Source organism: Hymenobacter citatus (genome assembly GCF_014333615.1).
In the GTDB taxonomy this organism is placed as follows: domain Bacteria; phylum Bacteroidota; class Bacteroidia; order Cytophagales; family Hymenobacteraceae; genus Hymenobacter; species Hymenobacter citatus.
The window spans coordinates 288,358-346,028 of the sequence record NZ_JACSCY010000003.1; the positions used below are offsets into that span (position 1 = coordinate 288,358).

Annotated in this window: 46 protein-coding genes and 1 riboswitch (2 of these 47 only partly in view); of the genes, 32 read left to right on the top strand and 14 right to left on the bottom strand. The window is 60.2% G+C overall.

Features of this window, described 5'->3' with window-relative positions:
• The 12 genes from fucP to H8B15_RS05570 all read left to right on the top strand — a co-directional run.
• Positions 1–201, top strand: partial view of an L-fucose:H+ symporter permease gene (gene fucP, locus H8B15_RS05515; protein WP_187318671.1) — the end only. The gene continues 1,068 nt to the left of window position 1, outside the view; only the last 201 of its 1,269 coding nucleotides appear in the window; its start codon lies beyond the left edge, outside the window; it ends in the stop codon at positions 199–201.
• A 292-nt stretch (positions 202–493) separates the two neighbouring features.
• Positions 494–1,831, top strand: a complete 1,338-nt coding sequence (locus H8B15_RS05520) for an AAA family ATPase (protein WP_187318672.1) — start codon at positions 494–496, stop codon at positions 1,829–1,831.
• Between the two features lie 227 nt (positions 1,832–2,058).
• A complete protein-coding gene (locus H8B15_RS05525) occupies positions 2,059–3,090 on the top strand; it encodes a 5-methylcytosine restriction system specificity protein McrC (protein ID WP_187318673.1) in 1,032 nt (343 codons plus the stop codon).
• 116 nt (positions 3,091–3,206) lie between these two features.
• Entirely contained in the window at positions 3,207–5,648 is a 2,442-nt protein-coding gene (locus tag H8B15_RS05530) for a TonB-dependent receptor (protein WP_246455324.1), read from the top strand.
• A 152-nt stretch (positions 5,649–5,800) separates the two neighbouring features.
• Positions 5,801–6,946, top strand: coding sequence for a PepSY-associated TM helix domain-containing protein (locus tag H8B15_RS05535; protein ID WP_187318675.1), 1,146 nt, complete (start codon positions 5,801–5,803; stop codon positions 6,944–6,946).
• A 320-nt stretch (positions 6,947–7,266) separates the two neighbouring features.
• Positions 7,267–8,916, top strand: coding sequence for a TldD/PmbA family protein (locus tag H8B15_RS05540; protein WP_187318676.1), 1,650 nt, complete (start codon positions 7,267–7,269; stop codon positions 8,914–8,916).
• Between the two features lie 79 nt (positions 8,917–8,995).
• Complete coding sequence (locus H8B15_RS05545) at positions 8,996–10,330, top strand: TldD/PmbA family protein (protein WP_187318677.1); 1,335 nt, start codon at positions 8,996–8,998, stop codon at positions 10,328–10,330.
• Between the two features lie 84 nt (positions 10,331–10,414).
• Positions 10,415–10,717, top strand: a complete 303-nt coding sequence (locus tag H8B15_RS05550; protein ID WP_187318678.1) for a GIY-YIG nuclease family protein — start codon at positions 10,415–10,417, stop codon at positions 10,715–10,717.
• Between the two features lie 97 nt (positions 10,718–10,814).
• On the top strand, positions 10,815–12,470 hold the full coding sequence (locus tag H8B15_RS05555; protein ID WP_187318679.1) for a TldD/PmbA family protein: 1,656 nt from the start codon (positions 10,815–10,817) through the stop codon (positions 12,468–12,470).
• A 226-nt stretch (positions 12,471–12,696) separates the two neighbouring features.
• On the top strand, positions 12,697–14,349 hold the full coding sequence (locus tag H8B15_RS05560; protein ID WP_187318680.1) for a TldD/PmbA family protein: 1,653 nt from the start codon (positions 12,697–12,699) through the stop codon (positions 14,347–14,349).
• Positions 14,350–14,468: 119 nt separating this feature from the next.
• Positions 14,469–15,794: a TldD/PmbA family protein gene (locus H8B15_RS05565; RefSeq protein ID WP_187318681.1), complete on the top strand. Its 1,326-nt coding sequence runs from the start codon at positions 14,469–14,471 to the stop codon at positions 15,792–15,794.
• A 123-nt stretch (positions 15,795–15,917) separates the two neighbouring features.
• Positions 15,918–16,547 carry a hypothetical protein gene (locus tag H8B15_RS05570; protein ID WP_187318682.1) on the top strand — a complete coding sequence of 210 codons (630 nt, stop codon included), beginning with the start codon at positions 15,918–15,920 and terminating at the stop codon, positions 16,545–16,547.
• Positions 16,548–16,630: 83 nt separating this feature from the next.
• Here the strand turns inward: H8B15_RS05570 and H8B15_RS05575 are convergent, their stop codons facing one another.
• Entirely contained in the window at positions 16,631–17,296 is a 666-nt protein-coding gene (locus tag H8B15_RS05575; RefSeq protein WP_187318683.1) for a porin family protein, read from the bottom strand.
• Positions 17,297–17,448: 152 nt separating this feature from the next.
• Positions 17,449–18,066, bottom strand: coding sequence for a porin family protein (locus tag H8B15_RS05580; protein ID WP_187318684.1), 618 nt, complete (start codon positions 18,064–18,066; stop codon positions 17,449–17,451).
• 264 nt (positions 18,067–18,330) lie between these two features.
• On the opposite strand from H8B15_RS05580, the gene H8B15_RS05585 reads away from it, so the two are divergent.
• The 6 genes from H8B15_RS05585 to H8B15_RS05610 all read left to right on the top strand — a co-directional run bounded on the left by H8B15_RS05585 (position 18,331) and on the right by H8B15_RS05610 (position 26,689).
• On the top strand, positions 18,331–18,954 hold the full coding sequence (locus H8B15_RS05585; protein ID WP_187318685.1) for a DUF4159 domain-containing protein: 624 nt from the start codon (positions 18,331–18,333) through the stop codon (positions 18,952–18,954).
• Between the two features lie 108 nt (positions 18,955–19,062).
• On the top strand, positions 19,063–20,040 hold the full coding sequence (locus H8B15_RS05590) for an AAA family ATPase (protein ID WP_187318686.1): 978 nt from the start codon (positions 19,063–19,065) through the stop codon (positions 20,038–20,040).
• Positions 20,041–20,142: 102 nt separating this feature from the next.
• Positions 20,143–21,006 (top strand): DUF58 domain-containing protein, encoded by an 864-nt coding sequence (locus tag H8B15_RS05595; protein WP_187318687.1) that lies wholly within the window; start codon positions 20,143–20,145, stop codon positions 21,004–21,006.
• Positions 21,007–21,043: 37 nt separating this feature from the next.
• Entirely contained in the window at positions 21,044–22,627 is a 1,584-nt protein-coding gene (locus H8B15_RS05600; protein WP_187318688.1) for a BatA domain-containing protein, read from the top strand.
• Complete coding sequence (locus tag H8B15_RS05605; protein ID WP_187318689.1) at positions 22,624–24,849, top strand: DUF4175 family protein; 2,226 nt, start codon at positions 22,624–22,626, stop codon at positions 24,847–24,849. Before H8B15_RS05600 ends, H8B15_RS05605 begins: the two co-directional genes overlap by 4 nt.
• Before the next feature lie 46 nt (positions 24,850–24,895).
• On the top strand, positions 24,896–26,689 hold the full coding sequence (locus tag H8B15_RS05610; protein WP_187318690.1) for a hypothetical protein: 1,794 nt from the start codon (positions 24,896–24,898) through the stop codon (positions 26,687–26,689).
• A gap of 157 nt (positions 26,690–26,846) precedes the next feature.
• Here H8B15_RS05610 and H8B15_RS05615 read toward each other — a convergent pair whose 3' ends face one another.
• Complete coding sequence (locus H8B15_RS05615) at positions 26,847–27,071, bottom strand: hypothetical protein (RefSeq protein WP_187318691.1); 225 nt, start codon at positions 27,069–27,071, stop codon at positions 26,847–26,849.
• Positions 27,072–27,207: 136 nt separating this feature from the next.
• Here H8B15_RS05615 and H8B15_RS05620 point away from each other — a divergent pair, with 136 nt between their 5' ends.
• From H8B15_RS05620 to H8B15_RS05630, 3 genes are all read left to right on the top strand, one after another.
• Positions 27,208–27,795 (top strand): RNA polymerase sigma factor, encoded by a 588-nt coding sequence (locus H8B15_RS05620; protein ID WP_187318692.1) that lies wholly within the window; start codon positions 27,208–27,210, stop codon positions 27,793–27,795.
• A 48-nt stretch (positions 27,796–27,843) separates the two neighbouring features.
• On the top strand, positions 27,844–28,995 hold the full coding sequence (locus tag H8B15_RS05625; RefSeq protein ID WP_187318693.1) for a S1 family peptidase: 1,152 nt from the start codon (positions 27,844–27,846) through the stop codon (positions 28,993–28,995).
• Between the two features lie 175 nt (positions 28,996–29,170).
• Entirely contained in the window at positions 29,171–29,407 is a 237-nt protein-coding gene (locus H8B15_RS05630) for a hypothetical protein (RefSeq protein WP_187318694.1), read from the top strand.
• A 387-nt stretch (positions 29,408–29,794) separates the two neighbouring features.
• Here the strand turns inward: H8B15_RS05630 and H8B15_RS05635 are convergent, their stop codons facing one another.
• From H8B15_RS05635 to metH, 9 genes are all read right to left on the bottom strand, one after another.
• Complete coding sequence (locus H8B15_RS05635) at positions 29,795–30,214, bottom strand: putative signal transducing protein (RefSeq protein WP_187318695.1); 420 nt, start codon at positions 30,212–30,214, stop codon at positions 29,795–29,797.
• Positions 30,215–30,349: 135 nt separating this feature from the next.
• Positions 30,350–30,490, bottom strand: coding sequence for an MFS transporter small subunit (locus H8B15_RS05640; protein WP_187318696.1), 141 nt, complete (start codon positions 30,488–30,490; stop codon positions 30,350–30,352).
• 35 nt (positions 30,491–30,525) lie between these two features.
• On the bottom strand, positions 30,526–31,929 hold the full coding sequence (locus tag H8B15_RS05645) for an L-lactate MFS transporter (protein ID WP_187318697.1): 1,404 nt from the start codon (positions 31,927–31,929) through the stop codon (positions 30,526–30,528).
• A gap of 172 nt (positions 31,930–32,101) precedes the next feature.
• On the bottom strand, positions 32,102–33,598 hold the full coding sequence (locus H8B15_RS05650) for an N-acetylmuramoyl-L-alanine amidase (RefSeq protein WP_187318698.1): 1,497 nt from the start codon (positions 33,596–33,598) through the stop codon (positions 32,102–32,104).
• Between the two features lie 77 nt (positions 33,599–33,675).
• The gene (locus tag H8B15_RS05655; RefSeq protein ID WP_187318699.1) at positions 33,676–34,221 is read right to left on the bottom strand and encodes a hypothetical protein; all 546 of its coding nucleotides are present in this window, start codon (positions 34,219–34,221) and stop codon (positions 33,676–33,678) included.
• 60 nt (positions 34,222–34,281) lie between these two features.
• Complete coding sequence (locus H8B15_RS05660) at positions 34,282–34,851, bottom strand: energy transducer TonB (protein ID WP_187318700.1); 570 nt, start codon at positions 34,849–34,851, stop codon at positions 34,282–34,284.
• 260 nt (positions 34,852–35,111) lie between these two features.
• Positions 35,112–35,582 carry a tetratricopeptide repeat protein gene (locus H8B15_RS05665; RefSeq protein ID WP_187318701.1) on the bottom strand — a complete coding sequence of 157 codons (471 nt, stop codon included), beginning with the start codon at positions 35,580–35,582 and terminating at the stop codon, positions 35,112–35,114.
• A 116-nt stretch (positions 35,583–35,698) separates the two neighbouring features.
• On the bottom strand, positions 35,699–36,655 hold the full coding sequence (metF, locus tag H8B15_RS05670; RefSeq protein ID WP_187318702.1) for a methylenetetrahydrofolate reductase [NAD(P)H]: 957 nt from the start codon (positions 36,653–36,655) through the stop codon (positions 35,699–35,701).
• 130 nt (positions 36,656–36,785) lie between these two features.
• Positions 36,786–40,496, bottom strand: coding sequence for a methionine synthase (metH, locus tag H8B15_RS05675; protein WP_187318703.1), 3,711 nt, complete (start codon positions 40,494–40,496; stop codon positions 36,786–36,788).
• A 72-nt stretch (positions 40,497–40,568) separates the two neighbouring features.
• Positions 40,569–40,680, bottom strand: a riboswitch (SAM riboswitch).
• A gap of 217 nt (positions 40,681–40,897) precedes the next feature.
• Between metH and H8B15_RS05680 the strand changes: the two genes are divergently transcribed.
• Positions 40,898–42,082 carry a PA14 domain-containing protein gene (locus H8B15_RS05680; RefSeq protein WP_187318704.1) on the top strand — a complete coding sequence of 395 codons (1,185 nt, stop codon included), beginning with the start codon at positions 40,898–40,900 and terminating at the stop codon, positions 42,080–42,082.
• A 133-nt stretch (positions 42,083–42,215) separates the two neighbouring features.
• On the opposite strand, the gene H8B15_RS05685 is transcribed toward H8B15_RS05680, so the two are convergent.
• Positions 42,216–45,881, bottom strand: a complete 3,666-nt coding sequence (locus tag H8B15_RS05685; RefSeq protein WP_187318705.1) for a M1 family aminopeptidase — start codon at positions 45,879–45,881, stop codon at positions 42,216–42,218.
• 158 nt (positions 45,882–46,039) lie between these two features.
• Positions 46,040–46,924, bottom strand: coding sequence for an ABC transporter ATP-binding protein (locus H8B15_RS05690; protein ID WP_187318706.1), 885 nt, complete (start codon positions 46,922–46,924; stop codon positions 46,040–46,042).
• Positions 46,925–47,525: 601 nt separating this feature from the next.
• On the opposite strand from H8B15_RS05690, the gene H8B15_RS05695 reads away from it, so the two are divergent.
• The 10 genes from H8B15_RS05695 to H8B15_RS05740 all read left to right on the top strand — a co-directional run.
• On the top strand, positions 47,526–48,650 hold the full coding sequence (locus H8B15_RS05695; RefSeq protein ID WP_187318707.1) for an alkene reductase: 1,125 nt from the start codon (positions 47,526–47,528) through the stop codon (positions 48,648–48,650).
• Positions 48,651–48,913: 263 nt separating this feature from the next.
• Positions 48,914–49,735, top strand: a complete 822-nt coding sequence (locus H8B15_RS05700; protein WP_246455325.1) for an SDR family oxidoreductase — start codon at positions 48,914–48,916, stop codon at positions 49,733–49,735.
• A gap of 136 nt (positions 49,736–49,871) precedes the next feature.
• Positions 49,872–50,744, top strand: coding sequence for an SDR family oxidoreductase (locus H8B15_RS05705; protein ID WP_187318709.1), 873 nt, complete (start codon positions 49,872–49,874; stop codon positions 50,742–50,744).
• A gap of 208 nt (positions 50,745–50,952) precedes the next feature.
• A complete protein-coding gene (locus tag H8B15_RS05710) occupies positions 50,953–51,558 on the top strand; it encodes a gluconate 2-dehydrogenase subunit 3 family protein (RefSeq protein WP_187318710.1) in 606 nt (201 codons plus the stop codon).
• 153 nt (positions 51,559–51,711) lie between these two features.
• The gene (locus H8B15_RS05715; RefSeq protein WP_187318711.1) at positions 51,712–53,403 is read left to right on the top strand and encodes a GMC family oxidoreductase; all 1,692 of its coding nucleotides are present in this window, start codon (positions 51,712–51,714) and stop codon (positions 53,401–53,403) included.
• 106 nt (positions 53,404–53,509) lie between these two features.
• Positions 53,510–54,847 (top strand): family 1 glycosylhydrolase, encoded by a 1,338-nt coding sequence (locus H8B15_RS05720; RefSeq protein WP_187318712.1) that lies wholly within the window; start codon positions 53,510–53,512, stop codon positions 54,845–54,847.
• 204 nt (positions 54,848–55,051) lie between these two features.
• On the top strand, positions 55,052–55,984 hold the full coding sequence (locus H8B15_RS05725; RefSeq protein ID WP_187318713.1) for a hydrogen peroxide-inducible genes activator: 933 nt from the start codon (positions 55,052–55,054) through the stop codon (positions 55,982–55,984).
• A gap of 25 nt (positions 55,985–56,009) precedes the next feature.
• Positions 56,010–56,618 carry a TlpA family protein disulfide reductase gene (locus tag H8B15_RS05730; RefSeq protein WP_187318714.1) on the top strand — a complete coding sequence of 203 codons (609 nt, stop codon included), beginning with the start codon at positions 56,010–56,012 and terminating at the stop codon, positions 56,616–56,618.
• An 83-nt stretch (positions 56,619–56,701) separates the two neighbouring features.
• A complete protein-coding gene (locus H8B15_RS05735) occupies positions 56,702–57,448 on the top strand; it encodes an alpha/beta fold hydrolase (protein WP_187318715.1) in 747 nt (248 codons plus the stop codon).
• 159 nt (positions 57,449–57,607) lie between these two features.
• On the top strand, positions 57,608–57,671 hold the start of the coding sequence (locus tag H8B15_RS05740; RefSeq protein ID WP_187318822.1) for an N-acetylornithine carbamoyltransferase. 881 nt of this gene lie beyond the right edge of the window; 64 of the gene's 945 nt are visible here — the first part of the coding sequence; it begins with the start codon at positions 57,608–57,610; its stop codon lies off the right edge, out of view.

The following is a 57,671-nucleotide window of genomic DNA, read 5'->3' on the forward strand; positions in this document are numbered from 1 at the left end:
TTCTCGCTGGGCCTCAAAGACCTGGGCGCCAAAACCCAGCAAGGCTCCTCCTTCCTGGTAATGACTGTGGCCGGCGGCGCCATCTTCCCCTACCTCATGGGCAAAGTTGCCAACGAAGACGTAGCCCACGCCTACTACCTACCCATCATTTGCTACTTCGTCATCTTCCTGTTTGGCGCTCGGTTGTATAAAGTGCGGTAAAAGGTGAAGTTGTGAAATTGTGAGCGGTGAATTATTGTCGACTTCCACGGTATGCCTCACCCCCCGGCCCCCTCTCCGAAAAGGGAGAAGGGGAGCCTTGTAGTAAGCTGTTAGCTTGTAGCTGCTAGCTATTGGCTCTGGTTTGAGAAAAGCTATCAGCTAACAGCTAGTGGCTAACCGCTAAATCATCTGGCTCCCCCTCTCCCCGAGGAGAGGGGGCCGGGGGGTGAGGTCCACCGCCAGAACGAACCGCAAGGCAGTCCGTAACGTTTTGCTCGTATCTTTTGCTTGCATGACGGCCGATTCTACCCTTTCTCCTTTCCTACCCGAGCACCTTACTCACGCGCACGTGCTAGACGCCCTGCGCCACATCGAGCAGAACGGCTTGCGCCTGGCGCCCGGCACCGTGTATGACTTGGTGTTTGAAAGCCGGCGCTACCCGCCGCGGGCCGTAGCGCAATTGGCCTACCGTTTGGCCAGCCAGCAGCCACAGGCCCGTTGGCCGCTGGCTAGCGGCACGCCCACCAACGCCCTGCTGGAGCGCCTCGATTTCACGATTGCCACCAAGCGCCCTACCCTGGCCAACTCCCCGCAGGATGGCAATGTGGCCGAGCAGGACCAGCTGCCTGCCAACCTCTACCCCGGCCGCCCCGCCGAAAAGCCCGCGCCTGGCAAGCCAATTGCCGCCGATGCTCCCGACACCCCTGCCATAGCGGCCGAGCCGATGGTTCCCTACCCGGCGGCGTCTGCCCCCCTACCCTACACCCATGCGCAGGCGTTGGCCGAGCTGTTTATCAGCGAAGAGCAGCTGGATGCAGCCTTGGCGGCCCTGCGGCGGCGCAAGAATCTGCTGCTGCAAGGTCCGCCCGGCACGGGCAAGACGTTTTTGGCTCAGCGCCTGGCGTGGTTGGAGCTGGGTGCCACCGACGAAAGCCGCATCGAGCGGGTGCAGTTTCACCCGAGCTACAGCTACGAGGACTTTGTGCAGGGCTTCCGGCCCGATGCATCGGGGACGTTTCGGTTGCAGGATGGGGTGTTAGTAGACGTATGCCGTCGCGCCGCCGCCGTGCCCGAACGGCCGTTTTTTCTGCTGATCGACGAGCTGAACCGCGGCCACGTGGCCCGTATTTTCGGGGAGTTGCTGCTGCTATTGGAAGCCGATAAGCGCGGCCCCGCCCACGCCGTGCGCCTACCCTACTCGCCGGCCGAAGCCCCGCGCTTTTTCGTGCCCGAGAACCTCTATGTGATTGGCACCCTGAATACAGCCGACCGCTCGCTCACGCCCCTCGACTACGCCTTGCGTCGCCGCTTTGCCTTTGTAGCGCTGGCCCCGGAGTTTGGACTGAAGCTGCAAGCTTCCCTACTCGAAAAGGGCTTGCCAGGCTCTTTGGCAGAGCGCCTAACTACTCGCCTCAACGCTCTTAATGAAACCATTGCCGATGACCCCGAACTGGGCCCGGAGTTTCGCATTGGGCATAGTTATTTCTGCCAGCCGCCCAATGGCACCGGGGCCGAGACGTGGTTTCAATTGATTGTGGAACAGGAAATCGGGCCGCTGCTGGAAGAATACTGGCAGGGAGACCCCACTAAAGCTGCCGCGGAGTTGAAGCGGCTTTTGGTGAAGTGGTGAGTGGTGAAATGGTGAGTAGTGAATAAAAGGCGTCTGTCATCTCCATCTGGCGTCTGCTTGCGAAGGGCCTTCTCACGGTAGAAAGATTGACGTAACAACGACTCGTTGAACTGGCATAAGGTCCTTCATCGTCGCTTGATGCGCAGAATGCTCAGGATGACAGGCGGTTTTTGTTCACCACATCACTACTCACAAACTCACCATCTCACCACTCACCATCTCACCGCATGATTCCCATCCACAACCTGTACTACCTACTCTGCTATGCCTGGCACCGGCTGCCAGACCCAGCCGAGGCGCAGGCGGTGGAGGCGCAGGAGTTTCATAGGCCGCTGGCGCTGCTCACGCACTTGCTGCTGGTGGCTACCCGGCGGCAGTTGCGGTGCGGCCTTGCGGTAGGCTATACCGAGCAAGAAGCTGAGCTGACGGAGCTGCGTGGCCGGGTGCAGCTGGCCCCTACCCTTGCCCGCGACCTGCTACGGCGGGGCCGCGCCGTGTGTACGTATGAGGAACTGAACGCCAATACGCCGCTCAACCAGCTGCTGGCGGGCACCCTCGCGCAGCTAAGCCGCACCCGCGCCCTACCCGCCGCCACGCGCCAGCAGGTGCGGCAGGTGCTGGGGCGCTTCCCAGCGGCGGTGCATCCTACCCCACCTACCGGTGAAGCCCTGCGTCTGCTCCGGCGGCAGCGGTGGCCGGGGCCACAGGCATTTTTGTTGCACCTCTGCGACCTACTCCACCACTGCGCCCTCCCCGTGCCCGACGAGACGGGCCGCCACCGCTTCCGCGACTTCCGCCGCGACGAGGTGCTGATGGCGCGGCTGTTTGAGCAGTTTGTGCGCAATTTCTACCGCCTGGAGCAGCGCCGCTACCGCGTGCGCTCCGAAACCATTGCCTGGCAGGCTGACGCTGCCGCTGCCGAGGACCTGGCCCTGCTCCCTACCATGGTAACGGACACCTCCCTGGAAGCCGCTGACCGCAAAATCATCCTCGATACCAAGTACTACGCCGCCGCCCTGCGCACCCGCCACAACCGCCAGCGCCTGATTGCGCCTCACCTCTACCAGCTCTACGCCTACCTCCAAAACCAATCGGCCACGCCGGGGCAACACCTGGAAGGCGTGTTGCTCTACCCCGCCGCCATGCAGGAGGTAGATGTGCGCTATACCCTGGGCGGCCACCCGGTGCGCATAGTCACGCTGGATCTGGCGCAACCTTGGCCAAGCATTGCCACGGCTCTGCTGACTCTTATAGCTTAACTGGGCATTACTAATAGTAATTAGTCTAAATAAAATTAGGAAAATGATTGTACCCCGCTGAACTTTGCAGCCTAGTCAGCACACAATCTATGACCTCTCCCTTACCCTCTTCTCGTTTGGCAACGCATACGGCGTTGTTTCTTTTTTTCTTGCTACTGGGCCACTTGGCGCAAGCTCAGACCTTACTTAGTGGTCGGGTAATGAATGCGGCGGGGGCCCCGCTGTCTGGCGCTTCCGTTGGCGTGCAGGGCACCAATTTGGGCACCGATACCGATAGCAATGGTGAGTACACCATTACCCTCAGCCAGGGTGGCTCCTACGTGGTAGGTGTGCGCCTGCTGGGCTACCTCAACCAGGAGCATCGCGTAACGGTGAAAACCGGCGAAAAGCAAACGCGCAATTTCATCCTAACCCCAGGCGACCGGCAGCTGGACGAAGTAACCGTGCAAGGCGACCGTACCAACAAGTTCTCCCGCAAATCGAGTGAATACGTAGGTAAAATGCCGCTTTCAAACCTTGAGAATCCGCAGGTATATGCCACCGTGGGCAAAGAGCTACTGACGGAGCAGTTGGTATTTACCGTTGACGATGCCACCCGCAACGCGCCGGGTTTGCAGAAAATGTGGGAGCCCACTGGCCGTAGCGGTGATGGTGGCTCGTTCTACGCTTCGCGAGGCTTTGTGGTATCCAGCCAGCTGCGCAACGGCGTAGTGGGCAGCGTTACAAGCACCGTAGATGCCGTGAACCTGGAGAAGCTAGAAGTTATCAAAGGCCCATCGGCCACGCTCTACGGCAGTGCCCTGACCTCGTATGGCGGCCTGCTGAACCGCGTGACCAAGAAGCCCTACGAAACGGTAGGGGGCGAGGTGGCTTTGTCGGCGGGCAGCTATGGTTTTCACCGGGCCAGTGTGGATGTGAACACGCCGCTGAACGCGAATAAAACCCTAGCCTTCCGCCTGAACGGCGCCTACCAGTACGAAGATAATTTCCAGAACCGCGGCTACACGGGCTTCACCAAAAACCTGGCTATTGCTCCTAGTCTGCAATTCCAACCCACCGACCGCCTGACCATCAACCTGGATGCGGAAGTGTACCGCGGTACCAACGTGGGCAAACAACTGGTCTATATATATTACCTCGATAAAGTATCCAACTTCGGCTTCTCACGGGCCGACCAGACCCCTTTGGACTACCGCCAATCGTACCAGGGGCCGGGTCTGACGCAGGACTCGCGCAGCACCAACCTGTTTGGCCAGGTGCGCTACCGCATTTCGCCTAGCTTCACCTCTACTACCTACCTCTCATCGAGCCGTAGCTTCTCGGAGGGCAAAGGCCCCTACTTCTATCTGGCTTCAGACATTGCCCTGAGCGGCGGCACGGTAACTACGCCCGGCGTCACTAGCCTGCTGCGGGCCGACCAGTCGACCCAGGACAGCCACCGCCAAGTATATGAAGTGCAACAGCTTTTCAACGGCGACTTCCTGCTAGGCAACTTGCGCAACCGTGTGGTGGTAGGCCTGGATTTCCTGCGTGTCGATTCTAATGTGGACTTCTTCGGGGGCATCATTGATACGGCCCCACTCAATGTGCCAGGCTACGATTATCGCACCTTCAATGGTAGGGCTGTTGATGCCGCCTACGCCGCCACGCCGCCACCGCATTACTTGGTCACTACCAAAATTAACACCTATAGCGCCTTTGCTTCGGATGTGCTCAACATCACCGACAAGCTCAGCGCGCTGGCTGCCGTGCGCGTCGACCGTTACGACAACAAAGGCGGCATTCTCTACTCGCCTATCGAGGCTTATGAGCAGACGGCCGTTTCGCCGAAGTTTGGTCTGGTATACCAGCCGGTGAAAGACCGCATTTCCTTGTTTGCGAACTACCAAAACAGTTTTAATAACCAGAACAGCAGCTACCAGAATGCTCAAGGCGAGTCGTTTGTGACCAAGCCTGAGCGTGCCAACCAAGTAGAGGGTGGCGTGAAGCTCGACGCGGCTCAGGGCCGGGTAAGCGCCACCGTGAGCTACTACGACATCCGGGTGCAGAACATCCTGCGCACGCTCTACACCGACCCCAACACCAGCCTTACAGTGAGTGCCCAGGACGGCACCCAATGGAGCCGCGGTGCCGAGCTGAACCTGGTGGCCAACCCGGTACAGGGCCTGAACATTGTGGGCGGCTTTGCTTATAACTACTCAAAGTTTGTGAATACCAGCGATGACGTGAACGGCCGTCGCCCCAACACGGCTTCTTCGCCCTACTTAGCCAATGCCTGGGTGAGCTACCGCCAGCCCAGCGGCACGCTGAAAGGCCTGGGCCTGGGCTTTGGGGGCAACTACGCCAGCGACAACAAGATTCTCAACAGCGTATCGCAGGGCGTTTTCACCCTACCCAGCTACACAGTGCTCAACGCCAGTGCCTTCTATGATCTGCCGCATTACCGCTTTGCCGTGAAAATGGATAACCTCACCAATGAGCATTACTGGATAGGCTACACCACCCTCAATGCACAAAAGTTGCGCAGCATTATCGGCAGCATCGCTTATAAATTTTAGTTGGTAGAGTGCTGGCTGAACGATGTAGAGACGCATCCTTGCGTCTCATCGCCCGCGCCGCGTGACCGGTATCGTTCAACGACAAGACGCAAGGATGCGTCTCTACATCGTTCAGCCAGCAACTCTGACAACCAAACCCAACACTCCCGCCTATGACGGTTAAGCAGCTCGTTGGCAAACTACACCTCTGGCTCGGACTCGCGTCCGGGCTGGTGGTGTTTATAGTGAGCCTCACCGGCGCCATCTTCGTGTTTCAGGATGACATCCGGGACCTGACGGAGCCCTGGCGCACGGTAGAGGCCCAGGCCACCGCCATGGCCCTACCCTCGCAGCTGCAAGCCGCCGCCCTGGCCCCCCACCCCGGCCAAGCTACCCCCGCCGATACCTGGGTGACGTACTTCGGCCCCGAGCGCTCGGCCACCGTGTTCTTCACCGACAAAGCCGGCAACCCCATTCAGGTGTACCTGAACCCCTACACCGGGCAGGTGCTAAAGGAGCAGAACCTGCGCACGCACTTCTTCAGCATTGTGCAGGAAATCCACATGCACCTGCTGCTGCCAGAGGCTATTGCCAAGTGGGTGGTAGGCGGCTCGGTCATCATCTTTGTGGTGATGCTCGTTACGGGCATTGTGCTGTGGTGGCCCAAGCGCAAGCATGAGCGCAAACAGCGCCTCACCATTAAGTGGGGTGCCCGCTGGCGGCGCGTCAACTACGATTTGCACAATGTACTGGGCTTTTATGCGGCCAGCATTGGGCTGGTGCTGGCACTGACGGGCCTGGTGATGATTTTTCCCGGTATGCTGGAGGCCACGCAGGTGGCGGTGGATGGGGGCCGAAAGGCGCCGCCGGAAATCATGACCACTCAGCTTGACACCCTGCAAACCGCGACGGCCACTACCCAGCCCCTACCCGACGTGGTGTACCGCACTGTCCGCCGCCTGTCGCCTACCTATGAGATGATTCTGCTAGGTCCCACCGGCACGGGCAAGACCCCGGCGTTTTGCTGGACCTACCAGAAAGCCCTGCACTACTACCATCGCGACGAGTACGCCTTTCACCCGATTTCGGGCAAGCTATTGGACTCCCGCTTTCACGCCACCAAGAGCGCCGGAACCAAGCTTTCTGATATGAACTACGACCTGCACACGGGGCAGATTCTGGGGTTTGGGGGCAAGCTGGTAGCCTTTCTGGCTAGCCTGATTTCGGCTAGCCTACCCGTTACGGGTACGATTATCTGGTGGGGTAGGCGCCACAAAAAAAGCCCGCACAAGCGCCCCGTGCGCGTGGCGGTGGGGTAGGCTACAAGAAATACCAGCCCGTCATGCTGAGCTTGTCGAAGCATCTCGCGTGCTGACGACAGATAGTATCTAGCATCAGCACGCGAGATGCTTCGACAAGCTCAGCATGACGGTCTTATAGTTCCTTGCGTATCATCGTTCACTTGCTGACTCATACCCCAAAAAAGTAACGCCGCAGCCTCTAGGTTGCGGCGTTACTTTTTTGTGAAGATTAGGTGAACAACGGATGCAGCCTGGCTCGGCTACGTGCGTCCTTCTTGTGAAGTTTCACGATTTATTGGTAAACTTCCGATCAACCTATCACCAAAACCACAACCTGCTTGAAAAGACGTGACTTTGTGGGCTTAACCGGCCTGGCCACCGGTGCCCTGTTCCTACCCTCTATTCCGGGCTTTGGCAGCACGCTGGTAACACCGGAGCGGCTGCTGGAAACCGTGGACGTGGCCGTGAAGAAACGCCTAGCCGACGCCGCCCTGAACGCCGCCAAATCGGCGGGGGCCAGCTACGCCGATGTACGCATTGGGCGCTACCTCAACCAAAGTATTTTCACCCGCGAAAAGCAGGTGCAGAACATTGGCAGCGGCGAAAGCCAGGGCGCGGGCGTGCGGGTTATTGCCAACGGCACCTGGGGCTTTGCCGCTACCAACGACCTTTCGGAAGCCGGCCTGGCCAAGGCTGCCCAAACGGCCACGGCCATTGCCAAAGCCAACAGCAAGGTACAGAAGGAGAAGGTGATTTTGGCTCCGCAGAAGGGCTTCGGCGAGGTGAGCTGGAAAACGCCCATCGTGCAGAGCGCCTTCGAGGTGCCCATTGCCCAGAAGGTAGACCTGCTGCTCTCGGCCAACGGCAAGGCGCTGGAGGGCGGCGCGTCGTTTGTAAACTCGGCCCTGTTCCAGATCAACGAGCAGAAGTACTTTGCCAGTACCGACGGTTCCTACATCGACCAGGACATTCACCGCATCTGGCCTACCTTCACAGTGTCGGCCGTGGACCGCAGCTCGGGCAAGTTCCGCTCGCGGCAGGCCCTGAGCGCGCCCATGGGCATGGGTTACGAGTACCTGATACCCAAGGCTCAGGACAAGATTGCGGGGCCGGCCGGCTCGGGCCTGGTGGGCTACAAGATGAGCTACGACTTGCTGGAGGACATTACGGCCGCCACCCGCGAGGCCAAGCAGAAAATTACGGCTAAGTCGGTGACGCCGGGCAAGTACGACCTCGTGCTCGACCCCAACCACTTGGGCCTCACCATTCACGAAAGCATTGGCCACGCCACCGAGCTGGACCGCGTGCTGGGCTACGAGGCTAACTACGCCGGTACCTCGTTTGCTACCCTCGATTGGAAAAAGCAGAACAAGCCCTACGGCTCGAAGGTGGTGAACATTGTGGCCGACAAAACGCAGCCCGGCTCGCTGGGTGCCGTGGGCTACGACGATGAAGGCGTGAAAGCCGGCCAGTGGGATATCATCAAGGACGGCATGCTGGTGGACTACCAGAAAATCCGCGACCAGGCGCACATCGTGGGCCAAGACCATTCCGACGGCTGCTGCTACGCACAGTCGTGGGAAGATGTGCAGTTCCAGCGCATGCCCAACGTGAGTTTGAAACCTGGTAAGGCCAAAATGAGCGTGGACGATATGGTGAAGAACGTGGACAAAGGCATCTACATTGCCGGCCGCGGTTCGTTTTCCATCGACCAGCAGCGCTACAACTTCCAGTTTGGCGGCACCGTGTTCTACGCCATCAACAAAGGCAAGATTGACGGCATGTTGGAAGACGTGGCCTACCAGGCCAACACCCAGGAGTTCTGGAATTCCTGCGCCGCCACCTGCGACCAGTCAGATTATCGCATGTTTGGTTCCTTCAACGACGGCAAAGGCCAACCTGCGCAAAGCTCGGCCGTGAGCCACGGCTCGGCTACCACCCGCTTCAACGGCGTGAATGTGATTAATACCGCTCGCAAAATCGGGTAGGGCGCCTGCCTCTACCCTTTACCATTCGCAACATCAGCAACGATGGGCGCTTGCAAAGCGCCCCTACTTCACTTCATACATGGCAATTCTCTCCCAATCAGAAGCACAGGCCATTCTGACCAAAGTGCTCAGCTTCAGCAAGGCCGATGAGTGCGAGGCGTCGCTCTCGGGCAACGTCGGTGGCAACGTGCGCACGGCGCGCAACACCATCAGCACCAGCGGTGCTAGCGACAACGTGTCGCTGGCCGTGGAGTCGCGCTTCGGCAAGCGCTCGGGCGTGGCTACCTGCAACCAGTTCGACGACGCTACCCTGCGTAGCTGCGTGCAACGCGCCGAGGAAATCGCACGGTTGGCTCCCGAAAGCCCCGAGTATATGCCCCTGCTCGGCCCGCAGCAGTACGTGGCCGCTCCCGAGTCGTTCTCGCAACGCACGGCCGCCATCAACCCCGACTACCGCGCCACGCAGGTAGCCGCCGGCATGCAGATCTGCGACCAGCAAAAGCTGTCGTCGGCTGCTTTCCTGGAAGACTCAGCCGGATTCCGGGCCGTGCGCAACAGCAAGGGCTTGCAGGCCTACCAGCAGCGTAGCGGCGTAACGTATAGCGTAACGGTGCGCACGCCCGACGGCACCGGCTCGGGCTACGCCACCGCCGACTACAACGACGCCAGCAAGCTCGATACCAGCGCCCTCACGACCACAGCCGCCAAGAAAGCGGCTATGTCGCGCGAGGCGAAGGCTATTGAGCCCGGCAAGTACACCGTGATTATGGAGCCCGCCGCGCTGGTCGCTAATACCGATGCTTCGTTGCTGGCTGCGCTGATGGGTGCCCTCGATGCCCGCTCGGCCGACGAAGGCCGCTCGTTCCTGAGCAAAAAAGGAGGCGGTAATAAGAAGGGCGAAAAGCTCTTTGATGAGCGCGTGACCATCTACTCGGACCCTACCAACCCCGACATTGCCGACCTCACGTTCTCCGGCGATGGCCGCCCACACCAGAAGACCACCTGGATTGAGAAGGGGGTAGTAAAGAACCTCTACACCTCGCGCTACTGGGCCCAGAAAGCCGGTATTCCTGATATTCCGCGCCCCAACGGCTGGATTATGGAAGGCGGCACGCAGAGCCTGGAAGACATGATAAAGGGCACGCAGAAAGGCATTCTGGTGACGCGCCTGTGGTACATCCGCCCCGTAGACCCGCAAACGCTGCTCTACACCGGCCTGACGCGCGACGGAACGTTCTACATCGAGAACGGCAAGATCAAGCACCCGGTGAAGAACTTCCGCTTCAACGAGTCGCCGATTATCATGCTCAACAACCTGGAGGCCATTGGCAAGCCGGTGCGCATGGGCGGCAACCTGGTGCCCCCGCTCAAGATTCGCGACTTCACCTTCACCAGCCTGTCGGACGCGGTGTAACGTGTCATTCCGAGCGGAGCGAGGAATCTGAGTGATAAGCATGCATTCAGGTTTCTTGCTTCACTCAAAAGCATATCACGCTATATGCGACACCATCACTATTACGTTTACCTGGTTACCAATCCCAAACGAACTACCCTCTACATAGGCGTCACAAACGACTTGGTGCGTCGTTTGGATCAGCATACGAGCAACGAAGGGCAGCCTTACACATTTGCAGGCCGCTACTTCTGCAACTTGCTAGTGTACTGGGAACAGTTTGGCGATATTAAGCAGGCAATTGCTCGTGAAAAGGAGATAAAGGGCTGGCGACGCGAGAAAAAAGACGCGTTGATTGCCAGCTTCAATCCGGATTGGCGGGATCTGACAACGGAAGTAACTCCCTAAACAACTTGTCGCTGAGCCGCAGTGAAGAACATAGATTGCCTACGTGGTAAATCAGATTCCTCGCTGCGCTCGGAATGACACTTTAACCCCTACCCCTTTGAAACGTCGTGATTTTGTGGGACTGACCGGCTTAGCGGCTGGCTCCCTTTTACTACCCAGCATCCCCGGTTTCGGCAGCGGGCTGCTGGTGACGCCGGAGCGCCTGCTGGAGCCCGGCCTGGACGTGGCCCTGAAAAAGCGCCTGGCTGATGTGGCCCTGAACGCGGCCAAATCGGCGGGGGCTACCTATGCTGATGTGCGCATTGGGCGCTACCTCAACCAGGGCATTTTCACCCGCGAAAAGCAGGTGCAGAACATTGCCAGCAGCGAAAGCCAGGGTGTGGGCATCCGGGTTATTGCCAACGGCACCTGGGGCTTTGCCTCTACCAACCAGATAACCGACGAAGGCATTGCCAAGGCCGCACAGCTGGCCGTAGCCATTGCTAAGGCCAACAGCAAGGTGCAGAAAGAGCCCGTGAAGCTGGTGCCGCAGAAAGGCTACGGCACGGTGTCGTGGAAAACGCCCATTACGCAGAATGCTTTTGAGGTACCCATTGCCCAGAAGGTAGACCTGCTGATGGAAACCAACGCCAAGGCCCTGGCCGGCGGCGCGTCGTTTGTGAACTCGGCGCTGTTTCAGGTGAACGAGCAGAAGTATTTTGCCAGCACCGACGGCTCCTACATCGACCAGGACATCCACCGCATCTGGCCTACCTTCACCGTTACGGCCATCGACCGGGCTTCGGGCAAGTTCCGCTCGCGGCCTTCTATGAGCGCGTCGATGGGCTTGGGTTACGAGTACCTCACGCCTAGCGCCAAGGAAAAAATTGCCGGGCCGGCCGGCTCCGATGTCATTGGCTACAAGCAGCGCTACGACATCCTGGAAGACGTGACCAACGCCACCAAACAGGCGAAGCAGAAGCTCACGGCCAAATCGGTGACGCCGGGCAAGTACGACCTCGTGCTCGACCCGCACCACCTGGGCCTGACCATCCACGAATCGGTAGGGCACCCGCTGGAGCTGGACCGCGTGCTGGGCTATGAGGCTAACTACGCTGGTACTTCTTTCGCCGATCTGGCTTGGAAGGCGAAGAACATTCCGTACGGCTCGAAGCAGGTGACCATTGTGGCCGACAAGCTACAACCCGGCTCGCTGGGCGCGGTGGGCTACGACGACGAAGGTGTGAAAACCAAGCGCTGGACGCTGATTGACCAGGGCAAGCTGGTGGATTACGAGAAAATCCGCGACCAGGCGCACATCGTGGGACAAAACGAATCGGATGGGTGCTGCTACGCGCAGTCGTGGCAGGATGTGCAATTCCAGCGCATGCCCAACGTAAGCCTGCAACCCGGCAAGGCCAAAATGAGCGTGGATGACATGGTAAAAGGCGTGGATAAAGGCATCTACATCGCCGGCAACGGATCCTTCTCCATCGACCAGCAGCGCTACAATTTCCAGTTCGGCGGCATCGTGTTCTACGCCATCGAGAAGGGCAAAATCACGGGCATGCTGGAAGACGTGGCCTACCAGGCCAACACCCAGGAGTTCTGGAACAGCTGCGCCGCCAGCTGCGACGAATCGGACTACCGCCTCGTGGGCTTCTTCAACGATGGCAAAGGCCAGCCAGGCCAAAGCTCGGCCGTGAGCCACGGCTCGGCCACTACCCGGTTTAACGGCGTGAACGTGATTAACACCGCCCGCAAGATTGGGTAACTGATGTGCTGATGGGTTGAATGATTAAATAAGACCGTCATTCCGAGCTTGTCGAGGAATCTCGCGTGCTGACGACAGATAGTATCCAGCATTAGCACGCGAGATTCCTCGACAAGCTCGGAATGACGGTTTTATACACTACTCTGTCCCTCAACAATCTTTATATCAATAAATAACTATATTTAATCAGCATATCCACTGATCAGCATACCAACACATCAAACCTATGCGTCGTCGTGATTTTGTGGGGCTGACTGGTCTGGCGACCGGGGCCTTGTTTCTACCCTCGCTGCCGGGCTTCGGCGGCACGCCCGTAGAGGTAGAGCGCCTGCTGGAAGGCGTGGACATAGCGGTAAAAAAACGTCTGGCCGATGCAGCGCTGAACGCGGCCAAATCTGCTGGAGCGAGCTACGCCGATGCGCGGGTAGGGCGCTACCTGAACCAGTACGTGTTCACCCGCGAGAAGCAGGTGCAGAACATCGTGAATACCGAAAGCTACGGGGTAGGCGTGCGTGTGCTGGTGAACGGCGCCTGGGGCTTTGCCGCAACCAACGACGTGAGCGAGGCCGCCGTGGCCCAGGCCGCCCGCGAGGCGGTAGCCATTGCCAAGGCCAACGCCAAAATTCAGAAAACACCGGTGCAGCTGGCGCCCCAAAAAGGCTACGGCGAGGTGAGCTGGAAAACGCCCATCGAGCAGAACGCGTTTGAGGTGCCGGTGAAGCAGAAAGCTGATTTTCTGCTGGCGGTGAATGCCAAGGCGATGGAAAACGGCGCGAGCTACGTGAATTCCAACCTGTTTCAGGTGAACGAGCAGAAGTACTTTGCCAGCACCGACGGCTCCTATATTGACCAGGACATCCATCGCATCTGGCCGACCTTCGATGTGACGGTGGTGGACCGCGCCTCGGGCAAATTCCGCTCACGCGACTCGCTGGGCACTTCCATGGGACTGGGCTACGAGTACCTCACGCCCAAGGCCAGCGAGAAAATAGCCGGTCCGGCTGGCACGGGCACCGTGGGCTACAAGATGCGCTACGACATGCTGGAAGACGCCGCCCTGGCCGCCAAGCAGGCCAAAGCCAAGCTCACGGCCAAAAGCGTCGTGCCCGGCAAGTACGACTTGGTGCTCGACCCCGACCACCTGGGCCTGACCATTCACGAGTCGGTAGGGCACCCGCTGGAGCTGGACCGCGTGCTGGGCTACGAGGCCAACTACGCTGGCACCTCGTTCGCTACCCTCGACAAGCTGAAATCAGGCAACTTCAAGTACGGCTCGCCGGCCGTAACCATCGTGGCTGATAAGCTGCAACCCGGTACGCTGGGAGCGGTGGGCTACGACGACGAAGGCGTGAAAACCGGCGAGTGGGACCTGATTAAAAACGGCGTGCTGGTGAACTACGAGAAAATCCGCGACCAGGCCGGGGTAGTGGGCCAGGACCATTCCGACGGCTGCTGCTACGCCGACTCCTGGAGCAACGTGCAGTTTCAGCGCATGCCCAACGTGAGCCTGCGCCCCAGCGCCAAGAAAATGAGCGTGGACGATATGATAAAAGGCGTCGACAAGGGCATTTACATTGTGGGTGCCGGCTCCTACTCCATCGACCAGCAGCGCTACAACTTCCAGTTCGGCGGCAAGCTGTTCTACGCCATCGAGAAGGGCAAAATCACCGGCCAGATTGAGGACGTGGCCTACCAGTCGAACACCCAGGAGTTCTGGAACAGCTGCGCCGCCACCTGCGACCAGTCGGACTACCGCTTCCTGGGCACCTTCTTTGACGGCAAAGGCCAGCCCCCACAGATTTCGGCCGTCAGCCACGGTTCCAGCACCACGCGGTTCAATGGGGTGAATGTGATTAATACGGCCCGGAAGATCGGGTAGGGGCGCCTTGCAGGCGCCCGTCGTTGAACGGTACCGCTTGTTTTCCTACCCTATTTATCCAGCCAGCAACAACATCAGCAACGACGGGCGCGTGCAACGCGCCCCTACCTTTCTACCCCATGGCAATCCTCTCCCAAGAACAAGCCCAGGCCATTCTGCAAAAGGTCCTCAGCTTTAGCACCGCCGACGAGTGCCAGGCTACCCTTTCGGGCCGCTCGGCGGGCAACATCCGCTACGCCCGCAACGCCGTGAGCACGGCCGGAAAGTCCGATAACGTGTCGCTGGCGGTGGAGTCGCGGTTTGGCAAACGCGCGGGCGTGGCTACCTGCAATCAGTTTGATGATGCTACCCTGAAACGCTGCGTGCAGCGGGCCGAGGAAACCGCCCGGCTCGCGCCCGAAGACCCCGAATACATGCCGCTGCTCGGGCCGCAACAGTACCTCACGCCCAACGCCTTTGCCGCCAGCACCGCCGCTGATACGGCAGACGCCCGCGCCCAAGCCGCCGCCGACAGCATCGCGCTGTGCGAAGCGCGCAAGCTCACGGCCGCGGGTTTCCTGGAAAACAGCAGCAGCTTCCGGGCCCTGCGCAACAGCAAGGGCCTGCAAGCCTACCAGCCCGATACATACGTCGATTTTTCGGTGACGGTGCGCACGGCCGACGGCCTGGGCTCGGGCTACGCCGTGGCCGATTTCACGGATGTGAAGCAGTTCGATGCAAAGGTGCTGACGGAGCGCGCCGCCAGCAAAGCGGCCGGTTCGGTGGGCGCCCGCGCCATCGAGCCGGGCAAGTACACCGTGATTCTGGAACCGGCCGCGCTGGTATCGGACGAAGGCCTGCTCAACAACCTGATGTACTCGCTCGACGCCCGCTCGGCCGACGAGGGCCGCTCGTTTCTGAGCAAAAAAGGCGGTGGTACGAAAAAGGGTGAAAAGCTCTTTGATGAGCGCGTGACCATCTACACCGACCCTACCAACCCCGCCGCGCCCAGCAGCGTGTTCGACGGCGAAGGCCTGCCCGTGAAGCGCATCAACTGGATTAACAAAGGCAAGGTCGACAACCTGTACTACTCGCGCTACTGGGCCCAGAAAAACAACGTAGCCCCTACCCCCTTCCCCGGCAACTTCATCATGGAAGGCGGCACGCAAAGCTTGGAGGAGATGATCAAAAGCACTCAGAAAGGCATTTTGGTAACGCGCCTGTGGTACATCCGTGGCGTAGACCCGCAAACGCTCCTGTTCACCGGCCTCACCCGCGACGGTACGTTTTACATCGAAAACGGCCAGGTGAAGTTCCCGGTGAAAAACCTGCGCTTCAACGAGTCGCCGGTGATTATGCTGAATAACCTGGAAACCATTGGCAAGCAGCAGCGCCTAGGCGGTAACTTGGTGCCGCCGCTCAAGATCCGGGACTTCACGTTCACGAGTCTGTCGGACGCCGTGTAGGGCACAGAAATTGCACTTTGCAGCACCCGTAGCCACTGTTGCTACGGGTGTTTTTTTGTATATACTGTTGTCTACTGCTTCGTGAAATTATTCCCTACCCTTGTCCTGCTTCTTGCGTGTACATTGCCTTTTTCCACGCATGCGCAAACGGTTCCTGATACCGCTGCCATGGAAACCAGCAAGCGCAGCAGCTTCGCGCCGGGCACCGTCACAACGCCGGAAGGACGTACTATCCACTTGTATTTGCCCCACTCGGTGAACGGGTTTGAAAAGTTTATCGACTTCTGCGAGACGCATCCCGAAGTACGCCCCTACCCCCAAACCAAGCACATCAGCGTAGACAAGATTCACTGCATGACTGTGCGTGATCAATATTTTGAAACCCTACACAACAACGACGGCAAGAGCATGCGGATACTGGCCCCGCGGCTAGTGGCAGGGCCCGTAGAGTTGTTTAACTATGCAGAGGGTAAAAGTATCCCGCCCATCGTGCCGATTGCAGCCATTGCATCGATGGGAGCAGCTAGCACTGTGGTGCTTCTTGGCATCAACTATACCAGCAACCATTGGTACCTGCGCCGCAATGGGCAGCTGCTGGAAGTGAAGCGCAGCAAATTTACGGAGCAGGTAGCGGCGTATCTGCAAGATGCCCCAGAGCTGGCTCAAAAAGTAATGGCGCGCGCGAAAGGTTACCAGTATCAGGATATGCCGCAGACTATTGCGGAGTACAACTCGTTTCTAGCTGCTCAATAACAGCTTTACTACCCCCGTCAGAACACTATATGGCCCGGAAACACGTGGTTCAGAGGCATTATTGTCAGTGTCGTTGAGCAGAATTAATGCGCGAGGAAACGGTACGCCATATTTGTCTGGATAACCACGTTATTCAGTTTGCCGGGGTAGGGAGAGGATGCGCCACGGGTGTCAGAAAGTAGCCCGGCGTAAATGCGCATACCTACCTCAAAACCAGTGGATAGGGCCACGCCAAGGCCCACGATGGTGCCGAAATCGTAGCGGTGGTAGTGGTCTGTGGCACGACGGTCAAACGGAGTACCACCGGCTGGGTCGCGGTAGCTACTCAGAGGGCTTTCTTCGGTAAATCCCTTCTCGTGAGCACCCAATAAAATACTGCCCTGTGGTCCTAGTTCCACATAGAACTTCCGCAAGTGCGCCCGTACCATAATAGGCACATTTAGATAAGATAATCCTACCTGGTACGTAGCGGCACCGGCCTGCATAGGGGCATCGTAGTCTACTACCGACAGGTTGGTGCGTTGCCGACTGAACTGTACCTCCGGCACCAACGAAATACGCTCCGAAATTCTCCGCTCATAGAACACGCCTACTTGATACCCAATCCGCCCATCTGCCTCAGCGTAGTAAGATTTTTGTTTCCTGCTTTCTGCCAGAGAAGCATAGTTGGCGCCGGCTCGAACACCAAATTGCGCCTCAGCAGCGGTGGCCACCAGCAACCCGGACATTGATAATAACAGTAATTTCATAGCATTCGCACTTGCTGTAGACAGTAATACCTTCTAAAACGAATCGTTATCAACATATTGATATCCAGCACATTACACCAAAATACACGCAAATAAAATAGCGAGGATAACACGAAGCATAGCTCCGCGTTATCCTCGCTATTTTATTCCTACTAATGCCCCAGCTGCAACGCCACGTAGCCCTGAAACACGCGGTTTTTGAGGCGGGCATCGTTCACGCCGGTAAGGTTGTCTACGTCATTTATGTCGTTGAGGCCTGCGTTGAAACGGGCGCCGATGAGCAGGGCCGAAAACTTCAGCCCTACCCCGGCGCACAGGCTGAAGTCGCCGCGCTTGAAGTCGCCGGTAGCGCCGCGCTTGTAATCTTCATAAGATGCGGCGCCGCCTGTGCCTTGCACACGCTGGGTACCGTCTTTGGTAGCGTCGAGGAGGAAAGAGAACTGCGGACCTGCTTCCACGAATAGCGGCCCTACGTGCACCTTGGCTAGCACCGGCACTGTGAAGTAGTGCATTTTGGTGTCGAAGTCCTCAAACTGACTCTTGATGTTGCCGCCCTGCGATGAGTACAGCAGCTCCGGCTGTACCGATAGCGGCCCGATCAATTTGGCCTCGTAGAACACACCCGCGTGGTAGGAGGTCTTGTAGCTGGTGCTCCCGTCGATGTTTTCGCCATTGAGCACGGATTGGTTGATGCCTGCTTTCACGCCGAGTTGGGCGTAGGCCCCGCTACTCAGCAGCAGGCCAAACAGGAGGAAGAAAAATTGTTTCATGGTAGGTGAAGCGTGTTTGTTACAGTTTTAGAGTGAAGCTGTTTCCTTAAACGTTAGCTGGGCCGCGCAGTATATCTGGCAGCTTATTATTTTGGCAACTGCTGGGCTTCAGACCTTGACTCAATCCCGCGAAGTGCCATTCGTTGCAATGCTAATCAGGTTTTTTTGCGTTTTTAGCAAAAACCGATGCCACCTTCTGCTGGCTTGCCGCGTCCTTGCCTCGGTTTCTACCCTTGCCATTCTCCATTATTAATTTTCAACTGATTGCCTACCCCCTTCACGTTTGTGCGGCTCAGCTACCACTCCGGCGACTGGGATGCCGTGGATGAGCGCATGCCTAGCAACCTGCTGCACTCACTGGTGCAGTACACCACAGTGCCCGTCGACCAGAAGGAGAAAGTAGTGGCGCTGGACTCGGCGGAGCTGTTTCGCTATCCGTTTTGCTACCTCTCGGGGCACCGGTTGGTGCAGTTCAGCGAGGCCGAAAAGAAGAACTTCACGCAGTACGTGCGCAACGGCGGCTTCGTGTTCGTCGACGACTGCAACCACGACATCGACGGGCTGTTTGCGCGCTCTTTTGAGGAGCAGATGCGCGTGTGCTTTGGGGCGGGCGCGCTCAAGAAGCTGCCTAAAACGCACCCCATCTACTCGCAGTTTTTCAAGTTTCCGGACGGCCCGCCGCCTACCGGCTTCGAGCTGAACGGCTGGGGCGACGACCTTGTGCACGACTACCTGAAAGGCGTGGAAACCAACGGCCGCCTGGGCGTGCTCTACTCCAATAAAGACTACGGCTGCGAGTGGGATTATGACTTCCGCAACAAGCGCTTTCTAGCCGAGGACAACACCAAGTTCGGCGTCAATATCTTGCTGTATGCCCTCACGGCTTGAGCTGATGGCTGATGGCTGTTGGCCGTTAGCTTTTTTGCCCTACTTCAACATCATTTTCCAAGACAAAAGCTAGCAGCTAACAGCCATCAGCTAACAGCTCAAAAATCCATGACTGAACAAGACGTAAAACGCCTGCTTGCCAAACTGCCCCCGCTCCGTGAGGAAATTGCCAAAGTCATTGTAGGCCAAACGCAGGTGCTAGACGAGGTGCTGGTGGCCTTGCTGGCCGGCGGCCACGCCCTGCTGGAAGGCGTGCCGGGCCTGGCCAAAACCCTACTGGTGCGCACCCTGGCCTCGGCCACCGACCTACCCTTCCGCCGCATTCAGTTCACCCCCGACCTGATGCCAACCGACATTCTCGGCACCGAGGTGCTGGAGGAAGACCACGGCACGGGGCACCGCTCGTTCAAATTCAATGAGGGGCCAATTTTCGCCAGTCTGGTGCTGGCCGATGAAATCAACCGGACGCCGCCCAAGACGCAGGCAGCGCTGTTGGAAGCCATGCAGGAAGGCCACGTGACCTACGCTGGTCAGGAGCACGCCCTGCCCAAGCCGTTCTTTTTGCTGGCCACCCAAAACCCCATCGAGCAGAGCGGCACCTACCCGCTGCCCGAAGCCCAGCTCGACCGTTTTCTGCTCTACATCCGCATCGGCTACCCCACCGAGCAGGAGGAGCTAGCCGTGCTGAGCGGCACCACCGGCACCGCCAAAGCCCAGGTGCAGCCCGTGCTGGGCGGCGACGATATCCGGCAGCTCCAGCAGCTGGTGCGCCAGGTGAGCCTCAGCCCCGAGCTATTGAGTTTTGTGAACCGCCTGGTGCGCGCTACCCGCCCCGCTACCTCGGAGGTGAAGTTTATTCAGGACTACGGCCGCTGGGGCGCGGGGCCGCGCGCCGGGCAGGCGCTGATTTTGTGCGCCAAAGCGCGGGCGTTGCTGCAAGGTCGCTTCGCGGCTACCCTCGACGATATCAAAGCCCTGGCCCCGGCCGTGCTGCGCCATCGCGTGCTTTTGAATTTCAACGCCGAAGCCGAAAACCTGACGCCGGATACGGCAGTGCAGGAGCTGCTGAAGGCCGTGGCGGTGTAGGGGCGCCTTGCAGGCGCCCGTCGTTGAACGACGACGGGCGGTATTTCCACCTCCAACATCAGCAACGACGGGCGCCTGCAAGGCGCCCCTACCCTCAACCGCATGCTCAGCCCCGAACAACTCTACGCCCTGCGCAACCTACCCCTCGCTGCCAAGCAGGTGGCCGAGGGCTTTTTGCACGGCCAGCACTTGAGCCGGCGCCGGGGCGTGGGCATGGAGTTCAGCCAGTACCGCCCCTACCAGCCCGGCGACGACCTGCGCCGCCTCGACTGGCGCCTGGCCGCCCGCTCCGACCGCTACTACATCCGCGAGTCGGAGGTAGATACCAGCCTCACGGTGCACTTGCTGCTGGATGCCACCGCCAGCATGAACCACCGCGACGACAACGGCCTCAGCAAGCTCGACTACGGCCGGCTGCTGCTGGCCGCGCTGGCCTACCTGGCCGTGAACCAGGGCGATGCCGTGGCCCTCACCATTCTGCGCCCCGATGGCCTGCAACACCTACCGCCCCGCGCTGACCCCAGGCAACTCACGCGCATCTTTCATACCCTAGAAAATGCCACGGCCACCGGCCGCTTTCCGGCCGCGGCTGAGCTGGCCCCGCTCACGGCCCGGCGGCAGCGCGCCCTCACCATCTGCGTGAGCGATTTGTATGAGGAAGACGGGGAAATTGACACGCTGCTGACGCGCCTGCGCACCACCAGCGGCGAGGTGCTGCTACTGCACCTGCTGGCCCGCAACGAGCTGGACTTCACCTACCGCGGCGCTGTGACTTTCGAGGACCTGGAAACTGGCCGCACGCTGCAACTAAACGCCGATCAGCAACGCAGCGCCTGGCAGGAGCACCTGCACAGCTGGCTGCGTGAGGCCGCTACCCAGGCCCGCCGTCACGGCTTCGAATATGCTCAACTGAGTACCGCCGAGCCGCTGGATCGGGCCCTACGCGAGTTTCTGAAACGACGGTAATCATACGGGGCTTCCTTTTCTGACTTCCACTTCGCCTATGCTTTCACTGCCTCTATCAGCGTTCCGCTTGTTGCACCCCACGGCTGGCCTGCTGGCGCTGCTGGGGTTGCTGGTGCCGCTGCTGGTTTACCTCTGGAATCGGCGGCCCGCCCAGGTGGTGCAGGTAGGCAGCCTGCGCTGGCTGGAAACGGCCGCCAACCGCCGTTTGCGTCGCCTAAAGCCCGAGCAATTGCTGTTATTTCTGTTGCGGGCCGCCGTGGTGGGTGTGCTGGCGCTGGCCGTAGCGGGCCTGAGCTGGCAGGAACCAGCGCCGCCCGTGCGGGGACAAGTGCTGCTCAGCCCCGACCTTCTGACCTCACCGGCCCTGGCCGCCGTGCGCCCCGGTATCGATTCGCTGCGCCGGCAAGGCTACGAGCTGCGCCAACTGCGGCGCGGCTTTCCGCGGGTGCCCGCCCGCACTTGGGCTAGCCTGGCTTCGCCTACCCCTTCGCTCACCGATTCGCTCCGGGCTCTGCTTCCGGCCGATAACCTGTGGATGCGCGCCCAGCAAGCCGCCGACTCCTTCCCCAGCCGGCCGCTCCGCGTGTTTTCAACAGCAGCATTGCGGCGGTTCGAGGGGCCGCGCCCGGCACTACCAGCCAATCTACGCTGGCAGTTGGTGCCTACCCCCGACTCGGCCCGCTGGCTCCAGGCCGCGGCCTTAGTTGGCGCCGACAGTCTGCGCCTGCTGGTGGGACGCAGTACCGAGGACGGCACCACCTTTCGCGGTCTGATGGTACGGCGCCCGGCCAACGGCGCCACGGTGCGGGTAGCGGGGCTGCCGGGTGTTTCCTACCAGACCAAAGCCAACGGCGCCCAGCTGCGCACAGCAGATTCTACCATGGTGCACGTGCGCGCTACCCCGGTGCGCGTGTGGTTGCTCACGGATGCCGCGTACGCGTCGGAGGCTCGCTACTGGCGGGCGGCAGTACAGGCCGTATCTGTTGGGTTGGCGGCCCCATTGCAGCTTACGGCTGCTACCCAGGTGCCCACCGTTCCGCTGCCCGATGTGATTTTGTGGCTGAAAGATGCGCCGTTGCCCACTGCCTGGCAACAGACTGCCTTACCGGGTACGCAGGTGTGGCGGGTAGGGCGTGGGGGCGGCCAAGCTGTCGGCAGCACGTTTATTTCTACTAATACGCAAACGGCCGTTGCCATTCGGCGTCTCGATTCGCTGACAGTAACGACAGCCGAAACCGTGTGGCAGGACGCTGCGGGCAGGCCGCTCCTCACTCGGCAGGCCCTGGGCGCGGGCACACTGTATCACCTGCACACCCGGCTTTCACCTGGTTGGAGCGCTCTGGGCGAAAGTCCGGCCCTGCCGGCGCTGCTGCTGCCGCTGCTTCAGCCGCCTGTAGCGCCTATCCGTCTGCTCGCTCACGACCAGCGCACCCTCGACCCACATCAGCTACTAACCACAGCCGCGCCGGCCGCTGCACCTGTTGCCACCGCTGATACCGCTCCGCCCGCCACCGATCTGCGGCCGTGGGTGGTGCTGGCGGCCTTGCTGCTGTTTGGGCTGGAGCGGCTGCTATCCTTGCGCACTGCCGGGCGTCCTCTCACTGCTACTGCTTCCATATGAGTCCTTCCGTAATTTCTGCCGCCGCTGAGCCGGGATTGTTGCGCCGCGTGGCCCGCTCATATGCCAGTCGCCGCACGGTGCAGCTTTTGCTGCCTTTTTTGGCGGCCAGTGGGGCAGCACTGATAGCCGCAAAACGGTGGCCGCAGGCGGGAACAGCCTTGCTGGTGTTACTGGGCCTAGGCGTTATAGCGCTAGTGGTGTGGCTGGTACGCCTATGGCAATTTCGACCCCAGCCATTAGCCCGCCGCCTCGATCGGGAGTTTGCAGAGCTGGAAGACAGCACCGGCCTACTCCTACGTCCTACCTCCGACCTCAACCTCTTAGAGGAATTACAGCAGCAACACGTGGTCGAGCGCCTGGACGCGCTGACCGCCGCTACTCCGGCGCTGCTACCCGCGCCGTGGCGCACGTCGCTGCTGCTTACTGGCCTGTTGCTGGTGGTGGCTGGCGTATGCTGGTTCTTGCCCGCACAGACCGCACAGCCTACTGCCACAGTAGCCACGGCTCCAGCCGTACCCCTACGGTTTGTGGGCAAACCAGCACCCGCCAAGGCCCCGCGTATTCAGGAGCTGAAGCTGCTGGTAACCCCACCCGCCTACACGCGGCGGGCGGCCTTTGCGGCGGCGCAGCCGTCGTTTCAGGCGCCGGCCGGGTCGCGGGTGCGGTGGCGGGTGCGCGTGAGCCGGCGAGCCAGCGCGCCGGTGCTAGAGCTAGGCAAGCAGCGGATACCGCTCCGAGCTGTGCCCGGCGATTCCTTGGCGTTTGAGGCAGAGCAGATAGTGAATAGCTCGGCACTCTATCGGATGCGGTTCGCAGGGCAAACTTCTGAGGATTATGCTATTGAGATTATTCCTGATCGGGCGCCTACCCTCCAGCTCGTCAGCCCCAAGCCTTATACCCTGGTTGAGTTTGGGCAGAAGCCGCAGGTAGGCGTGCGCGTAACTGTGCGCGACGATTACGGCCTGAGTCGAGCCCGCGTGGTAGCTACCGTGGCCAAGGGCGAGGGCGAAGCGGTGAAGTTTACGGAAGTCGCCACTGACCTCAGCGCCCAGTTGCGCGGTCAGCCTACCCAGCACCAGCTCACCTACACCCTGCAACTGCGCCAGCTGGGCCTCACCTACGGCGACGAGGTGTACTTCTACGTGCAGGCCTGGGACAACCACCAGCAAATGGCCCGCACGGACACCTACCTGGTGCAGTGGGAAGACACCACGGTGGACGCTTCTGGGGCCGATATTTCGCTGGGTGTGAACGTGGTGCCGGCCTACTTCCGCAGTCAGCGCCAAGTGATTATTGACACAGAAAAGCTGCTTTCGGAGCGCAAAGAACTGGACCAAAGCACATTGGCCAGTCGCGCCAACGAAATCGGACACGATCAGAAAGTACTGCGTATGCGCTACGGCAAATTTATGGGCGAGGAGTTTGACGAAAGCATTGGCCAGGCCGACGCTATACCCGAAGGCGAAAAAGAAGAACACCACGAAGGCGACGGGCACGACCACGGCCATGCTCACGGCACGCCCGCCACGGATGCCAACCCCTCTTCCTTGGAAACCACGGCGGCCCTCATGGACCCCTACATGCACAAGCACGACGACGCCGAAACCGCCGATTTTCTGGAGCCGGCCGTGAAAGCCAAGCTCAGCGTGGTACTCAGCCAGATGTGGGAAGCCGAGCTGCGCCTGCGCACCGTCCGCCCCGCTGAGGCCCTACCCTATGAGTACAAGGCCCTGCGCCTGCTGAAAGAAGTGCAGCAACAAACCCGCGTCTACGTCAAGAAAGCCGGCTACACCCCACCGCCTATGCCCGAGGCCACTGTGCGCCTCACCGGCGAGCTGGTGGGCGCCGCTACGCCCCAGCGCCGCGCCGATGTGGCCGCGCCCGCCTCCCAACCCGCCGTGCGCGCCGCCCTGGCACTGCTGGGTCGTCTGCGCCGTGGCCAATCGGCCGCTGCGGCCGATGCCGCCCTGCTCGACCGCGCCGGCCCCGTGCTGGCCCAAGCGGCCCTCCAACGCCCCGGCGCCTACCTCACCGCCCTGCGCGACCTGCGCCAACTCAGCGCCGCCATGCGCGCCAGCCAGCCAGCGCCCTGCCCCGAATGCTTACCCGTGGTGGAGCGCGCCCTTACAGCCCTTCTGCCTACTCCCGCGCCTGCCCCTACCCCTGCCTCTGCTCCCAACCGCTTGTCTCGTCGGTACTTGCAGGCGCTGGGGCAGCCGTAGCACTACCTTGCTATTTGGTCTGATTGTTTGCCTTTATTTCAGTTCCTTGTCTGCTTTCTCCTCTGATTTTCTGTTCTACGCGCTGCTCCTCTTCTGCTTACTGCTGGCTGTTGGGCTGAGCGTGGCCGCCTGGCGCCGCTCCAATCGGCAGCGGCTGGCCTTGCGCTTGGTAGCGGGCTGGGTAGCTGCAGCTGCTTTGTGGCTGATTGCTTATCCGCCTGCCCGCACCATACCCGGCAGCCGACAGCAAGCCATTCTGCTGATGCCCGGCTACCAACCCGATTCCCTGCAGGCCTTGCTCCGCCAGCTGGGCGCAGGCACGCAGCTGTGGCGCTACGGCGCGGCCCTTACCCCCGACACGCCTGCCCTCCACAGCCTGGTGGCCTTGCGTGAGCGACTCCCCTACCTCCGGCAGTTGCACGTGCTGGGACGGGGCCTGCCGCCCGATGCCACCGTCGTTGCCGACTCGCTCCGCCTGATCCGGCACGGCAGTGCAACGGTAGCTGGCTTTCGAGTGGGGCAATGGCCGCGGCAGCTAGCGCTGGGCAAGGAGTTGCAAGTGAATGGTTCGTTTGTGGCCGCCGGGGATAAAACGCCGGTGTGGGTGGGGTTGCGCGCCGCCGGCAAAACGCGCGACTCGATGCAACTAAAAAACGGACGCGGCGCTTTCCAGCTTCGCTACGCGCCCAAAGCCACTGGCCTGGCCGAGTATGAATTGTGGGCACGGCGCGGCGAGCAGCTTGTAGCCCGCGAGCCGGTGCCCGTGGAGGTAACCGCAGTAGCACCCCTGCGTGTGCTACTCCTCACCACCACACCCGGTTTCGAATTTAACTTCCTTAAAAACTACTTGGGCACGCAGCAACACCGCGTGGCGCTGCGCACGCAGGTCAGCAAAGGCCTCACCCAAACCGCCTTCCTCAACCAGTCCACTCACGACCTGCGCCGCCTCTCGCCCGCTCTGCTGACTCGCTATGACGTAGTAGTAGCCGACAACGGCACCCTCACTAGCCTCGCACCCGCCGAGGTACAGGCTGTGCGTGCAGCCATCCAAAACCAAGGGCTAGGCTTATTGCTGCTGGCCGAGCCAGGAGCGCTACCCCGCGCGCTACCTGGCCGCGCCGCTTTTAGCCTCCTACCCCGCCCCACCGGCGCCGACCTTCCTCAACCTGTGCGCTGGCCCAATGCACCAACTGCACTGGCAGCTCCCCTCGCCGCTGAGCTACGGCTCCAAGCGGGTGGTACCGCCCTGGCTACGGATGCTCGCCAACGTCCGGTAGCGGGCGTAACGCGGGTAGGTCTGGGGCACGTGGGGGTGAGTACGCTGGCCGCTACCTATCCCTGGCAGTTGCAAACGGCCACCACAGCTGGCTACGGGGCATTCTGGAGCCGCCTGCTAGCCGCTGTGGCCCGCCCGGCGCCTATGGCGGCGCAATGGCAGGTAGTAGAGCCCTGGCCCCGCCCCCATCAGCCCATTACGCTACGCCTGGAATCGACTACGCTACCAGCTACGTTGCCCGTTGTTACTACGGCCAAGCAACCAGCCGTACGCCTACCTATGCAGCAAGACACCCGCCTGCCAGAGTGGTCTACGGGGCAGTTCTGGCCCACTGCTGCGGGCTGGCACCAAGTGCAGGGGCCCGGCGCTACCCGGCAGTGGTTTTATGTGTTTGCACCCACTGCCTGGCAAGCTACGGAGCACGACGCCTACTACCAGACGCCCGCCACCGCCACTGCCGACAACCTGCCTCCCGCCACTACTCGGCAGCCTTGGGCAGTGGGCTGGTTTGTGGCCCTCTTTGTGCTGGCGGCGGGCACGCTCTGGCTAGAGGAGAAGCTGTAGCGCCTCATTGCTTACCCAACGGCTTTCCTACATAACCGCTACTTTTGTGCCTGCTTGGGTAGATGGCAACAAAAAGGTCCGTACCCTCCCAAAGGAAGATACGGACCTTTTTGTTGCTGGCCTTGTGGGTACAATGCCAGCCAACAAGTAGTATGGTTTACTGAACCGTGGTAGTAGTAGTCGAGGTAGAGTCGGTCGTCATCGGGGCAGCCATCGACGAAGAGTCACCGGCCATCGTAGTCGAGTCGCCGCTCATCATGGGGGCCGTCTCGGTGGTCGTAGTTTCCGTCGTGGTCGTGGTTTCAGCAGGCTTCGACTCGCACGAAGCAAGACCAGCAGCGAATACGATAGCCAGGGCAGATACTTTCAGCAGGTTTTTCATCTTTGGGGTTGGGTTGATTTTTGTCCGAAAACGCTCTTAATACCCTTCTCTAAAGAAAAGTAACCCAACCCGAGAATATTTATTTTTGATGGGTTACGTAAGAGCTCCATCCGTATTAAAACAAGAAGTATAGCGAATGGGTAAGGGACTTCCTTCCTACACCGATGCAGAGTTCGTGGCGGCCATCCGCCAAGACGACGACCGGGCGCTGGCGCAGCTCTACCGCTTGCACCTCCCCATGGTTCTTCACTTGGTACAGCAAAACAGCGGTACCGAGGACGAGGCCAAGGATGTGTACCAGGAGGGCGTGATGGTGTTCTACGAGAAGGTGCGCGACGGCTCTTTGGAGCTCAGCTGCCAGATCAAGACCTACCTCTACGCCGTGTGCCGCCGGTTGTGGTTGAAACGGCTGGCTGAGAAAAACCGCTTTGGCGGTAGTCTCTCCGACCATGAGCCCTACCTCGAAACGGGTGCCGAGCAGGACTTGCTCGATGCCCAGGAGCGCGACCGGCAGTTTGGCCTGATGGGCGAGGCGCTGGAACGCATCGGGGAGCCGTGCCGTTCGTTACTCGAAGGTTTCTACCTGTTAGACAAGTCTATGCAGGAGCTTACGACGGAGTTTGGCTATACCAACGCCGACAACGCCAAGAATCAGAAATATAAATGTCTGGTGCGTCTGAAAAAGCTGTTTTTCACCCATTATCAGGAGGAAGAATCGTTCTAGCAGCGTGTACCCTATTGCCCCGGCGGACCTACCCCAGCCGCTTCCTGTATGAAAACTGAAGCTGATTATTACGCGCTATTTGAGGCCTACCGGGCCGGCGAGCTGGCTGCGCCTGCGCGCCAGGAGCTGGAGCGCCGCCTCGCCGCCGATCCTAGCTTTGCCCAGCAGCTCACCGATTTTGACCTGCTGAATGGTACGCTGCGCGGCTACGGCGAGCGGCAGCGCACGCGCCGCAAGCTGCAAGCTTTCCAAGCTGCGTTAGACGCCGAAGCTGCCGCCGAGGAAACCTACCAAACCGGCAACCCCGTGATGCCTACGGTGCATATCTCGGGGGTAGAGCGCACCTTGCGTGCGTTCTGGGGCAACCACCGCGCTACCATTGCCGTGGCCGCCTCGGTGGCCATTATGGCCGTATTTGGCACCTTGCTGGGTATCGAGTGGTGGAAAGCCGCCCAGAAGCCGGCTCCTACCTACGGCTATACCATGCTGCGCCGCGAGGTAGAGCGCATCAAGCGCACGCAACGGGCCATGAACCGCGCCATCACGCAGATTGACGGTACTAAGGCCGAGGAAGTGAACCCCGGCAAGTTCAGCGGTACGGGCTTCGCGCTGTCGCCCAATGGCTATTTAGTCACCAGCTACCACGTGATTCAGGGCGCCGACTCGCTGCTGGTGGAGAGCCGCACGCACGACCACTACCGCGCCGAGCCAGTATTTACCGACGTGGCCCGCGACCTGGCCATCTTGCGCATCGTTGACAAAGACTTCCACGGCTTCGGCCGCCTGCCCTACTCCTTCAAGCGCACCACCGCCGACCTGGGCGAGCGGGTATACACGCTGGGCTACCCCCGCGAGGACCTGGTGTTCAACGACGGCTCCCTGAGCGCCCGCTCGGGCTTCGAGGGCGACACGGGCTTCTACCAGATTTCGATTCCGGTGAACCCCGGCAACTCCGGTGGGCCGGTACTGGATGAGCGCGGCAACCTGATTGGCATTGTCAGCGGCAAGCAGTCGGATGTGCAGAGTGCGGCGTTTGCCACCAAGTCGTCCTACCTCACGCGCCTCGTCGACTCGCTGCAAACGGCCACCGTGGCGCACGACATTACGCTGCCCCGCGCCAATTTGCTGACCGGCACCTCGCGTCCCCAGCAGATCCGGAAGTTGCAGAACTATGTTTTCGTAGTGAAGGTGTACGAATAGAAAAGACCCCTCCAAAGCTTTAAAAGCTCCGCCGTTCGGCGGAGCTTTTTTTTTGCTATCCACAGAAATCAGCAAAAAGAGGCAGCCTACGCCTGCCTTTTCCCGTAGGAGTACCGGTAACGCCCTTTGGGGCACACCACTTGGTTTCCCGTCACTTTTCTCTCTACTCTTTCCTATGGCCAACGACATCCAATCACTCGACAAAATCACCCCCGAAGACATTGCCCGCACGTTTGAGAGTGCCTACCACGTATTCCAGGGCGACCATGACCACATGGAAGACCTGTTCAAAAACGGGGCATCTCTGTTGCAGAAATCGGCGCAGAAGTTCACGTCCACCCAACTGGTACTGGGTATTGCGGCCCTTGCCGGGGTAGCCATCTTCTTCATCAACCGCGCTGATAAGAACTAATTTTAGTTCTCACATAAGCTGAAAGCCCCGATTACGCTCTTGTAATCGGGGCTTTTGCGTTTGGTCGGTCATAGCCCCAGCGGGGCAACCTATCGGTAATAAAACCTGTTTTGATTTCAAGATACTCAGGACTGACGCACTAAGCGTTGTGCCAACGCCTGCCGGTCCGACGCCTACGGCGTCGGACCGGCAGGCGTTACTGGCCGCCGCGCCATTTGGTGACGCTGAGGCCGCATGAACCGGCGCTTCTACAACGTCCGCATACGGTTCGTGCAACATCAGCACGCGGCAACCGGTCGGACGCCTGCGGCGTCGGACCGGCAGGCGTTGGCACAACGCTTAGTGCGTAAATCCTGACACTTGTATTTTGCTCAACAGAATGGCTTCTTACTCCTCCCGCAGCTCGTAGCCGCAATGGAAGCAGTGGTAGCGGATGCCGCGCAGGGAGTACATCAGGCGCGTGAAAAAGCCAGTGGTGGTGGCACCCGGTCGAACGTCGGCGGTGGCAATGTCGGGAGAGCCGCAACGGGCGCAAGTTAATGTGGTGCCCGCCTGCACATCCGGGTCGGGGAAGATGGTCATGGGTACGGTTTCTTCCAGCAAGGCCGTGCGTGCCGCCTCAGCATCTTGCTGCCGCACATGCAGGCGCACCCCACCCGAAATAGGGCCGTAGGGCCGGTTTTCGTTGCTCACGAAGCAGGGAATTTCCTCCGCATCGAGGCGGCTTTTGGCGATGTGCGCGGCAATGGAATCGGGGAAAGAGGCCAGCAGAATAATGCGGTCGGCAGAAGGAACGACGGAGGACATGACGATGAGGTGCGAAGCGGCAGCAAATAACAGCAAAGCCGGGAAGGAAGTTGTGCTCAGTGCACGACCATTCTGCCTACCCAAACAAAAAGCGCACCCGGAGAGTGCGCTTTTTGTTGCCTGTCGATCAGTTGCTTAGCTATTAAACAAAGCCAGCGCCTTAATGAACGTTTGAGAAATACCCCACAGCAGGGGCACCCCCACAAACAGCCAGGCCAAGACAAGGGCGCCACCGCTGGAAGCGGTTTCGGGGGCGGAAGTGTTGCGTGATTCCATATCGTTAGGAATGAAAGTATGAGGTGAAAGCCAGCTTAGTGGCCGCCGGCTTCAATGGTAACGGGGCCTTTTTCGTAATATTCTTCTTTTACGGGGCGCACAGCCAGGTTGGCCAGCAGCCCGACCACCAACACGCCGGCCATGGTGTAGAACACGTTTTGGTACGCGGCGGCGCCTGCCAGGTTCTGCTCTTTGGCGTGCTCACTGAGGGTGTGCACAATCAGCGGCCCCAGCACCCCAGCCGTACTCCAAGCCGTGAGCAAACGCCCGTGAATGGCTCCTACCTGGTACTTACCAAAGAGGTCGGAGAGGTAGGCCGGCGCGGTAGCGAAGCCGCCGCCGTACATGCTGATAATCACGCAGGCCGCCACCACGTACAGCGTCAGTTGCAGGCCCGCGCCCAGCGTTGGGATCAAGGCGTACAAGATGATGCCCAGAATAAAGTAGATGGCGTAGGTGGTTTTGCGGCCCAGCTTATCGGAGGCCGACGACCAAAAAAAGCGCCCAAGCAGGTTGAACAAGCTTAGCAGCCCCACGAAGCCCGCGGCGGCGGCGGCCGTTACGCCCCGGCCCGTGCCCATGGCGGCCTCCGAGAACGTATTCTGAATCAGCGGCGAAGCTGTTTCGAGCACGCCGATACCAGCCGTTACGTTGGTGAGCAGCACCACCCACAGCAGCCAGAACTGCGGCGTTTTGATGGCGTTATCGGCCGATACGTTGCCAGTGGTTATCATGGCGTCATGCTCGGTGCTGGGCACGTAGCCCTCCGGCGCCCAGTCGTCGGCGGGCACCCGGATGGTCCACACCCCGAACTGCATGAACAGCAGATAGATAATACCCATCACGATGAAGGTAGGTGCCACGCCCTGCGGCGCCGAGCCCTTGAAGTGGTCCATGAGGGCCACAGCCAGCGGCGAGCCAATCATGGCGCCGCCGCCAAAGCCCATAATGGCCATACCCGTAGCCACGCCTTTGCGGTCCGGGAACCACTTAATCAGCGTGCTTACCGGCGAAATGTAGCCGATGCCCAACCCAATACCGCCTACCACGCCGTAGCCCAGGTAGAGCAGCGCCAGCGAATGTAGGTGCACGCCCAAGGAGCCAATCAGGAAGCCGCCGCCGAAGCATAGGGACGCCGCCATCATGGCTTTGCGCGGGCCTACCCGCTCCAGCCATTTGCCAAACACGGCCGCCGAGAGGCCCAGCAACACAATGGCAATAGAAAACGTCCAACCAATCTGGCCGGGCGTCCAGTCGTCGGGGGCGGGGTTGGCCGGGTCGCCGCTGATGAGCGAGCCCAGCGGCTTATTGAATACGCTAAAGGCGTAGGCCTGCCCGATAGCCAGATGAATCGCCAAGGCCGCGGGCGGAATCAGCCAGCGGTTGTAGCCTGGGCCAGCTATGGTGCGGCTGCGGTCCAGTAAAGAAGCTTCTGTCATACGAGGGGGTAGGAATTTGAGTGGTGAGAAGGAGGACAGGAGCGCAACCCATTCGCTTCTAAGGGCATGCTGTATGGGCTACGCATCAGTAAATAGCTGCTTTTACGCACCAAAATCAATTTGACACGACTATTTTTTGCTAAATATCTATAGTTTGTGAAGCTTCGATGAGCTATTGCACAGCCGGTTTCCCTAACAACCATCCTTTCAAACCGTTGGCTCGCGTGCCGCGCACAAACTCCTGAACACCCGCAGCCATACGCGCCGCCATTTCCTGTTGAAATTTGGGGTCGATAAGGCGCCGCTCGTCGTCGGGATTAGAAACAAAAGCCGTTTCGACTAAGGCGTTGGGATACTCAGTAGGCCCATTCAGCCCAAAGTTGAAGCTGCCCACATTGCCGGCCCCGCGCAGGCCAGTACGGCGCATTTGCGCATACAACGCCTCCGACAGTGGCCGAAACGCTACGTAGCGGTAATAGGTGCTGGTGCCCTGCGTGGCCGCGCTGCCCGAGGAGTTGACGTGAATGCTGACCAGCAGATTGGGCTGAGCCCGCCGCAACTGCCGCACCCGGTCGCTGATTTCCAGGCTGGCATCGTCGGTGCGCGTCATCACCACGCGGGCGCCGCGGCGCTCCAGCTCTTGTTGTAACTGTCGGGCAATGGCTAGGGTCAGGTCTTTTTCGCGGGCGCCGGTGCTACCCGTGGCGCCCACGTTGGTACCGCCGTGGCCGGCATCTACGGCCACTACCAGTCCGCGCAACCGCAACTTGATGGGCGGGCGGCGCACTTGTATTTCCAACATATTGCCTTTATAGCCAATGTGGTAGCCCCAGCTCTGCGGGTGCTTCAGCAGCAACACCAACCGGAATACATCGGGCGCCACCTGCTCGTAGTGCACGTCGCCGAGGGCTTGTAGGCCGTCGCGCTGGGTTATCCAGTTGGTGTTGGAGGTAGCTCCGAAAATATCTACCTCCAGGCGGGTAGGGTTGGTGAGGAGCTGTGAGCGGTAGGGTAGCCGGGCCGTGAGCGGCACCCGCACGTAGTCCAGCACCGAGTCGCCGCGCACGTCCCAGGAGCCGGTGAGTGAAGTAGGCACGAAGCCGCCGGGCGGCAGTAGCTGCACCTGGTCCTGCGGTATCCAGGCGGTTTGGGATTCGGCCAGGCGCACCCGGTAGAGGTTGCCTACCCGGCCCGTGAGGTGCAGCACCACGGCCGAGTCGAGGTAGCCCATTTTGGCACCGCCGAGGCGGTCTTCGCCCAGGCCATAGTTGAGGTAGGACAGGTTGGAAGTGGTTTGGGCCAGTTGGGGCTCATTAGGATTGAGCAGGCGCACCCGGTTTTTACTGCTGACCGTGGCGCGGGTGCTGTCGGTGGCTACTAGCTGAAAGGTGATGGGCCGATTGGCGAGCGTATCGCCGGGCTGCACCACGTAGGTGGCCTGGTAGGTGCCGCGCTGGTTGGGTAGCTCCACAAGGCGCTGGCCGCGATAGAACGTCACCCGGCTGCCCGGCCGCCCCTTGAGGCGCACTTGCAGCCGGTCGCCGGGTTGCAGCCATTGGTCGGCGGCGGGTACCAGGGTAGCACTTTCTATCAGCTGCTGCGCCGGCGCCAGCGAGGGTAGCAGCCAAAACAGAAGCAGTATAAAACGGGTAGCAAGGGATTGTAGCATGAGCGGCAAGCAACGGAATTTCAACAGAAAAGCCTCACCAGAGGGCGAGGCTTTCGAGTAGCAATACGGGAATAGAGTTACTGTTTGTTGCTGACAGCATCACCCAAGTCCTTCACGTCGCGGCCGGTTTCCAGGGCCGTAAACTCGGTTTGCAGCGCCCGGATATGGATTTCGTCGCGGCCTTTCACATCTAGGCGCACCGCCCGAAATTGCTCGTTGAGGCGCCGGTAGATGGCCGTGGCGTAGTCCCAGTCGCGTTGGGTCCACTGGCGGCGCTGGGCGCGCACCTGCTGCAAAAACTGTGTATAGGCCGGCTCGATGGTAGTGGCCGTCAGGGCACTGATATCCGCATAGGTACCCAGCAACTGCGTGGTGAAGGTGGCCTCCGCGGCCGGGTCGAGGGGCTGGCGGTTACGGGCACGGGAGGCAGAGTCGTAGCGGGCGGCGCGGCCGGCGGCGGCGTTTAGTTTGTTGCCGGCGCGGTCGGCCAGCGTATCCAGTCGGTTCACGCCTTTTTCCAAGGCAGCCTGCCGCTCGCGGGGCGTGCTGTCGCAGGCAGTCAACAGGCCGAGGGGTAGGGCCACCAGGGCCATGGTTTTGCGTAGCGTACGAAGTAGCATCATGCCCGCATGTACGCAGGTTGGCGGCCCCAAGTTGACCACCGCACCAGTCGACATTCTGCTCTATTCGCGCAGCTTATACACAAACGGCAGTTCGTACACCACTGGCACCGCGCGGCCACTTTTTCGGGCCGGAATCCATTCGTTTGGAATGGTGCGGCATACGCGCAGGGCTTCTTCGTCGCAGCCCCCGCCCACGCTCTGGATAATCTGGTAGTTGCTGGCCTGGCCCAGCGTATCAATCACGAAGGAAATGAGCACGCGGCCTTGCAGTTTCTTGTTTTGGGCGGCTTGTGGGTAGTTTAGCTTGGTAGTATACGTGGCCAAGCGAGCATCGCCGCCAATAAACATGGGTTGCCGGTCAAGCAAGGTCGAGGTCCATTTGCCGGGCGTTAGCTCCGTGCGGTAGGGCACGTCGCTCAGGGGCCGGTATTCTAACAGCTTGTGCTCGGTGTGGTCGTATTTCTGTACCAGCAGCTGCGTACCGGCGCGGTTGTAGGCGTAGTATTCCCATACGCCCACCTTTTCGCCTTTGTCCATCATGCCTTTTTCCCACTGGTTTTCGCGCAGACGCTGCGCGTGCGCAAGGGCGGGCAACAAGAAGAGTACTCCGTATAGTAGCTTTTTTTTCATGGATGATAAATGGGTGGGAAGAGGGAGAGAAAGCAGAGCTAAAGAATGACGGGAGCCAGCAAATGCAACACTAATTATTGTTAAAATACATATTCAACGAACTGTATTGCTAACACTGATTATACTATTTGGATATATAAACACTTGTTACTACGCAAACAAAGCTCATACATACATCTACGGCAAAATTCGACGCGCTTCGCCTATGCAGGAAATATACCATTTCCTATCAACAGACAAAAACCTTGCTAATCAGGGGTTCAGCCTTCCAGCTGGTCGCGCAGGTCGCGGAGCTCTTCTTGCAGACCGGGCCAGTGTGGACACAGCGCTTCGAGGCGGCGCAGCACGTGCAAGGCGCCCCGGAGGTGGCCAAGCTGGCGCAAAATCATGGCCCAGCCGCTTAGGGCGCCGAAGTGGCGCGGCTCGCGGCGCAGGGTTTCCTCAATATCGGTGAGGGAGGCGCGGTACTCGCCGCGCATAAAGTAGGCGGTGGCACGCTTGTTCCAGCCTTCGGCCCACTCGGGGCGGGCGGTAATCAACTCCGTAAAGCAGGCAATGGCCCGCGTGTACTCTTCGGCGGCCAGCGCCCGCATCCCGGCCTCCAGCTGCTTGTCCAGCGCCTGCTCGCCGGTAGTCAGCCACAGCTGCCAGATACCGTTACGCAGGGCCTCAATCTCGGCCGGCGCCGTGGCTATGCGTAACTGCGCAAAAAGCTCGTCGAGGGAGGTCAAAAGGTGAGATGTGAACTGGTGAAATAGTGAGTTTGACGTTCAACGTACATCCTGTGTACGGCGTGCGCCGCCAGCACGTTAAACTCACCAGTTCACCATCTCACTATTTCACCATTTTAAAACAGAGCGGCAGCTACTTTGCGCACCGACTCCGATTTGCCCATGCTGTAGTAGTGCAGGCAGGGCACGCCGTGGGCCATCAGCTCGCGGCTTTGGTTGATGCACCACTCAATGCCGATCTGGCGGGCGGCCGCGTTGTCGGGGGCCAGGTGCACAGCCTCGCTCAGCTCTTCGGGGATGTTGAGGTAGAACGACCGGGGTAGGGCCGTGAGTTGGCTTTTGGTGGTCAGGGGCTTCAGGCCGGGGATGATGGGCACGGTGATGCCCGCCGCCCGGCAGCGCTGCTCGAAATTGAAAAACTGCTCGTTGTCGAAAAACATCTGCGTCACGATGTAGTCGGCGCCGCGGTCTACCTTGTGCTTGAGGTAGCGAATATCGGCGCCGGAGTTGGGCGACTCGAAGTGCTTCTCGGGGTAGCCGGCCGTGCCGATGCAGAAGTTGGTGGCCGAGGTTTCGTCCTGCTCCTCGTCGAGGTAGGCACCTTTGTTCAGGTCCGATACCTGCCCAATCAGGTCACAGGCGTAGGCGTGGCCGTCGGGCTCGGGCTTGAACTGGCCCTCGCTCTTGATGGGGTCGCCGCGCAGGGCCAGCACCGTGTCAATACCCAGGAAATGCAGGTCGATGAGGGCGTTTTCGGTTTCCTCCTTCGTGAAGCCCCCGCAGATCAAATGCGGCACCGTGTCTACGTCGAACCGATTTTTGATGGCCGCGCAGATGCCTACCGTGCCCGGCCGGCGGCGCACGGTGTGCTTTTCCAGCAGGCCGTTGGTGTGCTTGCGGTACACGTACTCCTCGCGGTGGTACGTCACATCGATAAACGGCGGCTTAAACTCCATCAGCGGCTCGATGTTGGAGAACAGCGTTTTAATATTCTCGCCTTTTTTGGGGGGTAGCACTTCAAAGGAGAAGAGCGTTTTGCCGTGGGCGTTGGAGAGGTGTTCGGTGACTTTCATGGGTAGCGGCCCCAGGTCCCAGGGCTGAAGCCCTGGGCTATGTAGCGGGCGGATGAAGCGAAAGAATAGGATGACACGCAGAGGCGAGGCGCTCCGTAGCCCAGGGCTTCAGCCCTGGGACGTTGTGAAATCATAGCGCCGTAACCGGCACGGCCGCGGGGTCGTAGTTCAGATTGGGGGCCAGCCAGCGTTCCAGATCGGCCAGGGGCATGTTCTTGCGCTCAGCAATGTCCTCTACCTGGTCTTTGCCGATGCGGCCCAAACCGAAGTAACGCGAGGCCGGGTGGGCGTAGTAGAGCCCACTCACCGACGAGGCAGGGTACATGGCCAGGTTTTCGGTGAGGTGAATACCGGTTTTATTCTCCGCGTCGAGCAGCTCAAACAGCGTGATTTTCTCGGTGTGGTCGGGGCAGCCGGGGTAGCCGGGGGCGGGGCGTACGCCGCGGTACTGCTCCTTGATGAGGTCTTCGTTGGAGAGCTTTTCATCGGAGGCGTAGCCCCAGAACTCCTCCCGCACGCGCTGGTGCAGGCGCTCGGCAAAGGCCTCGGCCAGGCGGTCGGCCAGGGCTTTGATCATGATGTTGGAGTAGTCGTCGTGGTCTTTCTCGAACTGCTCCAGCAGCTTCTCGATGCCCAGGCCCGCCGTTACGGCAAAGCCGCCGATGTAGTCGGCGCGTTCGGTTTCCAGCGGGGCCACAAAGTCGGAGAAGGCTAGGTTGGGGATGCCGGGGCCCTTCTCGCCCTGCTGGCGCAGGGTGAAAAACTCCGTCTCTACCTCTTGCCGGGTATCGTCCTTAAACACCTGAATGGTGTCGTAGCCAACCGTATTGGCCGGCCAGAAACCAACCACGGCGCGGGCCGTCAGCAGCTTTTCGTCGATGACTTTGCGCAGCATGGCTTGCGCATCTTCGAATAGCTTGGTAGCCGCCTCGCCCAGGGTTTCGTCTTCCAGGATGCGCGGGTAGCGGCCTTTCAGCTCCCAGGTGTGGAAGAAAGGCGTCCAGTCGATGTACTCGGCCAGCTCGGCCAGGTCGTAGTCTTCCAGCACTTTGGTTCCAAGGAAAGTAGGCTTGGTGATGGGCGTTTCGTCCCAATCGGCCTTGAAGCCGTTTTCGCGGGCCTGCTCGATGGTGAGATAGTGCTTGTCGCGCTGGCGGCCGGCGTAGTCGTGGCGGAGCGTGTCGTACTCGTCGCGCACGGTGTGGGCGTAGGTTTCCTTGGCTGAACCCAGCAGGCCCGCCGCTACCCCCACCGAGCGCGAAGCATCGTTCACGTGCACCACCGGACCGGTGTAGGCCGGGGCAATCTTCACGGCGGCGTGCAGACGCGAAGTGGTAGCGCCGCCAATGAGCAGGGGCGTTTGCAGGCCGCGCCGCTCCATCTCCTGGGCCACGTACACCATCTCATCAAGCGAGGGCGTAATCAGCCCACTCAGGCCGATGATATCCACGTTGTGGGCGGCGGCTTCGTCCAGAATCTTTTCCAGGGGCACCATCACGCCCAGGTCCACAATGTCGAAGTTGTTGCAGGCCAGCACCACGCCCACAATGTTTTTGCCGATGTCGTGCACGTCGCCTTTCACCGTGGCCAGCAGGATTTTGCCGGCGGTTTGCCGGTCGCCGCTCTGCTTGTCGGCCAGCAGGTAGGGCTCGAGGTAGGCCACGGCCTTCTTCATCACGCGAGCCGATTTTACCACCTGCGGCAGGAACATTTTGCCGGCCCCAAACAGGTCGCCTACCACGTTCATGCCGGCCATCAGGGGGCCTTCAATTACATCCAGCGGGCGGCTTACCTGTTGGCGTGTCTCTTCCGTATCCTGGTCGATGAACTCGGTGATACCGCGCACCAGGGCGTGCTGTAGGCGCTCCTGTACCGGCAGGCTGCGCCAGGCGTCGGCTACCACTTCTGCTTTGTCTTTCTGCTTCACCGTTTCGGCGAATTCCAGCAGGCGCTCGGTCGCGTCGGGGCGGCGGTTGAGCAGCACATCCTCTACCAATTCCAGCAGGTCCTTGGGCACTTCATCGTACACTGCTAGCTGGTTGGGGTTCACGATGCCCATATCCAGCCCCGCCTGAATAGCGTGGTAGAGAAAGGCCGCGTGCATGGCCTCGCGCACCACATCGTTGCCGCGGAAGGAGAAGCTGATGTTGCTGACGCCACCACTGGTCAGCGCCCCCGGCAGGGTGGCCTTAATCCAGCGCACCGCCTCAATAAAATCGATGGCGTAGTTGCGGTGCTCCTCCATACCGGTACCCACAATGAGGATATTGGGGTCGAAGATGATGTCTTCGGCCGGGAAGTCGATGCTCATCAGCAGGTCGTAGCTGCGCTGGCAGATTTCCTTGCGACGCTCCAGCGTATCGGCCTGGCCTTCCTCATCAAAGGCCATTACCACCACAGCCGCGCCGTATTGGCGCACCGTGTGCGCGTGGGCAATAAATACCTCCTCGCCTTCTTTCAGGGAGATGGAGTTGACGATGCTTTTGCCCTGCACGCATTTCAGGCCGGCTTCCAGCACGTTCCACTTCGAGGAGTCAATCATCACCGGCACGCGGGCAATGTCGGGCTCCGAGGCAATCAGGTTGAGGAACGTAGTCATGGCCTGCTCCGAGTTGAGCATGCCTTCGTCCATGTTCACGTCGATGACCTGGGCGCCGCCCTCTACCTGCTCGCGGGCCACGGCCAGGGCGGCCTCGTAGTTGCCGGTGCGGATGAGGCGGGCAAAGGCGCGCGAGCCGGTGACGTTGCACCGCTCGCCCACGTTCACGAAGAGGCTTTGCTCGGTGATGCCAAACGGCTCCAAGCCACTCAGACGGGTAGCGGGCGGCACCTCGGGTAGGGTGCGGGGTTTGTACTTCTCGGCCAGCCGAGCCAACTCGCCGATGTGCTGGGGCGTGGTGCCGCAGCAGCCGCCTACCACCGTCACGAGGCCATCGGCGAGGTAGCCCTCCACCACGCCCGCAAATTCCTCGGCCGACTCATCATACCCACCGAAGGCGTTGGGTAGGCCGGCGTTGGGGTAGGCCGAAATGTGCACGTCGGCAATGCGACTCAGCTCCTTGATGTAGACTTTGAGCTGATCGGCACCCAAGGCGCAGTTCAGGCCCACGCTGAGCAGGGGCAGGTGGCGAATGGAGTTCCAGAACGCCTCTACTGTCTGACCCGAGAGGGTGCGGCCCGAGGCGTCGGTAATAGTCCCGGAAATCATGACGGGCACCTGGCGGCCGCCTTGGTCGAAGAACTTCTGCACGGCAAACAGGGCCGCTTTGGCGTTCAGCGTGTCGAAGATGGTTTCGATGAGCAGGGCATCAGAGCCGCCTTCTACCAGGCCGCGCACCTGCTCGAGGTAGGCGTGGGCCAGCTCGTCAAACGTCACGGCGCGGAAGCCGGGGCGGTTTACGTCAGGCGAAAGGGAGGCGGTGCGGTTGGTAGGGCCAATGGCGCCGGCCACGAAGCGCGGCTTGTCGGGATTCTGCCGCGTAAACTCGTCGGCTACTTCGCGGGCCAGCCGTGCCGACTCGTAATTCAGCTCATACACAATGTGTTCCAGGGCGTAGTCGGCCTGGGCAATGGTGGTGCCGGAGAAGGTGTTGGTTTCCACCATATCGGCGCCGGCGGCAAAGTACTCGGCGTGAATGCTCTTGATGATATCGGGGCGCGTGAGCGAGAGCAGGTCGTTGTTGCCGCGCAGGGGCTTGGCGTGGTCGGCAAACCGCGGGCCGCGAAAGTCTTCCTCCGTCAGCGTATGGCGCTGAATCATGGTGCCCATGGCGCCGTCCAGAATCAGGAGGCGGCGTTGGAGGATGTCGTAGAGCGGGGAGTCGGGGCAGGCAGTCTTCATGGATTTTCCTTCGGGAAAGCAGCGGGTACGAAAGCTTATCCAGAAAGAGAAAACCGCCGAAGCAGGTTCCTGCACTTATCTTCTTCCGCCCGATAGACGGGGCGAAATGGGAGTTGGCACCTTGTTTTATTTCAGGTTGCCAAGACGTCACAGGGCCCAGTCCCTCGGTCTTTCTGGATAAGTAGTAAACAAATATACGGCGCAAAGCGCAGATTACAACCGGCGTGGCTTTTCTGCTGGGGCTGTTGTCCGGCGCTGGCTTGGTAGATCGGGAATCTTGCTTGGTAGGCAGGACGCGGCACTCGGTTGAAAAAATCGGTACGGCTCTTTGTTCCGAAGCACTTTGTATCGTCGGCGGCCAGTTGAACGCATCAGCTACTACTCCGCTGACTTTCAAGATTATGCAACGCACAAAAGGTTTTCTGCTGCTGGTTGGCGTCTTGCGCAGCAGCTTTTCGCTGGCGCAGGCGGTTGTAGTGCCTGCTGCCGGCACAGGTTTGCGGGGGCAATACTACGCCGGGCGCGACTTTGACAAGCTGGTGCTCACGCGCCTCGACCCCACCATCGACTTCAACTGGAGTTACGGGCCTCCTACCCCCGGCCGGCCGTCGGAGCGGTTTGTCTCGCCGGGGCCGGGCGTGCCGGGGGAGGTATTTTCGGTACGCTGGACAGGCTACCTCTACGCGCCGGTTTCGGGCACCTACACCCTATACCTCACCACCGACGACGGCATGCGCCTGTGGCTGGGCCAGCGCCTGCTGCTCGACGGCTGGCGCGACCAGTGGGTAACAACATACTCTACCCGCGTGCGCCTTACAGGCGGCCGCTACTACCGGTTGCGGGTAGAATACTACCAAGTGCATTTCGACACGCGGGCCCTGCTGGCTTGGCAAACACCCCCGCTCACCGCACCCTCGGCCTGGGAAGAGCTGCTGGCGGCCGTGGGACTAGGCGACACCGACCCAACACCGATTCCGACGCGCTACCTCTACCCCGCCCTACCGGCATCAGCGCAGCCGCGCCCTACCCCTACTCCGCCATCAGTAGCCGCCGCATCACCGCCCGACGCGGTTGCAGCGGCGCCAGTAGTTGCCAAAGCGGCACCCACTGCTAGGGCGCGGCCCACTAAACCTACCGTGCGGCGGCTGCCCAGCCCGCGCCCCCTGGCTACCCTAGGGCCCCAAGCCGTGTCTGCCGACACAGCCGCGCCGCCGCCTACCCTGCCCACGCTGCGCACCCTCGCCAAAGGCGCAACCCTGACGCTACCCAACCTCTACTTCACGCGCAGCACGGCGGCGTTGCTACCTACCTCCTACCTCACCCTGAACGCGTTGGCCCGTACGCTGCGCCAGCAGCTCACCCTACGCCTAACCATAGCCGGCCACACCGATAACATCGGCGATGCGGCACTCAACCAACGCCTTTCCGAACAGCGCGCCCAAGTAGTGCGGCGCTACCTGGTGCAACAGGGCATCGACTCGCTTCGGCTGGCGGCGGTGGGTTACGGCGGCACCCGCCCGGTAGCTGATAACCGCGACCCGCGCCAGCGCCCCCGCAACCGGCGGGTAGAGGTGGTGGTGGAGTGAGTAGGAACTGGAAATGTTGAACGGTGTAGAGACGCATACTTGCGTCTCGTCGTTGAACGACACTACCTGATTAAACTCAAGATAAATAACATCAGCAACGACAAGACGCAAGTATGCGTCTCTACACCTGTCATCAGCGCCTCGCCACGGCGGGCGGGGCTCCGGGCTCTACGGCTTTCACGTTGTCCATGTAGTGGCGGTCGATGAGCTTGTGGTAGGGGTCGAGGCCGGCTTTGGTGGGCTGCTTGTCGACTACTACTACCAGCTCGGTTTTGGGCTGAGTGAGGTGCACTTTGCGTAGGTAGAGCGGTTGGCCGGTGGCGTCGTAGTACTCGGTGTCCGGTAGCTTGTCGGGGCCGAAGATGCCGACGTCTACCCAGTCGTTGAGCTTGACGGGGGTTTCGTTGCCGAGGCTGTCGGCGCGCAGTTTGGCGGCTTCCAGAGTGAGGCGCACGGTGTAGCGGCCGTCGGGGCGCTTGGTGTAGGTGGCGTTTTCTACCCGGTTTTCGAACAGCGTAATCGTCTCGAACATATCGTGCAGCAGGTACTGAAGCGAGTCGGGTGTGGCGCGGCGCAGGTAGGCCATGAAGGTGGCCGTGTTGGGGTAGGGCTTGGTCTGGTACCGATTGGCCATCAGGAAGCGGCGAATGGCGGCGTTCAGCGTGTCTTCTCCTATATAATCTTGCAAGGCGTAGAACACCATGCCGCCCTTGTAATAGTGAATGTAGGGCTGATTTTCGACCAGCATCAGCGGCAGCTCTTTCTTGCGCTCGTCGCGGCGGCCTTTTAGGTAGCGGTCCAGCTCGCCGCGCATGATGCGCTGCATCTGGGCGCCGGTGAAGGCATGCTTGCACGTCATCAGCGCCGAGTACTCCGCCAACGATTCCGACAACATACTACTCCCCTGCACATTGCCCCCTACCACCTGGTGCCCCCACCACTGGTGGCCCAGCTCGTGGTTGGTGATAAAATACACCATGTCCGGCCGGCTTGGGTCGCGCAGGTCTTCCACAAAACCCGCGCTTTCGGAAGTGGAAATGGTATTGGGGAATGACTGCGCAAATGCCTTGTAGCGCGGAAATTCCAGCACGCGCACCTGCCGAAACTGGTACGCCCCAAACGCCTTGGTATAGTAGGTAAGGCCTTGCTTGAGGGCATCGGCCATGTGGGCCACGTTGTAGGGATGCTGCCGGTCGTAGTAGATTTCGATGGCCACGAGCTGGCTGGTGGCGGGGTCGCGCCACTGGGCGCGGTGCACCTGGTAGCGGGCCGAGAGGATGTTGAACATGTTAGACATGGGCGCGTCCATCTGGTAGTGGAAGTAGCGCCGCCCATTGGCCAGCCAGGTTTTTTGGAGGTAGCCGGGGGCCACGGCCGTTTGGTCGGGGTCGGTGCTCACGGTGATGTCGAAGCGGGTGTAGTCGGCATCCAGGGTGAAGCCGTGTTGCTGGCGGCCCACGGCGTCGTTCAGCTTGGCGAAGCGCTCCTTGGGCCGGAGGTGGTTCCGCTCGCGCACGTCGTCGTCTTCCAGCTCCTGGCGCGCATCGTAGCCCAGGGTAATACCAGTGCCATCGAGGAAGGTACCGTTGGCCGTGAGGCGGTCTTCGGGCGAGATATTGGCCCAGCTGAACACGCCCGTATCCTGCGGCCGACTGCTGAAGCCGCGGGCGGCGTAGCGCATGTCCAGGTTGAGTTGCAGCGAGTCGCCGGGGGCCAGCGGCTGGGCCAGGCGGTAGATGCGGAAGCCGTTTTCAGGGTCGTCGAGCAGTATGGTGTTGGGGCGGCTTAGGGTGAGATTCTTCTGCACGCTGCGGCTGTTGTCGTAGTTCACCAGCAGGGAGTCGAGGGGGCGCGGGGTGCGGTTGAGCAGGGTAAGGGCGCCGCGCATACGGTAGCCGCGGGGCGAGGCCGTGGGGTACAAATCAACCTGCAACACGGTATTCACAATCTTGGGCTGGGCCACGCGGGCCAGGTGCTTGTACTTGGTTTCCCAGCCCGATTTGCGACTCTCGATGAGCTTGGTGGTTAGGTATTCGTTTTGGATGTTGGTGTTCCAGAACACGTAGCCGCCTACTACCAGCACCGCCGCCACGGCCGCCACCGCGCCCCAGCGGGCGGCCGGCACTAGGCGCTGCCGGGCGAGCCGGCCGCGGTGGCGCACGCTGGTTTCGGTGCCGCGCACCCACAGCAGGTTGCACACCACGGCCAGTAGCACGGCCCAGGCCAGGTAGTAGAGATTCACCCAAAACAGCGGCCCCACGAAGTGGCCGTAGCCGTTCATGTCGGAGTAGGTGTAGGGCACGTAGCCGTCGTACTTGAGCATGACGTGGTGCAGGCCCAGGGCGTCGGGGGCAATGTAGACGAACACGTAGAACAAGATCATGAGCGTGTAGCCCACGTACTTGTTGTTGGCAATGGTCTGTACCACCATCGCCAGCACGCACAGCTCCACGATGAAGGCCAGCTGCAACCCGAAGTCTTGCAGGTAGAGCAGCGGCTGCACATGGTCGTAGCTTTTGTAGAGCTGAATGAGCACGCCCATGCTCGAGATGACGCCGTAGAGCACCACCTGCACCAGCACCAGGGCCGCCAGCTTGCTAGCAAACGGTACCCAGTTGGGCATGGGCATCACATCAAACACTTGGTGCAGGCGCAGCTCCCGCTCGCGCCATACCAGCTCGCCGGCGTAGAGGGTAATGATAATCAGGAAGAACAGGCTGAAGTTGTTGTTCAGCAGCGCCAGCACGTCGTAGGTGACGGGGTAGTTGGCGCCGTCGTTTCTCCAGCGGTAGTAGGCCCCAAACACGATGTTGACAATGCCGAACAGCACCAGCGCCAGGAAAGTCCGCGACTTCACCACGTTCAGGAATTGCACCTTCGTGAGCTGCCACCACTGCCACCAGCTGGTGCCGGCCCCAAACACCTGCCGGGAGCGGCGAATGACCACCTGCTGCAACGCCGGCGCCGGCTCCAGCTCGGCGGGCTTGCCCGTAGTGGCCGGGGCGCTCATCCGAAACGCCACAAATGACACCGCCAGCAGCGCCAGCCCTACTCCCGTCCACAGCAGGCGGTTTTGCAAAAACTCACCCTGCAAGGGTACCAGCAGCGTGTTGCGCTCGGCAATGGTCCAGTACTTGGTCACCACGGTACGCGTGTCCAGCCCAAACGGGTCGAGCAGGGCGGCCAGGTGCTCGTTCTTGTTTTCGGTGGTGAACAAGCCGGCTATGTTGTAGAGCAAGAACAGCACGATGCCGCCCAGGTATACCACCAGCGCGTTGCGCGTGAGGGCGTAGGCTGCGAAGAAGATGCAGCCGGCAAAAAAGGCATTCACGAAAGCACCCCACAGCAGCGGCTGCCAGTAGGCCGCAAACCGGAAAGGACCGTATTTGGTAGGGTCGAGCCAGGGCATGTTGGAACCCAGGATGCCCCCTACCAGCAGCGCGCTCATGATCAGCCAAATAACGAGCATCGACGCCAGAAACTTGCCGCTCAGGTAGCTCAGCTTGCCCAGCGGGGTAGTGTAGAGCAAGGGCGAAATCCCGCTGTTCACGTCGCGGTACACGGGCGTACCCACAATGGCCGCCGTGATGAACATGCCCAGCGTGGAGGCGCCCAGCATGAAATTAGCCAGCGTATCGGGCGCGTTCTTGAAGACTTTGCCCCCGGTGCTCGGCCCAAAAAACGTTTCCTGCACCGACAAAAACACAAACGCCAGGGCGAACAGAATACCGAAATAGATGTAGGTGCTAGGCTGCCGCAGCCGGTAGCGCAGCTCGAAGAGAAAGACGTTGCGAAACATGGGGAATACTTATCGTTTTGGTGGGCGCCTCACCCCCCGGCCCCCTCTCCGAAAAGGAGAGGGGAGCCACAGCGGCGCGTGGGTAGGCGTGTGTTTCTAAATCATCTGGCTCTCCCTCTCCTCTTCGGAGAGGGGGCTGGGGGTGAGGCGCTTCGTTGCTAAACCCCTGCCATCTCCTTCCGCGCCAGGCGGTGGAAGTACACGTCTTCCAGGGTGGCCTCTACCGGGGTGAACTCGCCGTTGATGGGGGTTTCGCTGAACACGCGCACGACGGGGCTGCCGGCTACCAGCTTGGTCGAAATGACATCGTGGGTGGTGCGCAGGGTGGGTAGGGCGGCTTTGTCGGTTTTGGTGCGGTACACTTTGCCGCGGATTTCGCCAATCACGTCGGTAGGGCGGCCGGTGGCAATGACCTCACCGCTGGCGATGATGGCCATGTTGGAGCACAGCTCCGTGACGTCCTCCACGATGTGGGTGCTCAGAATCACAATCACGTTGTCGCTGATTTCGGAGAGCAGGTCCAGGAAGCGGTTGCGCTCGGTAGGGTCGAGGCCGGCGGTAGGCTCGTCTACAATGATGAGCTGGGGCGAGCCGAGCAGGGCCACCGCAATGCCGAAGCGCTGCTTCATGCCGCCGGAGTAGCCGCCCAGGTTTTTCTTGCGCGCGGCCCACAGGTTGGTTTGGTGCAGCAGGCTTTCCACGGCCAGCTTGCGTTCCTGCGCGTCGCGGATGCCCTTGAGGCCGGCGAAGTAGTCGAGCAGCACGTCGGCCGAGATGCTGGGGTAGAGGCCGAACTCCTGGGGCAGGTAGCCCAATACTTGGCGCACGGCCTCTTTCTGCGTCAGCACGTCGAGGTTGCCCAGCCGGATGCTGCCGCTGTCGGGCTCTTGCAGGGTAGCAATAGTGCGCATCAACGACGACTTGCCGGCCCCGTTCGGACCCAGCAGCCCAAACATGCCGCTGGGGATGGTGAGCGACACATTGTTGAGCGCCCGCACGCCGTTGGCGTAGGTTTTAGACAGGTTGGTAATCTGTAGTTCCATAGGCGTTGGCCGTGAGATAGGGAGAGAGAAAACAGCCAACTAATTTATATATAAATAACTGTAAATAAATACTTTATAAGCAACATACAATCACTATATAAAAGATACAATTTGATGGATTAGGCATAAAAAAACTCCCCGGTAGATGTCGGGGAGTTTACTTCGTGAAGCAGGCAGTCGTCTGCCGGTCGGACGCCTACGGCGTCCGACCGGTTGCCGCACGCTGACACCCGCGCCATCAGGAGCAGACGGCTTGGGTAGGCATCAGCACGAAGCTCATTCAACCTCAGCACGCGGCAACCGGCCGGACGCCTCCGGAGTCGGACCGGCAGACGACAACGTAGCGCTACTCGCGGGGGCTAGTCGCCGATGGCGCGGGGCTGTGCTCCGTGCCGACTACGCGCAGGCCTCCGGCCTGCACTCGTCCGCGCCATCAGGTATCCATCTTCAAATCGTTCTGGTGGTGCAGTGCGTAGTCGGCACGGGGCACAGCCCCGCGCCATTTCAGCATTGCACTTCCACAGAAACAAAACATTCGTGTACAAACACAGGTTGTTGGCCGCAGACCAGCTACACTGCTGGTTGCTCAACTTCTACACACATGAACCAAGATCAGCAGTTGTTCTCGCCCTTCACCGTGGGCGCCACTACCCTCCCCAACCGCCTCGTGATGGCGCCCATGACGCGCAGCCGCGCCACCAACCCCGAGCACGTAGCCACCGATTCGGTGGTGGAATACTATGTGCAGCGCGCTTCGGCCGGCCTCATTATCACGGAAGGCTCGCAGGTATCGGAGCAGGGCGTGGGCTACATCAATACGCCTGGCATCTACTCGCAGGAGCAGGTAGCCGCCTGGAAAAAGGTAACCGACGCCGTGCACGCCGCCGGTGGCCGCATCTTTATTCAGCTGTGGCATGTGGGCCGCGTGTCGCACCCGTTTTTCCATAATGGCGAGTTGCCGGTGGCGCCATCGGCCATCAAGCCAGAGGGCGCCAAGGCCTTCACGGGCAAAGGCATGGAAGAGGTGCCTACCCCGCGGGCGCTGGAGTTGAGCGAGATTCCCGGCGTGGTAGACCAGTTCCGCCAAGCCGCCCGCAACGCCAAAGCCGCTGGTTTTGATGGCGCTGAAATTCACGGTGCCAACGGCTACCTGCTCGACCAATTCCTGCAAGACGGCAGCAACCAACGCACCGACGAATACGGCGGCAGCCTGGAAAACCGCAGCCGCTTTGTGCTGGAAGTGGTGCAAGCCGTGGTAGACGAGCTGGGGGCCGACCGTGTGGGCATCCGCTTCTCGCCCCAGGGCAGCGCCAGCATTCAGGACTCTGACCCCGTGGCTACCTTCAGCTACGTAACCGAGCAGCTGAACAAATTCAACCTGGCCTACCTGCACGTGATTGAGGCGCTACCCGGCCACCCCATGGCCCAGCCCACCCGGCCTGCCGTGGCCGCCAAGCTGCACGAAATTTTCAACGGCGCGTTCATTCTGAACGGTGGCTACACCCAGGAAACTGCCGAAGAAGCGCTGGCCAACAACGAAGCCGACCTCATTGCCTTCGGTGTGCCCTTCATTGCCAACCCCGACCTGGTGGAGCGCTTCGAGCAGGGTACCGCCCTCAACACCCCCGACCCCAGCACGTTCTACGTGCCCGGCGACAAGGGCTACATCGACTACCCCTCGCTGGAGAAAGCCCGCCAAGCAGCGCAAGATATCGAGCAGGACTAACAAGCACCCGCTGCGAGTTGAAAACGCCTACTGCCGTTGCAGTAGGCGTTTTTGTTTTGGTGGCGACCCCATTGCTCCGACTGTTTTCGCCCCCGTTTGCTCCGGATAGATAGTGCACGCGGCACTCAATCCCAACAACTTTTTGGCTTACTACTGACCTTCGGTCCTACCCTGCGTATCCCTTACCAACCTAAACTATTCTGACAATGAGCACTGATCCGAACGAACCCCGGCCTACCAATAGCGAAATTAACCCCAAACCCATGTCCTACCCCACCGCTGAGGGCGATATGGATGAAAAGCCCGACTGGGATATGTCGAGCTACCACCCGGCCAACAAGCTGGCCGGCAAAGTGGCCCTCATCACGGGCGGCGACTCCGGCATTGGCCGGGCTGTGGCCCTGGCCTTTGCCATGGAAGGCGCCGATGTAGCCGTGGTGTACCATACCAATGCCGAAGACGCCGAAGTGGTGGGCCAGGCCGTGCGCGCCCAAGGCCGCAAGTTTCTGTCCATCCAATGCGATGTGCGCTCGGCCGAGGCCTGCCGCGACGCCGTGCGCCGCACCCACGCCGAGCTGGGCGGCTTCAACATCTTGGTGAACAACGCCGCCTATCAGATGGGCTTCGAGAACTTCGAGACCATCCCGGAAGAGAACATCCACCGCACCTTCGATACCAACATCAAAGGCTACTTCTTCATGGCGCAGGCGGCTATTCCGTTCCTGAAAGAAGGCGACTCCATCATCAACACGGGTAGCATTGTGGGTCTGGTCGGCAACAAGCATCAGATCGACTACGCCTCTACCAAGGGCGCTATTCACACCTTCACCAAAAGCTTGGCGCAGTACCTCGGCGACAAGAAAATCCGGGTAAACGCCGTGTTGCCTGGCCCCATCTGGACGCCTTTCATCCCCGGCGGTATGCTGAAGGAAGACCTGAAAACCTTCGGCGACGCGACCATGCTGGGCCGCCCCGGTCAGCCCGAGGAGCTGGCACCGGCTTACGTGTACTTCGCTTCTACAGACGGCAGCTACTCCACGGGTAGCCTGCTGGAAGTAACCGGCGGCATGCCCAAAGGCGGCTGATTTAGCCCTGCCCCTACCCAGAAAAAGCTTCCGCCGGCCTTGCTGGTCGGGAGCTTTTTTCTGGGTAGGATTTCCGCCGTGCACGCGGCTTTTGCGTATCCCTACCTACCACTCTTTCCTACTAACCTGAACTCCTATGAGCACCGAATTTCGCCCCACTTCCGATGATATGAAAGCCGAAAAGCTGCCCTACCCGGCCAAACAGGCCGATATGAAGCAGCAGCCCGACTCCGACCTTTCGTACTACAAGCCCGCCGGCAAGCTCGAAGGCAAAGTAGCCCTCATCACGGGCGCCGACTCCGGTATTGGCCGGGCCGTGGCGCTAGGCTTTGCCATGGAAGGCGCCGACGTAGCCATTCTGTACAACGAAAACGACGAGGACGCTGAGAAGACTAAGTCGATGGTGGAAGGCACCGGCCGCCGCTGCTTGGTGTTGAAATACGACGTGCGCGAGCCCGAAAATTGCCTCTCGGCCGTGCGCCGTACCCGCGACGAGCTGGGCGGCCTGAACGTGCTGGTGAACAACGCTGCTTACCAGATGTCGCAGGAAAAGTTTGAGGACATTCCGGTGGAGCAGATTCGGCGCACGTTCGAAACCAACATCATGGGCTACATCTTCATGGCCCAGGCCGCTGTGCCGCACCTGCAAAAAGGCGACTGCATCATCAATACGGGCAGCATTGTGGGCCAGACGGGCAACAAGATTCTCATCGACTACGCTTCGTCGAAGGGCGCCATCCACGCCTTCACCAAGTCGCTGGCGCTGAGCCTGGGCGAGAAAGGCATTCGGGTGAATGCGGTATTGCCCGGCCCCATCTGGACGCCCAACATTCCCGGCACCATGCCGGCTTCCGAAATCGACAAGTATGGCCACGAGGTGGCCTTGCAGCGCCCCGGCCAACCCGAGGAGCTGGTAGGCGCCTACGTGCTGCTGGCCTCGCAAGACGGCTCATTCATGACGGGCGCCTTCATCCCCGTCACGGGCGGCAAAACCAGCAGCGACGAGTAGTCATCGACTTTGCTACCTACTCAGAACCCGAGCCCAGGCACACGTCTGGCCTCGGGTTTTTTCATAGCAAAACGCTACGCTAACCACTGTTGCTACATATAATTTCACTGTTTAGCTTAAAAGAAGAAACCCCTGTTCAGCTTTCTACCGTAGACAGTTGAATTACTTGTGATTCCCTTCGGGGTAGGCACGTTTCCCCTCCTTTCTTATGGCTTCTCCTCATTATCCGGAAGGTACCGTTCGGGCGCTGTTGGCTACGGACCTTGTGACCGACGCTACCCGCGCTGCGCTGCAAGCACGCCTCGATGCGCCCCTCTACGAGCCGCAGTACCTCGATGGCGCTACATATGAGATGCTGCGCGCCGTGGCCGCCCGCCTTTTCCCCCAGCCCGACCGCCCCGACAACCCCATTGAACTAGCCGCCGCCATAGATGAGCGCCTCCTCAACGGCGAGTCGGACGGGTGGCGCTACGACATCCTACCCCCCGACCGTGAAGCCTACAAGTTGGGCCTGGGCGGCATTCGGGAAAGTGCGCAGGCGATGTTTGGAAACAACTTTTTGGTTCTGACCGACGAGCAGAAAGACGAGGTGCTCACAGCCGTGCAGCACGCTAAGGCACCCGGCGAAACCTGGAAAACCTTATCTGCTGTGCGGTTTTTCGAGGAGCTGCTAGCCGAGCTGACCGAGAACTACTACGCCCACCCCTTGGGTCAGGAGGAAATTGGCTACGTAGGCATGGCCGATGTGCCCGGCTGGCACCACATCCAGCTCAACGAACTAGAACCCCGCGAGCCGGAAGCAGAGGTGAAGTAGTGAAATGGTGAGATGGTGAGCTGGTGCGTTTGACGTTCTGCTGGTGCTACCGGCGCAGTCTGCGCAAGTGATGCAGTCAGAACATCAAACGCACCATCTCACCCCCTCACCACTCACTATTTCACCATTTCACCACCTCACCATCTCACTGTTATGCCCGACGAGGAAGTACTGGAAGAAGGCGTCTTGAACCCGCTGAAACCCGAAATACAGGACCCGCTTCTACGCGAAATACTTGAAGAAAACGATTTGCAGGCCGACCCCAGCCGCGACCCGCTGGAGCAGCCCGCACCACTTCCCGACCCCGATGAAGTAGTAGACTGCGTAGTGATTGGCACTGGCGCAGGCGGCGCGCCCCTACTCGCCCGCTTGGCCATGGCCGGCCTGAAGGTGGTGGCCCTGGAAGCCGGCCCCTGGCACGACCCGCGCAAGGATTTCGCTACGGATGAGAAGGCGCAGAGCTTTCTGTTCTGGAACGACGAGCGGCTTTCTGCTGGCCAAGACCCTATATCCTTCGGCCGCAACAACTCCGGCAAGGGAGTAGGCGGTTCTACGCTGCACTACACCGCCTACACGCCCCGTGCGCAAGACGACGACTTTCACTTGCACCGCGACTTCAGCGTGGGCGTAGACTGGCCCATCGGCTACGACGACCTGGAGCCGTATTACGACGAGCTGGAGCACTTCCTGGGCATTTCCGGACCCGCCAATTATCCGTGGGGGCCTACCCGGCGGCGCAGCTACCCGCTGGCTCCCCTACCCCTCAACGGGGCGGCGCAGCTTATGCAGCGCGGCTGCGAGCAGTTGGGCATCAAAACTTCTCCGGCAGCCAATGCGGCGCTATCGGCGCGCTACTACCAGGAGGGTGTGGGCTGGCGGGAGGCGTGCACCAACCGTGGCTTTTGCCAGGCAGGCTGCAACAACGGCGCAAAGGCCAGTATGGACGTCACGTTCCTACCCCTGGCCGCCGACCACGGGGCCGATATTCGTCCTAATAGCTATGTAACGGAGATTGAGCGCGACGCCAGTGGCGCCATCACAGGCGTAGTGTACCAGCAAAACGGCATCACGCTGCGGCAGAAGTGTCGCAACTTGTTCCTGTGTGCCGGTGCTATCGAAACGCCGCGTTTGCTGCTCCTCAACGAGCTGGCGCTTAGCAGTGGGCAGGTAGGCCGCAACTTTATGGGGCACACCGGGGTGCAGGTATGGGGCACGTTTGCCGAGGACATACGCCCCTATAAAGGCATTCCCGGCGCCCTGATTTCGGAGGATACGCACCGCCCTAAAGATGCTGACTTTGCGGGTGGTTACCTATTGCAAAGCATTGGCGTGATGCCCGTGACCTTTGCCAGCCAGGCAGCGCGGGCGCGCAAGCTGTGGGGCCAGGCCGGCCGCGACTACATGCGCAACTACAACAACATTGCCGGCATCAATATCCTCGGCGACTGCCTACCTCACGAAAGCAACTTTATGGAGTTGGCGGAGGAGAAAGATGGGCGCGGCGTGGCAAAACCCCGTGTGCATTTCACGGCTCAAGAAAACGAGCAGCGCATGACGGCCCACGCCGAAAACATCATGCGCCGCATTTGGGAGGCCGCAGGTGCCACCGATATCTGGGCTTTCCCGCGGTATGCGCACATCATTGGCACGGCGCGCATGGGCCACCGCGGCACCGATGCAGTGGTAGACGCCAATGGCCGTGCCTTCGATGTACCAAACCTCTACATCAGCGACAACTCTACCTTTCCCAGCGCATTAAGCGTTAATCCGGCCCTCACCATCATGGCACTTAGTCTGCGTACCGCCGATAAGTTTTTGGAGAAGGAGCGGCGCCGGGATCTGTAGGAGGAGCGCGTTGCACGCGCTTGTCGGGAAGCTGTACTCCGTTTTCCCAACGCATTTATACGATTGACAGGCGCGTGCAACGCACCTTCTTCTACTCCTTCTTCACATGGCACAAAATTTTTTAAAGCATATTCAAAAGAAGTTTGGTGATGGTAGCTACGAGGGCGACCAGCACGGCGGTGCCGGCGGGCGTGATGGCAGCGGCATGCCTACCAAATCGCCCCGCAACTTTATGTTTGCCACGGGCATCGAGTGCTCCTACCCTACCATCGGCCACGGCAAAATCCGGCGCGACCTGCTAGAGGAAACCGACCATTACAACCGTTACAAGGAAGACTTGGGGCTGGTGAAGGATATGGGGCTGAACGTGCTCCGCTACAACCTACCCTACTACAAAATTCAGAAAGCCCCTGGTAAGTACGACTGGGAGTTTGCTGATGCGGCTATGGCCGAAATCAAACGCCTGGGCATCACGCCTATTCTGGATTTGATGCACTTTGGCGTGCCCGATTGGCTGGAAAACTTCCAGAATCCGGAGCTACCCGTACATTTTGCTGAGTATTGCGGGGCGGTGGCGCAGCGCTACCCCTGGGTGCGTTTCTATACACCCGTCAACGAGATTTATGTGACGGCCCGCGCCAGCGCCAAAGATGGCATCTGGAACGAGCAACTGAAATCAGATAAGGGCTTTGTGACGGCCATGAAGCACCTGGTAGCGGCCAGCATCATGGGCAACCAGCAGATTGCCAAGTACCGCCCCGATTGCGTGATTGTGCAGAGCGAATCGGCGGAGTACATCCACGAGATGCGCGCGGTGGAAAGCGATGCTACCCGCCTCACCAACAAGCTGCGCTTTCTGTCGCTGGACTTACTCTACGCCCACACTATCGACGCCGAAGTGCTGCTCTACTGCCTCGACAACGGCATGACCCGTGAGGAGTTGAAGTGGTTTATGGCCGGCGAGCCTCCCGGATACCAGATCATGGGCAACGACTACTACGGGCGCAACGAGAAGATTATCAAGCCCAATGGCGACCTATGCTCTGCCGAGGACGTGCTGGGCTGGTATACCATGACCAAGCAATACTACGAGCGTTACCGCAAGCCCGTGTTCCACACCGAAACCAACACCTTCAACGCCCTAGATGCCGAGTGCTGGCTCTGGAAACAGTGGGTGAACGTGACGCGCATCCGTCAGGACGGGGTGCCGGTAGTGGGCTTTACGTGGTACTCCCTGCTCGACCAGATTGACTGGGACATTTCACTGGCCGAAAAACGCGGCTTTGTGAATCCTTGTGGCCTCTACGACCTCAACCGCAAAATCCGACCGGTAGGCGAGAGCTACAAGATGCTGCTACAGGAGTTTGGGCAGATTACGATGGTGCCGCACGGCGAAATCTTCCAAGTCACCAAACGCCCGGCCGAGCTGAAGGTAGAGGTGTAAAGGCTCACGGATTTTTCGGATTTTTGGGATTACTCGGATTTTGTGGACGATTAGAGGGTGTACACGAGAGCTGCTTTCTGCACGCTACACGGAAGCCTTATAAAGCTTTGCAGTTGTACCAATCGAAAGCCGAGCTGCCAAGAGCCACCCGGTTCTTATAAATCGTCCACAAAATCCCAAAAATCCGAAAAAATCCGTGAGCCGATGACCTTGCAGCAGTTGGAATACATTGTGGCCCTCGATACGCACCAGCAGTTTGTGCTGGCCGCCGATAAATGCTTTGTGACGCAGCCTACCCTGAGCATGCAGGTGCAGAAGCTGGAAGACGAGTTGGGCGTACTGCTGTTTGACCGCACCCGCAAGGGCGTGATTCCTACGGCCGTAGGCGCCAAAGTAATCGAAAAAGCGCGCGAGATACTGCGCACGTCTCAGCAGCTCCGCGAGGTGGTGCAAGTAGAAAAAGGCGAATTGGTGGGCGACCTGCGCCTGGGCATCATCCCTACCCTGGCACCCTACCTGGTGCCGCTGTTTCTGGTGGAGCTGGTGGAGCGCCACCCCCAGTTACGCGTGCAGGTAGAGGAAATGCAGTCGGCTGATATCATGCAGCGGCTCAAGGACAACCAGCTGGACGTGGGCCTACTCGTGACGCCCCTCGACGACCGGCAACTCCGCGAGGTGCCGCTCCTGGAAGAACCTTTTCTGGGCTACGTTTCCGAAGGCCACAGCCTCTACCCACAGGCCACCATCAGCCCTACCGATTTGGGCGCGCCGGGCCTCTGGCTGTTGCAGCAGGGCCATTGCTTCCGCCATCAGGTGCTCAATATCTGCTCCCCCTCGCCCGTGGCCGATAGCCAGCCCTTTGCTTACGAAAGCGGCTCCATCGAAACCCTGAAGGAGCTGGTGCGCCGCAACCACGGCTATACGCTGGTACCGGAGCTGTCGGTGCTGAGCGAGTTGGATAACAACCCCATGGTGAAGCGCTTCGAAGCGCCCGAGCCGGTGCGCGAAATCAGTTTGGTTGTGCACCACGGCTTTGTGCGCCTACCCTTGCTGCGCAGCCTGCGCGAGCTGATTCTGGCCCAGGTGCCTCAGCGCCTGCACACCGGACAGGCAGGCAAAAAAATTCGGTGGCGGTAGCACAGACATCCTCACCCAAATGATTATGCGAAAGTATCGTCGGTTTTTATTGGATTGGCTCCCTTGGCTGGTGCTGGCAGCCGTGGTATTCATCCCGGCCTTGCGTGTGCCAGTGGTAGGCACGTTGCAGCGCGGGTTGCTGGCAACGGGCATTATGCGCCCTACTCTGCCCGAAACGCCAGCAGCTATATCGGCCCAACCTACTGCTGCTACAAACATCGCCGCCTACCCCGATGTGCCCCTGCTTACCCTCGACGGTCAGCCAACCAACCTGCGTGCCCTGCGCGGCAAAACGGTTTTTTTCAATATCTGGGCTACCTGGTGCCCGCCCTGCGTGGCGGAGCTGCCGGGTATTCAGGCGTTGTATGAGAAGGTAGACAAGCAAAAAGTGGCTTTTGTACTGGTGTCGTTTGACCGCAACCCGAAGAAGGCCCAGGCTTTCATTCGGCGTAAAGGCTACACCGTACCGGTGTACTTTCCGGCCGCGCCGCTCCCGCCGGCCTTCGATTCGCAAGCCATTCCTACTACCCTTATTATCGGGCCAGATGGCCAGATCGTCACTCGCCACGAGGGCATGGCCGACTACGATTCGCCCAAAGTAAAGGCGTATCTGGAAGGATTGGCTCAACCGTAGAGCCGCAGCGAAAATTGGCGCTTTCCGTTCCGTTGCCGTACACAAGCACAGCCGCTACGCTGGCGGCTGCTAATCGTTGCGCAATGGCATCCTCCACATTTCCTACCCTCATTTACTTACATTACTGGGCCGGCGCCGGCCATGCCTGGCAGGGTGTAGCCGATGCGCTCGGCCCCGACTACCCTTCCCTATCACCCAATCTGGGTGGCTTTGGTGGTGCACCTGCTCCGGCCGGCGGCTACTCCGTAGATGCCTACGCCGATTCGGTAGCAGCGTATATCGAAGAGAACCAGTTGGCGCACTATGTATTGGTGGGCCACAGCATGGGCGGCAAGATTGCACTGGCGCTTGCAGCGCGGCAGCCAATAGGTTTAGTGGGCCTGGCGCTGCTTTCGCCTTCACCACCTACCGCCGAACCCATGACGGAGCAGGACCGCCAACAGAGTCTGAAAGCCTATGGCAAACCTGCTGAGGCGGAAAAAACCTTCCAAACCATCACGGCCCGGCCGCAGCCGCCTGCTATCAAAGAGCAGATTATCCAAGACAACCTCCGTAGCAACAAGGCGGCCTGGGATGCGTGGTTGCTGCACGGCAGCCGCGAAAACATTGCGGCCCGCATGTGCGACGTGCAAGTGCCCTGCGCCATCTTGGCCGGCGACCAAGACCAGATCATGTCGCCCTCGGTGCACGGCCTGGAGACCCTACCCCTGCTACCCGAAAATACTCCCCTGGAAATCATTGGAGGGGCTGGCCACCTGCTACCCTACGACGCCCCCAAGGAAGTAGCCGCCCTACTGCGTGATTTCGTTTCGCGCCTACCTTTGCAGTAGATGCCTTTAGCCGCCTGTCATGCTGAGCGGAGTCGAAGCATCTCGCGTGTTGATGAAAGATAGTATCCAACGTCAGCACGCGAGATGCTTCGACTCCGCTCAGCATGACACGTGCTTACGAAAACCAGCCCCCTCCCTACCCTTACATACACCTCCCTCATGCAGAACTTCACCTCCTTCGCCGATGCGGGCGACTACAAAGCCCTTCTTGCCAAAGCACTCG

Bases quoted from the DNA above. Each gene is read 5' to 3' on its own strand.
- H8B15_RS05600 (WP_187318688.1), top strand. From the start codon at position 21,044: ATGCTTTCACTGCCTCTATCAGCGTTCCGCTTGTTGCACCCCACGGCT.
- H8B15_RS05625 (WP_187318693.1), top strand. From the start codon at position 27,844: ATGAAAACTGAAGCTGATTATTACGCGCTATTTGAGGCCTACCGGGCC.
- H8B15_RS05605 (WP_187318689.1), top strand. From the start codon at position 22,624: ATGAGTCCTTCCGTAATTTCTGCCGCCGCTGAGCCGGGATTGTTGCGC.
- H8B15_RS05645 (WP_187318697.1), bottom strand. From the start codon at position 31,929: ATGACAGAAGCTTCTTTACTGGACCGCAGCCGCACCATAGCTGGCCCA.
- H8B15_RS05695 (WP_187318707.1), top strand. From the start codon at position 47,526: ATGAACCAAGATCAGCAGTTGTTCTCGCCCTTCACCGTGGGCGCCACT.
- H8B15_RS05525 (WP_187318673.1), top strand. From the start codon at position 2,059: ATGATTCCCATCCACAACCTGTACTACCTACTCTGCTATGCCTGGCAC.
- H8B15_RS05615 (WP_187318691.1), bottom strand. From the start codon at position 27,071: ATGAAAAACCTGCTGAAAGTATCTGCCCTGGCTATCGTATTCGCTGCT.
- H8B15_RS05565 (WP_187318681.1), top strand. From the start codon at position 14,469: ATGGCAATCCTCTCCCAAGAACAAGCCCAGGCCATTCTGCAAAAGGTC.
- H8B15_RS05690 (WP_187318706.1), bottom strand. From the start codon at position 46,924: ATGGAACTACAGATTACCAACCTGTCTAAAACCTACGCCAACGGCGTG.
- H8B15_RS05680 (WP_187318704.1), top strand. From the start codon at position 40,898: ATGCAACGCACAAAAGGTTTTCTGCTGCTGGTTGGCGTCTTGCGCAGC.
- H8B15_RS05700 (WP_246455325.1), top strand. From the start codon at position 48,914: ATGTCCTACCCCACCGCTGAGGGCGATATGGATGAAAAGCCCGACTGG.
- H8B15_RS05520 (WP_187318672.1), top strand. From the start codon at position 494: ATGACGGCCGATTCTACCCTTTCTCCTTTCCTACCCGAGCACCTTACT.
- H8B15_RS05620 (WP_187318692.1), top strand. From the start codon at position 27,208: ATGGGTAAGGGACTTCCTTCCTACACCGATGCAGAGTTCGTGGCGGCC.
- H8B15_RS05685 (WP_187318705.1), bottom strand. From the start codon at position 45,881: ATGTTTCGCAACGTCTTTCTCTTCGAGCTGCGCTACCGGCTGCGGCAG.
- H8B15_RS05720 (WP_187318712.1), top strand. From the start codon at position 53,510: ATGGCACAAAATTTTTTAAAGCATATTCAAAAGAAGTTTGGTGATGGT.
- H8B15_RS05630 (WP_187318694.1), top strand. From the start codon at position 29,171: ATGGCCAACGACATCCAATCACTCGACAAAATCACCCCCGAAGACATT.
- H8B15_RS05710 (WP_187318710.1), top strand. From the start codon at position 50,953: ATGGCTTCTCCTCATTATCCGGAAGGTACCGTTCGGGCGCTGTTGGCT.
- H8B15_RS05575 (WP_187318683.1), bottom strand. From the start codon at position 17,296: ATGAAATTACTGTTATTATCAATGTCCGGGTTGCTGGTGGCCACCGCT.
- H8B15_RS05550 (WP_187318678.1), top strand. From the start codon at position 10,415: ATGCGACACCATCACTATTACGTTTACCTGGTTACCAATCCCAAACGA.
- H8B15_RS05560 (WP_187318680.1), top strand. From the start codon at position 12,697: ATGCGTCGTCGTGATTTTGTGGGGCTGACTGGTCTGGCGACCGGGGCC.
- H8B15_RS05535 (WP_187318675.1), top strand. From the start codon at position 5,801: ATGACGGTTAAGCAGCTCGTTGGCAAACTACACCTCTGGCTCGGACTC.
- H8B15_RS05705 (WP_187318709.1), top strand. From the start codon at position 49,872: ATGAGCACCGAATTTCGCCCCACTTCCGATGATATGAAAGCCGAAAAG.
- H8B15_RS05635 (WP_187318695.1), bottom strand. From the start codon at position 30,214: ATGTCCTCCGTCGTTCCTTCTGCCGACCGCATTATTCTGCTGGCCTCT.
- H8B15_RS05595 (WP_187318687.1), top strand. From the start codon at position 20,143: ATGCTCAGCCCCGAACAACTCTACGCCCTGCGCAACCTACCCCTCGCT.
- H8B15_RS05730 (WP_187318714.1), top strand. From the start codon at position 56,010: ATGCGAAAGTATCGTCGGTTTTTATTGGATTGGCTCCCTTGGCTGGTG.
- metH (WP_187318703.1), bottom strand. From the start codon at position 40,496: ATGAAGACTGCCTGCCCCGACTCCCCGCTCTACGACATCCTCCAACGC.
- metF (WP_187318702.1), bottom strand. From the start codon at position 36,655: ATGAAAGTCACCGAACACCTCTCCAACGCCCACGGCAAAACGCTCTTC.
- H8B15_RS05545 (WP_187318677.1), top strand. From the start codon at position 8,996: ATGGCAATTCTCTCCCAATCAGAAGCACAGGCCATTCTGACCAAAGTG.
- H8B15_RS05655 (WP_187318699.1), bottom strand. From the start codon at position 34,221: ATGATGCTACTTCGTACGCTACGCAAAACCATGGCCCTGGTGGCCCTA.
- H8B15_RS05725 (WP_187318713.1), top strand. From the start codon at position 55,052: ATGACCTTGCAGCAGTTGGAATACATTGTGGCCCTCGATACGCACCAG.
- H8B15_RS05640 (WP_187318696.1), bottom strand. From the start codon at position 30,490: ATGGAATCACGCAACACTTCCGCCCCCGAAACCGCTTCCAGCGGTGGC.
- H8B15_RS05735 (WP_187318715.1), top strand. From the start codon at position 56,702: ATGGCATCCTCCACATTTCCTACCCTCATTTACTTACATTACTGGGCC.
- H8B15_RS05580 (WP_187318684.1), bottom strand. From the start codon at position 18,066: ATGAAACAATTTTTCTTCCTCCTGTTTGGCCTGCTGCTGAGTAGCGGG.
- H8B15_RS05650 (WP_187318698.1), bottom strand. From the start codon at position 33,598: ATGCTACAATCCCTTGCTACCCGTTTTATACTGCTTCTGTTTTGGCTG.
- H8B15_RS05660 (WP_187318700.1), bottom strand. From the start codon at position 34,851: ATGAAAAAAAAGCTACTATACGGAGTACTCTTCTTGTTGCCCGCCCTT.
- H8B15_RS05715 (WP_187318711.1), top strand. From the start codon at position 51,712: ATGCCCGACGAGGAAGTACTGGAAGAAGGCGTCTTGAACCCGCTGAAA.
- H8B15_RS05590 (WP_187318686.1), top strand. From the start codon at position 19,063: ATGACTGAACAAGACGTAAAACGCCTGCTTGCCAAACTGCCCCCGCTC.